Here is a 55,895-nt window from a genome sequence, read left to right as displayed (position 1 = left end):
CCAATCATGCGGGCAAAGATGTTATAGATGACCACCGCCGGGATGGCGGCGAACAGGCCGATGGCCGTCGCCAGCAGCGCTTCCGCGATGCCCGGCGCTACCACCGCAAGGTTGGTAGTCTGCGTCTGGGCGATACCGATAAAGCTGTTCATGATGCCCCAGACGGTCCCGAACAGACCCACGAACGGCGAAATGGCGCCGATGGTGGCCAGATAACCATTGCCGCGCCCCATATGGCGACCGACCGCCGCGACGCGGCGCTCAAGGCGGAAACCGGTGCGTTCCTTGATGCCTTCATTGTCTTCCGCACCGGCAGAGAGTTCGAGTTCGTTCTGCGCTTCATTGATAAGCTGGGTGGTCAGGCTCTTCGCCTCAAAGGCGCTGGCGATATCGCTGGCCTGATCGAGAGAGCGGGCTTCCGCCAGCTGCTGCTGTTCACGTTTGAGGCGACGCTTGCTGGCGAGGATTTCCGCCCCTTTGCCGAAAAAGATGGCCCAGGTGACGACCGACGCCAGAATCAGGCCAATCATCACCACCTTAACGACAATATCGGCATGATGATACATACCCCAAACGGAGAGATCCGCCTGCATCAAATTATTACCCACGCTCTATCTCCACGACGATAATCACAAAATCTGCCCACAATAATATCAAAACGACATCGAATTGATAGTGGTTCTCATTAGTATTTACACTGTGCAGCAAATCACGTTTATTTTCCTTGCGCTCACGCAGTAAAAAAGCGGCTTACTGCGGGCCTGGTAAAATTTTCGCCTGTATCGGCGCCGCACTGGTACAGAAAAGAAGATTCATGCTAGTTTAGACGTCCAGACGTATAAAAACAGGTTCATCAACATGGCTGATAAACATCTTGATACCGCGCTGGTCAACGCCGGACGGAGCAAAAAATATACCCAGGGCTCAGTGAACAGCGTGATCCAGCGCGCGTCATCGCTGGTTTTCGATACCGTGGAAGCCAAAAAACACGCCACCCGCAACCGGGCTAACGGCGAGCTGTTCTACGGGCGTCGCGGCACCCTGACCCACTTCTCACTGCAGGAAGCGATGTGCGAGCTGGAAGGCGGCGCCGGCTGCGCCCTCTTCCCCTGTGGCGCGGCCGCGGTGGCCAACACCATCCTGGCGTTCGTCGAACAGGGCGACCATGTGCTGATGACCAATACCGCCTATGAGCCAAGCCAGGATTTTTGTACCAAAATTCTCGCTAAACTCGGCGTCGCCACCAGCTGGTTCGATCCCCTCATTGGCGCCGATATTGCCCAACTTATTCGGCCGGAGACCCGCGTGGTGTTCCTGGAATCGCCTGGCTCCATCACCATGGAAGTGCATGATGTGCCAGCGATTGTCGCCGCCGTGCGTCAGGTCGCCCCGGAAGCGATTATCATGATCGATAACACCTGGGCGGCGGGGATCCTGTTCAAAGCGCTGGATTTTGGCATCGATATTTCCATTCAGGCAGGCACCAAATATCTGATCGGCCATTCCGACGCCATGGTCGGCACTGCGGTGGCGAACGCGCGCTGCTGGCCGCAGCTGCGTGAGAATGCCTATCTGATGGGGCAAATGCTGGACGCCGATACCGCCTATATGACCAGCCGCGGCCTGCGCACCCTGGGCGTGCGCCTGCGTCAGCATCATGAAAGCAGCCTGCGCATCGCCGAGTGGCTGGCGCAGCATCCGCAGGTGGCGCGGGTCAACCACCCCGCCCTGCCCGGCAGTAAAGGCCATGAGTTCTGGAAGCGCGATTTTACCGGCAGCAGCGGGCTGTTCTCGTTTGTGCTCAACAAGCGTCTCAACGACGCTGAGCTGGCAGCGTATCTCGACAACTTCAGCCTGTTCAGCATGGCCTACTCGTGGGGCGGCTTTGAATCGCTGATTCTGGCCAATCAGCCGGAGCAAATCGCTCACATCCGACCGGATGCGGAAGTCGACTTCAGCGGCACGTTGATCCGTTTGCACATTGGTCTCGAAAATGTTGACGATCTGCAGGCGGATTTAGCAGCGGGCTTCGCGCGTATCGTGTAAAGTGACAGTCAGTGGCAACAATAGCGGACGCTTTTTAGCAAAGCGGCCGCTTTTGTTGCGCCCGGGATCAAGGTGCTCGGGTCTCTTCAGGAGTACACTAGTCAACAATACGGTACCACTTAGGAAAGTCCATGGTTGTCATTCAAGAGATTGTCGCCGCGTTGTGGCAACATGATTTTGCCGCATTGGCGAACCCTCACGTTGTGGGCGTTGTATATCTGGTTATGTTCGCCACCCTGTTTCTGGAAAACGGGCTGCTGCCCGCGTCCTTTTTACCGGGGGACAGCTTGCTGCTGCTCGCCGGCGCGCTGATTGCTAAAGGCGTCATGGACTTTGTGCCCACTATCGCCATTCTGACCGCCGCCGCCAGCCTCGGCTGCTGGTTGAGCTATGTGCAAGGGCGCTGGCTGGGCAATACGCAAACGGTGAAAGGCTGGCTGGCGCATCTGCCGCATAAGTACCATCAGCGCGCCACCTGTATGTTTGATCGCCACGGCCTGCTGGCGCTGCTCGCGGGCCGCTTTCTGGCATTTGTCCGCACCCTGCTGCCAACCATGGCGGGGATTTCCGGCCTGCCGAACCGCCGCTTTCAGTTCTTCAACTGGCTGAGCGCCCTGCTGTGGGTTGGCGTGGTCACGGGTCTCGGCTATGCGCTGAGCATGATCCCGTTTGTGAAGCGCCATGAAGATCAGGTCATGACCTGCCTGATGATCCTGCCGATTGCTCTGCTGCTGGCGGGCCTGCTCGGCACGCTGTTCGTGGTGATCAAAAAGAAATACTGCAGCGCCTGACGGCCACCTGCCGGGGGGCCTGCGCCCGCCCGGCTTGCCCTTCCCGATATTACATGCCCTGCATCGTGCGAATTCGTGCGGCATCTTCCCCGGGCGTCATACCGAAGTAGCGCTTAAACTCGCGGCTGAACTGCGAAGGACTTTCATACCCCACCCGCATCGCCGCCGCGCTGGCCTTCATGCCGTCATGGATCATCAGCATGCGCGCCTTGTGCAAACGGTAGGTTTTCAAATACTGCAGCGGTGAAGTACTGGTCACCGATTTAAAATTATGGTGAAACGCCGAGACGCTCATATTCGCCTCTGCCGCCAGCCGATCGACGCTCAGGTTTTCGGTGTACTGGCTCTCGATGTGTTTCAGCACGCGGCTTATCAAACTGAAATGGGTCTGCCGGCTGACCAACGCCAGCAGTGCGCCGCCGCAGGGGCCCGTCAGCACATAGTAGAGGATTTCACGGATAATCTGCTTGCCAAGAATGCGCGCGTCCAGCGGACGATCCATGACGTCGAGCAGCCGTTCGGCAGCGCATAAAATATCTTCGGAAAGCACTGCCGAATTTATTCCGCTGGAGGCGACGGCGGGCTGAAACAGCGGATCCTCGCCAATATCCATCAGCAGCTCCTGCAGCTGCAGGATATCGACGTTCAGACGCATCCCGGCGAGGGGCACCTCCGGGGTGGCAAAGGTTTCGCATTCGAAGGGCAGCGGCACGGTCAGCAGCAGATATTCATTTGTGTCGTAGCGAAAAGTCCGCTCATTGATATAACCAATTTTATGGCCGGAAAAGAGAAAAACGATCCCCGGCTGATACATCACCGGCGTCCGGGTACCCGGCTGCGTCCCATACAGCAGGCGGACGTCAGGCAGCAGCGAACTTAACAGTTCGTGCTTATCTTTCAGCTGGTTAATCTTCTCTGTCAATATCTGGCATATCTGTGCGTGTTGCATTGCCACCGCCTCTCCCGATGTTTCTTCACCCATACATTGTGCGCAGGCTGGCGAGAATTCTCCAGCCACATGGAGAAATAGGCAAGACATAGGCAGAAATGTGCATTGAGGGTCAACGGCGCCGGGACCACAATAACCGTCATCTGGCAGCGGTATCGTCCCTGTCGGCGGTTTTACTCTTTTGAGGACACTAGCAATGAATAATTTTGACCTGCATACCCCAACCCGCATTCTGTTTGGCAAAGGCGCGATTGAAAAGCTGCGTGAACAGATCCCGGCGGAGGCTCGCGTACTGATCACCTACGGCGGCGGCAGCGTGAAAAAAACGGGCGTCCTGGATCAGGTACTCACCGCCCTGAATGGCCTGGATGTCCTTGAATTTGGCGGCATCGAGCCGAACCCGTCTTACGAAACTCTGATGAACGCCGTGAAGCTCGCCCGTGAAGAGAAGGTCACCTTCCTGCTGGCGGTCGGCGGCGGTTCAGTACTGGATGGCACCAAGTTCATCGCCGCGGCGGCCCATTACGACGCCGCTATCGATCCATGGGAAATTATGGAAACTTACGGCAGTAAGATCGCCAGCGCCATTCCAATGGGTTCGGTTCTGACTCTGCCAGCGACCGGTTCTGAATCAAACAAAGGGGCGGTGATTTCGCGGAAAACCACCGGCGACAAACGCGCGTTTATGTCTTCGCACGTCCAGCCACAGTTCGCGATCCTCGACCCGGTTTACACCTACACTCTGCCACCGCGCCAGGTCGCCAACGGCGTGGTTGACGCCTTCGTCCATACCGTTGAACAGTACGTCACCTACCCGGTTGACGGCAAAATTCAGGACCGTTTCGCCGAAGGCATTCTGCTGACGCTGGTGGAAGATGGCCCGAAAGCGCTGCAGGAGCCAGAGAACTACGACGTGCGCGCTAATATTATGTGGGCGGCGACTCAGGCGCTGAACGGTCTTATCGGCGCTGGCGTACCGCAGGACTGGGCGACCCATATGCTCGGCCACGAACTGACGGCGATGCATGGTCTGGATCACGCCCAGACGCTGGCTATCGTGCTGCCGGCGCTGTGGAACGAGAAACGCGATACCAAGCGCGCGAAGCTGCTGCAGTATGCCGAGCGCGTATGGAATATCACCGAGGGCTCCGAAGAACAGCGTATCGATGCCGCTATTGCCGCAACCCGGAGTTTCTTCGAGCAGATGGGGGTGCCGACCCGCCTCTCCGATTACGGTCTCGACGGTAGCTCCATCCCGGCGCTGCTGGCGAAACTGGAAGAGCACGGCATGACCAAACTGGGCGAACATCAGGATATCACCCTGGACGTCAGCCGCCGTATTTACGAGGCTGCTCGCTAATTTAACCCCGCCTGATTCACCTCTCCTTACGTTAAACAAACGTCGGGGAGAGGTGTTTTTACTACCGTTTTTAGCTATTTCGTCCAGACTTAATGCTACCCCTCGGCGGATTCTGCCTCGCCGAGTTCATTAACAGGAGGAAGGCATGACACATCCAACCGTTATAAAACTACACGACGGCAACCTGATGCCGCAGCTGGGTCTCGGCGTGTGGAAAGCTGGCAACGAGGAAGTCGTCTCCGCCATTCATAAGGCGCTGGAAGTCGGTTATCGCTCTTTTGACACCGCCGCCGCGTACCAAAATGAGGCCGGCGTCGGCAACGCGCTGCACAGCGCAGGCGTCAATCGCGATGAGCTGTTCATCACCACCAAGCTGTGGAACGACGATCAAAAACGGCCGCACGAGGCGCTGAAAGAGAGCCTCAGCAAGCTGAAGCTCGACTATGTGGATCTCTACTTAATCCACTGGCCGGTGCCGGCGATCGGCCATTACGTCGAAGCCTGGCAGGCGCTGATCGAGCTGCAGCAGCAGGGGCTGGCGAAAAGCATCGGCGTGTGTAATTTCCAGGTCCCGCATCTGCAGAAGCTGATTGATGAAACCGGCGTCGCACCGGTGATCAACCAGATTGAGCTCCATCCGCTGCTGCAGCAGCGTCAACTGCATGCCTGGAACGCCACCCACAAGATCCAGACCGAATCCTGGAGCCCGCTGGCCCAGGGCGGTAAAGGGGTGTTCGATCAGAAAGTCATCCACCAGCTAGCCGATAAGTACGGCAAAACGCCGGCGCAAATCGTCATCCGCTGGCATCTTGATAGCGGTCTGGTGGTGATCCCGAAATCAGTGACGCCGTCGCGTATCGCGGAAAACTTTAACGTCTGGGATTTCCGTCTCGACAAAGACGAACTCAGCGAAATCGCGAAGCTGGACCAGGGCAAGCGTTTAGGGCCCGATCCGGATCAGTTTGGCGGCTAACATATAAAAAAGCCGGATAGCGCTGACGCTTATCCGGCTCTCCAACTGGCCCGGTCAGCAAAGCGCTACCGGGCACAACGTCAGGCTTAACGCCCGGCGACTTTACCGCGTTTGACCGGTTTTTTCGCCGTCGTTTCACCGTTAGAACGCTGATGTACAATCGGCGTGTGCTTGGTCAGCGCCGGACGGGTATGGCGGTTCTGGCGACGCGCTTCGCGCATCTCATCCAACGTCGGGGCAGGCACCAGGCAGTCGCGGCGTGAGCCAATCAGGTGCTTTTTACCCATCGCCTCCAGCGCCTGACGGATCAGCGGCCAGTTTGCCGGATCGTGATAGCGCAGCAGCGCTTTATGCAGACGGCGCTGTTTATCGCCCTTCGGCACCACCACCTCTTCGCTCTTATAGCCAATCTTGCCCAGCGGGTTCTTGCCGGTGTAATACATGGTGGTCGAGTTCGCCAACGGCGACGGATAGAAGTTCTGCACCTGGTCGAGACGGAAGCGATGTTTCTTCAGCCACAGCGCCAGGTTCACCATATCTTCATCGCGGGTTCCCGGATGGGCGGAGATAAAGTACGGGATCAGATACTGTTCTTTACCCGCCTGCTTCGAATAGGTATCAAACAATTCTTTAAAGCGGTCGTAGCTGCCCATCCCCGGCTTCATCATCTTCGACAGCGGCCCCTCTTCGGTATGCTCCGGGGCGATCTTCAGATAGCCGCCGACGTGGTGGGTCGCCAGCTCTTTGATATAGCGCGGATCTTCGACGGCGATGTCATAGCGTACGCCAGAGGCAATGAGGATCTTCTTAATGCCCTTCAGCTCACGGGCGCGACGGTAAAGATTGATCGTCGGCTCATGGTTGGTATCCATGTGCGGGCAGATATCCGGGTAGACGCAGGAGAGACGGCGGCAGGTCTGCTCGGCGCGTGGCGATTTGCAGCGCAGCATATACATGTTGGCCGTTGGTCCGCCGAGATCGGAGATCACCCCGGTAAAGCCGGGCACCGTGTCGCGAATGGCTTCGATTTCATTAATGATCGAATCTTCTGAACGGCTCTGGATAATGCGCCCTTCGTGCTCGGTGATTGAGCAGAACGAACAGCCGCCGAAGCAGCCGCGCATGATGTTGATCGAGAAACGGATCATCTCATACGCCGGGATACGCGCGTCGCCGTAAGCAGGATGCGGCACACGCTTGTAAGGCAGCGCGAAGACGCTGTCCATCTCTTCAGTCGAGAGCGGGATTGCCGGCGGGTTGATCCAGATATAGCGTTCGCCATGCTTTTGCATCAGCGCCCGGGCGCAGCCGGGGTTGGTTTCATGGTGCAGAATACGCGAAGCGTGAGCGTACAGGACCTTATCGCCTTTCACCTTCTCGAAGGAAGGCAGCAGCACATAGGTCTTTTCCCACGGTTTGGGCCGCGGCGGCTGCACGGTGATGCTTTTGGCTTCCTGCTTTTTCGGCGCAACCGGCTTGTTATCGGCACACGGCAGATCCTCACCGTACGGATGCGGGATGGGATCAATTTTGCCAGGCGTATCCAGGCGGGTGGAATCGACGCCGCTCCAGCCCGGCAGCGCCTCTTTCACCATGATGGCGGTATTGCGCACATCGCGGATCTGGTCGATGGTTTCGCCCATCGCCAGGCGATGCGCGACTTCCACCAGCGGACGCTCGCCGTTGCCGAACATCAGCATATCGGCCTTGGAGTCCACCAGCACCGAGCGGCGCACGGTATCGGACCAGTAATCATAATGCGCGGTACGGCGCAGGCTGGCCTCGATGCCGCCAAGGATCACCGGCACGTCTTTCCACGCCTCTTTACAGCGCTGGGTGTAGACCAGGGTGGCGCGGTCCGGGCGTTTACCCGCCACGTTGCCGGCGGTGTAAGCATCGTCATGGCGCAGCTTACGGTCGGCGGTGTAGCGGTTGATCATCGAGTCCATATTGCCCGCGGTCACGCCGAAGAACAGGTTCGGCTTACCCAGGCGCATAAAGTCGTCTTTGCTGTTCCAGTCCGGCTGGGAAATGATCCCCACCCGGAACCCCTGCGCTTCCAGCATACGGCCGCAGATGGCCATCCCGAAGCTCGGGTGGTCGACGTAGGCGTCGCCGGTCACCAGAATAATGTCGCAGCTATCCCAGCCAAGTTGGTCCATCTCTTCACGCGACATCGGTAAAAATGGCGCAGGGCCAAAACAGGCAGCCCAGTATTGCGGCCAGGAAAAAAGGTCACGATCCGGTTGGATCAGGGATATTGCGCTCATATTGCTTCCGGGGGAAATGATAAAAAAATAACCAAAAGGGCGTGGATTATAAGCCGGAATGATAGTGGAAATGAAGGAGGATTTTCTCAAACCCTGACCGTGTTCCGGCCAGGGTTGAAGAGATTACGGCGCGGGATTCACCAGCATCTGGCCGATCGAGCCGCGGTCGGCAAGCTCCAGCGTCTGGCTCAGATACTGGAACGGGAAGTGCGGCCACGACGGCTGAGCATAGTAGACCAGCAGTTCAACCTGCCCGTCGACCCACACGGTGTCCTTCCAGCCGCGATCTTCCGGGAAGGGCGACGAGCCGTTGACGTTACGGATCTGGAACATCACCCCTTCAATATGGAACGACTGCGGGCGGTCGGCGCGCACCGTCCAGCGCTCCCAGGTCCCCTGTTGCGCCGTGATATCGATACGCTGCGGATCCCACAGCTGGCCGTTGATGCCCGGATCGTCGCCAAGGGTGATATCCCGGCTGCGGATTGGCGTGCCGGAGAGCAGCTCGGTCGGCAGCAGACGCACCGGCAGACTGTCAGTGACCAGCGGCAGCAGCCCGGTCGGGCGCAGGGTCAACACCAGCGTGGAGACCAGAATACTTGACGGTTCAAAAAAGCCGCGGATACGGTCGACAATACTCGCCGCTTCACCGCAGGTAATGGACACTTCATCGCCGTTGGTCATATCGACCAGAATTTCACGCCGTTCCCCCGGCCCCAGCGACAGCTGCTTGAGCGAGACCGGCGCCGGCAGGAACCCCTGATCCCCGGAAATCACATGCAGCAGTCGGCCATCGCTCATCTGCAGCTGATAGCGCCGGGAGTTGGAGGCGTTCAGCAGGCGCAGGCGCACCCAGCCGCGCGACACTTCGACATAGGGGCTCTGCACGCCGTTAACCAGCAGCGTATCGCCAACGAAGCCGCCGCTCCCCGGTTCGCTATATTCCGGCGTGCCGAAGTTATCCAGCCGCTTGTCCTGAATAATCACCGGGAAGTCATCAACGCCGTAGTGGTTAGGGATTGGCAGGTTCTTGCTGACCTCATCTTCCACCAGCCACATGCCGGCCAGGCCGTTGTATACCTGCTTCGCCATCCGGTTCGGCGTGTTGGCCTGATACCACAAGGTGGCAGCGCTCTGGCGGATAGGCAGCACCGGCGCCCAGTCGGCGTTCGGCGACATCATACGCGCCGCGCCGCCGATCAGCGGGCCAGGCACCTGCAGACCGCGGATGGTCATCGCGACATTCTCAGTCAGACGGTTGCTGTAGATAAGCTTGACGTCATCCCCGCTCCAGACGCGGATCGTCGGCCCCATGTAGCGGCCATTGATCCCCCAGACGGGGGCGCGAGTGCCTGGCGTAAACGACCAGTGCGAACGCTGCAGCGTCAGAAACAGCGGCTGACCGCGACGCGATTCCAGCAGCGGCGGAACCGGCAGCGCAAGCTGCTGGCCGGCGGCATGGGCTTTCAGCGGCGCGGCGCCAGCGCACAGCGCTACGCCGGAAGCCTTAATAAACTGACGCCGACTGAGTGACATATTAACTCCATGACATACTGACAAATGAAAAAGGGAATTCGTTTCCCGCCAGCAATACGCGCGCGTTGGCGGCGTTTCCTGTCTTATGACTTTTTAGCCGCTTCGCGCGCGGCCACTTCGTTGTCCAGCTCAGCAATTTTGGCGGCCATCAGCTCGCGGCAATGCGTCGCCAGCGCGCGCACGTTGTCTTTACCGAACTGGCTGGTATCCACCGGCGGCAGCATCTCAACAATCACCAGACCGTTGTTCCAGCGGTTGAGCTTAATTTTGTTCGATGTGTTGGACACGCACACCGGAATAATCGGCACTCCGGCGGCGATCGCCGCGTGAAAGGCGCCGGTTTTAAAAGGCAGCAGGCCGCGGCCGCGACTGCGGGTCCCTTCCGGGAACATCCAGAACGAAATTTTACGCTTTTTAAAGGCATTCACCACTTCAGCAATGGTGCCATGCGCTTTGGTTCGGTTATTACGGTCAATCAGCAGGTTGCCCGTCAGCCAGTAGAGCTGGCCAAAGAACGGGATCCACAGCAGGCTTTTTTTACCTACGGTGACCGTCGGCGGCTGCACGATGTTCGACGCCGTCACCATATCATAGTTGTTCTGGTGGTTAGCGATGTAGATCGCGTTGCCATAGCTTTCCGCATCAGCAGGTTTGCGCAGTTCCACCTTCAGGCCAAATACCGGAGATAAGCGGCCAAACAGATGGCCGAAAGTGGCAACATGTTTTGGATTACGCGGGCTGAACAAGCAGTACAGACAGCCAAGTATGCACACCACGATGCAATAAATGACCACGAAAATTACTCGAAAAATGAATAGCATAGCTACCTCTAAAACCCAAACCGCTTAGAATTATTCGCTGCTGACAGAAGGCAGGCTCATCAGTTCTGCGCAGGCCGGGACCGTTCTTCCTGGGTCCCTGGTGATGGACATTGTTAATCGCAACGCCTGAATAAACAACGATTTTGCGGCATTTTTTCGCCTCCTCCCGTCAAAGACGGGAGGAGTGGCGTTTACTCTTCACTATCGCCTGCCGCGGCGCGGCGCGGCGAGTCGATTTCAACACGGTCGATCTTCTGCAGCCCGCGCATCAGCGAACCGCGGCGACCACGCTCGCCGGTGACTTTTTGCAGCTCTTCCGGACGCAGTTTGATTTTCCGTTTGCCAACATGGATGGTGAGCGTGCTCTGCGGTGGCAGGATAAACAGATGCGCCAGGCCATCCTGCCCGGCGGCGGCTTCCGCCGCAGGAATGCTGATAATTTTGTTGCCCTTGCCTTTCGACAGCTGCGGTAGATCGCTCACCGGGAACATCAGCATCCGTCCGGCGGCCGTGATGGCCAGCAGCATATCGGACTCGTCCTCAATCACCAGCGGCGGCATCACGTGCGCGTTGTCAGGCAGGGTGATCAGCGCTTTACCGGCACGGTTGCGCGCCACCAGATCGTTGAAGGTGCAGACAAAACCGTAGCCCGCGTCGGAAGCCATCAGCAGCTTACGATCGTCGCTTTCCATCAGCATATGTTCCACGGTCGCCCCCGGCGGCAGAGTCAGCTTACCGGTAAGCGGCTCGCCCTGGCCACGCGCGGAAGGCAGGGTAATCGGATCGATGGCATAGCTGCGCCCGGTGGTATCGATAAACACCACCGGCTGGTTGCTCTTGCCTTTCGCCGAGGCCTTCCAGCTGTCGCCCGCTTTATAGCTCAAGCCCTGAGCGTCGATGTCGTGCCCTTTGGCGCTCCGCACCCAGCCCATCTGCGACAGAACGATAGTCACTGGCTCAGACGGCTGCATATCATGCTCGCTCATCGCTTTCGCTTCTTCACGTTCGTGAAGCGGCGAGCGGCGTTCGTCACCGAAAGCATCGGCATCAGCCTGCAGCTCTTTTTTCAGCAGGTTGTTCATTTTACGCTCAGAAGCCAGAATCGCCTGCAGCTGGTCGCGCTCTTTTTCCAGCTCGTCCTGCTCGCCGCGGATCTTCATCTCTTCCAGTTTGGCGAGGTGGCGCAGTTTTAATTCCAGAATCGCTTCCGCCTGGGTTTCGCTGATGCCAAAGCGCGACATCAGGGCTGGCTTCGGTTCATCTTCGGTGCGGATGATCTCGATCACTTCATCGATATTGAGAAACGCCACCAGCAAACCTTCAAGGATATGCAGGCGCTTAAGCACTTTCTCTAACCGATGGTTCAGACGGCGACGCACGGTATCGCGACGGAACACCAGCCACTCGCTGAGGATCTCCAGCAGGTTTTTCACCGCCGGGCGTCCGTCGAGGCCGATCATATTGAGGTTGATGCGGTAGCTTTTTTCCAGATCGGTAGTAGCAAACAGGTGGTTCATCACCTGTTCCATATCCACCCGGTTGGAGCGCGGGACGATCACCAGACGGGTCGGGTTTTCGTGGTCCGATTCGTCGCGCAGATCGTCAACCATCGGCAGCTTTTTATTGCGCATCTGCGCCGCAATCTGCTCCAGCACTTTGGCGCCGGAAACCTGGTGCGGCAGCGCGCTAATCACCACCGCGCCGTCCTCTTTGCTCCACACCGCGCGCATGCGCACTGAGCCGCGTCCGTTCTGGTAGATTTTGCGAATTTCCGCCCGCGAGGTGATGATCTCCGCCTCGGTCGGGAAATCCGGCCCCTGCACGATATCCAGCAGTTCGTCGAGAGTCGTTTTCGGCTGCTCAATCAGGGTAATAGCCGCTTTGGCCACTTCACGCAGGTTGTGCGGCGGAATATCAGTGGCCATACCCACCGCGATGCCGGTGGTGCCATTAAGCAGGATGTTCGGTAGACGCGCAGGCAGCATTTTCGGCTCCTGCAGCGTCCCGTCAAAGTTTGGTACCCAGTCGACCGTTCCCTGTCCCAGCTCGCTGAGCAGCAGTTCAGCATACTTCGACAGGCGGGACTCGGTGTAACGCATGGCGGCGAAGGATTTCGGATCGTCCGGCGCACCCCAGTTTCCCTGCCCGTCTACCAGCGGGTAACGGTAAGAGAACGGCTGCGCCATCAGCACCATCGCTTCATAGCAGGCGCTGTCGCCGTGCGGGTGATATTTACCCAACACGTCGCCGACGGTGCGGGCGGACTTTTTGAATTTCGCGCTGGCGTTCAGCCCCAGCTCGGACATCGCGTAGACGATGCGACGCTGGACCGGTTTTAAGCCATCGCCAATAAACGGTAATGCCCTGTCCATGATCACGTACATGGAGTAGTTCAGGTAAGCATTTTCCGTAAATTCATGCAGCGCAAGGCGCTCTGCCATATCGCTCATTAATCGTGGATCCTCAATCTGGGTACCGACCGTTCGGACGGCAAAACTACCCGCGATAATACCCGATCTCACGCCCTGAGTCACAGGCCGTGAGATCGGCTGAGGATTCCGTCAAGCTTAATCAGGCCAGCGGCAGATAAATATCGGTTTGCAGTTCATGCTCAGCCACCTCATGGACAAAATTGAGGTAACGGAAGTACACCGGAAAATCCCGTAACGTCTCGCCTGACGCGGGTAACCAGTCGCGATAGAGAAACCAAACGCTGTTCGCCAGCGTGTCCAGCGAGCCGTGATGGCGCACGACGGCGCAGCGTCCGCCGGGGATTTCGCCGTTAATCACGCCAAAGGCGTTTTCACCGACCGGCCCAGCGACCGTACCGCAGATATCAAAACGAAATGCCTCCTGCGGGGTGGTCTGCGGATCGTCCCAGGCGATACCCCAGGTATCGCTGGTGGCGACGGGCGATAATCCGCTCGTCTTACGCCAGGCGATAAAACGCGCGGCGGTGGTGTTGACAAGGTCCGGGCTGCCGCGATGTTGCAGTACGGCTATCCGGGTGGTGGGGAAGGAAATGATATTGACGTCCATCGACGTTTGCTCCTGTAGCGTATGTTTCGGTACGCGTCGATGCCACTCGGCCCAGTCCGGTTGCTGACGGAATTGGGTCGGGCTTTGGTCAAACGCGGTACGGAAGGCACGACTGAACGACTCCGCATTCTGAAATCCGGCATCAAGGGCAATATCGATGACTTTATCGCGGGGGTTGAACGCCAGGCGCCAACAGGCGCGTCGCAGACGCAACCACTGAATATACCGGTACAATGGAATGCCGGTATAAGCGCTAAATTGCCGGTGAAAATGGTAAGGCGAACTGTGCGCTATCGCGCTCAGCGCCTCCAGCGACAGCGGCTCATCAAGATGGCGCGCAATGTACCTACAGACACGCTGGAAGCGCCCGACATACGCCGGGCTGGCCTTAATATCGTTCATCGTCTCCTCCTCGCGACATACTCTGACAGAGCGAGGATCGCGATGCCTGACCGATCTTGCGCTTATCTGACGAAGACTTATGGCGCGATTTTACGGATCTGTTTAACGTCGATTTCTACTGAGTTCCAGTCCTTATCGACTTCCCCCTGAATTTCTACTGTGTCCTGCGGGCCGACGGTCACGCCGTTCCAGCGCTTGTGGTCGATATCGACATTGATCACCCCGGAAGCATCCTGGAATTTATACAGATCGTCAGAAATGCGCTCGGTTATCTTGCCGCGCAGGGTCACCCAGGTATCGTCCCGCAGCGATTTGGCATTGGCGACGGTGGTCACCGCGCCGCTCGGGCCGGTGAATCCGCCAGCCTGCGCGGTGGAACTGACCTGCGTGGTCGAAGAAGGACCGGTAAACCCGCCCTGTTCGGCAGCCAGCACCGGCATGGAAACCAGGGCAACGATCGCGGTCATCGCAGCAATTTTCTTCATGATGTGTTCTCCCTTCGTGTTGATATGGCTCCTATTACGCCCGACAAAACTTAACGACTTCTTAAGCGGAAAAAAGAAATTTTAATGCTGTACATCACCCGCTTCAACGCGGTTTACTGCGCAAAGAAACAGGATCGTCGGAGGGAAACATGCGCATATTACTGGTGGAAGATGACAAGCTGATCGGCGACGGCATCAAAGCCGGGCTGAGCAAAATGGGCTTCAGCATTGACTGGTTTACCGCCGGGCTGGAGGGCAAAAATGCCTTATATAGCGCCCCCTACGACGCTGCAATCCTGGATCTCACCCTCCCCGGCATCGATGGCCTCGATATTCTGCGCGAATGGCGGGACAAGGGCCGCCATGAGCCAGTGCTGATCCTTACCGCCCGCGATGCGCTCAGCCAGCGAGTGGAGGGGCTACGGCTCGGCGCCGATGACTATCTGTGCAAACCTTTCGCCCTGATTGAAGTGGCGGCGCGCCTCGAAGCGTTGATCCGTCGCGCGCACGGCCAGAGCAGCAGCGAGCTGCGCCACGGCAAGGTGAGCCTCGACCCGAACCGCTTAACCGCCAGCCTCGACGGCGAGAGCCTGGTGCTAAAGCCGAAAGAGTTCGCCCTGCTGGAACTGCTGCTGCGTAACGCTGGTCGCGTACTGCCGCGCAAGCTTATCGAAGAAAAGCTCTACACCTGGGACGACGAGGTCTCCAGCAACGCCGTGGAAGTTCACGTCCATCATCTGCGCCGCAAACTCGGTAGCGGATTTATCCGCACTGTCCACGGCATAGGCTATACCCTGGGTGACGCATGAAACGACTTGCCCGCCTGAGCCTGCGCGTCCGTCTGACGCTGCTGTTTGCTGTGCTGACCGCGGCCGCCTGGGGCGTCGCCAGCGTGATCGCCTGGCAGCAAACCAGCAAAAAGCTGGATAAGCTGTTCGATACCCAGCAGCTGCTGTTCGCCCGCCGCCTGAGCGCCATGCATTTCGATGAACTCCGCGCCCCGCCCGAATCGTTCGGTGAAAAGAAAAAGGTGCGGCATGGACACATCGACGACGACGCGCTGGCGTTCGCCATCTTCACCCGCGACGGCACCATGGTGCTCAACGACGGTGAGAACGGGGAGGATATCCAGTGGAACTCGCAGCGCGAGGGGTTCAGCAATGGCTACCTGCGCGGCGATGATGACGAATGGCGCTTCCTGTGGCTAACCACCGACGACGGTCGCCATCGCATCGTCGTCGGTCAGGAGTGGGATTATCGGCGCGAAATGGCGATGGATATCGTGACCTCGCAGCTCACCCCGTGGATGATCGCCCTGCCGCTGATGTTCGTGCTGCTTATCGTGCTGTTAAGCCGCGAACTGGCGCCGTTGAAAAAGCTGGCGCGCACGCTGCGCCTGCGCGCGCCGGACTCAGCGGAATCGCTCAGCGTGGAGAAGATCCCCTCCGAAGTCCGCCCGCTGGTCGAGGCTCTGAATCAGCTGTTCCAGCGCACCCATAACGCCATGCTGCGCGAACGTCGGTTTACCTCTGATGCCGCCCATGAACTGCGCAGCCCGCTGGCGGCGCTGAAGGTACAGACCGACGTCGCCCAGCTCTCTATGGACGATGCAGAAGGACGTGAGAAAGCGCTGGCCCAGCTCCACCAGGGGATCGATCGCGCCACCCGGCTGGTCGATCAACTGCTGACGCTGTCGCGGCTGGACTCACTCGCCCAACTGGACGACGTGCAGCCGGTCGCCATCGACGACCTGCTGCAGTCGGCGGTGATGGAGATGTATCACCATGCGCAGCAGTCCGCCATTGAACTACGCCTACACCTGAATGCCAGTCATATCGTTCACACCGGCCAGCCGCTGCTGCTCAGCCTGCTGGTGCGCAACCTGCTGGATAATGCCGTACGCTATAGCCCGCGCGGCAGCCAGGTTGATATCACCCTCAACGGCCGCGAGTTTCGGGTGCGTGATAACGGCCCAGGCATTAGCCCGCAGGCGCTGGCGCGCATCGGCGAGCGTTTTTATCGCCCGCCGGGGCAGGACGCGCCGGGCAGCGGCCTGGGCCTGTCTATCGTCCGGCGCATCGCCTCGCTGCACGGCATGCAGGTTGATTTCGCCAACGCGCGCGACGGCGGCTTCGAAGCCCGCGTGTACTGGTAGCGAGATTATTGCTCATTTGGCAAAAGACTTTGCACATTTTGCTCATTTTACTGCCCCGCTTCGCGGGGTAAGATCATCGGCAAATTTTCAAGATTGAGGACAAATGATGAGCAACATCCTGATTATCAATGGCGCAAAAAAGTTCGCGCACTCGAATGGCCAGCTGAACGACACCCTGACCGAGGTCGCGGAGAGTTATCTGCGCGACGCCGGGCACGATGTTAAAAGCGTTCGCGCCGAAAGCGAGTACGACGTAAAAGCAGAAGTGCAGAATTTCCTCTGGGCCGATGTGGTGATCTGGCAGATGCCGGGCTGGTGGATGGGCGCCCCGTGGACGGTGAAGAAATATATGGATGATGTCTTTACCGAAGGCCACGGCTCGCTGTACGCCAGCGACGGTCGTACCCGCTCCGACGCCAGCAAAAAATATGGCTCCGGCGGCCTGGTGCAGGGGAAAAAATATATGCTCTCCCTGACCTGGAACGCGCCGATGGAAGCCTTCACCGACGAAGACCAGTTCTTCCACGGCGTCGGCGTTGACGGCGTTTACCTGCCGTTCCATAAGGCTAACCAGTTCCTGGGAATGGAAGCGCTGCCGACCTTTATCGCCAACGACGTGATTAAAATGCCTGATGTCCCACGGTATATCGCAGAATATCGCAAGCATCTGGCGGAAATTTTTGGTTAACTACAGATCTACGCTCTACATATTTCGAGTTATTCGAACCTGGAGTATGACGAGATACACACAGAAGGAGTTGAGTTAACCATGTTAACAGTGATTGCAGAAATCCGTACCCGCCCGGGCCAGCACCACCGTCAGGCGGTTCTCGATCAGTTCGCGAAAATCATTCCGACCGTTTTGCAGGAGGCCGGCTGCCACGGCTACGCGCCCATGGTAGATCATGCCGCCGGCGTCAGCTTCCAGACCACGGCCCCCGACTCTATCGTCATGGTGGAGCAGTGGGAAAGCGTCGCGCATCTTGAAGCGCACCTGCAAACGCCGCACATGAAAGCCTGGTCGGAAGCGGTCAAAGGCGATGTGCTGGAGACCACCATCCGTATCCTGCAGCCTGGCGTCTAAGCCCGCCGACGCAGTCGTGAAATGAAAAAGGGAGCCTGAGGCTCCCTTTTACGTCAGGCGCAGCGTACAGACTTACACTTCCAGATCCGCCATATCGCCCTTCTCCTGCAGCCAGTTGCGACGGTCTTCGGAACGCTTCTTGGCCAGCAGCATGTCCATCATCGCCGTGGTCTGCTGCTCATCCTCATCGCTGATCACCAGTTGCACCAGCCGGCGGGTATTCGGATCAAGCGTGGTTTCCCGCAGCTGCATTGGGTTCATCTCACCCAGGCCTTTAAAGCGCTGGACGTTTGGCTTGCCCTTCTTACGCTTCAGCTGCTCCAGCACGCCGGTTTTTTCTTCTTCCGTCAGCGCGTAGTAGACCTCTTTACCGAGATCGATACGGTACAGCGGCGGCAGCGCGACGTAGACGTGCCCCTCTTTCACCAGGGTACGGAAATGTCTCACAAACAGCGCGCACAGCAGGGTGGCAATGTGCAGGCCATCGGAATCGGCATCCGCCAGAATACAAATTTTGCCGTAGCGCAGCTGGCTTAAATCATCGCTATCCGGGTCAATACCAATCGCCACCGAAATGTCGTGCACTTCTTGCGAAGCTAACACTTCATCGGACGAGACTTCCCAGGTATTCAGGATCTTGCCTTTCAGCGGCATGATCGCCTGATATTCGCGATCGCGCGCCTGCTTGGCAGAACCGCCCGCCGAGTCCCCTTCGACGAGGAACAGCTCGGTGCGGTTCAGGTCCTGGGCGGTGCAGTCTGCCAGCTTACCCGGCAATGCCGGACCGCTGGTCAGCTTTTTACGCACCACTTTCTTGGCGGCGCGCAGACGACGCTGGGCGCTGGAGATAGCCATCTCCGCCAGCAGTTCGGCAGCCTGTACGTTCTGGTTCAGCCACAGACTGAAGGCATCTTTCACCACGCCGGAGACGAATGCCGCGCACTGGCGCGACGACAGACGCTCTTTGGTTTGCCCGGCGAACTGCGGATCCTGCATTTTCACCGACAGCACGTAGGCGCAGCGATCCCAGATATCTTCCGCTGACAGCTTCACGCCGCGCGGCAGGATATTACGGTATTCGCAGAACTCGCGCATCGCATCCAGCAGTCCCTGACGCAGACCGTTAACGTGCGTCCCGCCCTGCATGGTCGGGATCAGGTTGACGTAGCTTTCGGTCAGCAATTCGCCGCCTTCCGGCAGCCACAGCAGCGCCCAGTCCACGGCTTCCGTCTCGCCGGAGAAGGTGCCGACGAACGGTTTTTCCGGCAGCAGCGGCAGGCCGTTTACGGCTTCGCACAGGTAGTCGTTAAGGCCATCGGCATAGCACCAGCGCTGCTCGCTGTCGTTGACCTGATCGCGAAACACGATTTCCACGCCGGGACACAGCACCGCTTTCGCTTTTAACAGATGGGTCAAACGCGAAACGGAGAAACGCGGGCTGTCGAAGAAGCTTTCGTCCGGCCAGAAATGGACGCTGGTCCCGGTATTGCGTTTGCCACAGGTACCGGTGACGTGCAGATCTTCTACTTTTTCACCGTTTTCAAAGGCAATGCTGTAGACCTGACCGTCGCGACGAACATTCACCTCTACGCGTTTTGACAGGGCGTTGACCACCGAGATCCCCACCCCGTGCAGGCCGCCGGAAAACTGGTAGTTTTTGTTGGAAAACTTACCGCCCGCGTGCAGTCGGCAGAGGATCAGCTCAACTGCCGGCACCCCTTCTTCCGGGTGGATGTCGACTGGCATGCCGCGCCCGTCGTCAATGACTTCCAGGGACTGGTCGGCATGAAGGATAACTTCCACGCGTTTGGCGTGGCCTGCCAGCGCTTCATCCACACTGTTATCAATAACTTCCTGACCAAGATGGTTAGGACGGGTGGTGTCGGTATACATGCCCGGACGGCGGCGCACCGGCTCTAGCCCGGTGAGTACCTCAATGGCATCAGCGTTATATGAAGATTGCGTCATGGTGTGTATTCGTAGGTCGTTCAGGGCCGTTTAGCACAGGCCGAGAAATTCGATAATCTGAGTGAAATGATCGTCAAAGCCGACAAATGCGTGATTACCGCCCTCCTCCACCGTTTGCCGGCAGGAGGCGTAGTAATGAACGGCCTGGCGGTAATCAAGCACTTCATCCCCGGTCTGCTGCAGCAGCCAGAGTAAATCCGGCGCTTCAAGCGGGTCGATTTGCATGACCTTGAGATCGTAAATATGGCGAGACTCTAGCACATATTGCTGCCCGGTGTATGGATTCTCATTGTGGCCGAGAAAATTGTTCAGCAGTTCAAACGGGCGCACCGCCGGGTTGACGACCACCGCCGGCACCATAAAGCACTGCGACAGCCAGGTCGCGTAGTAGCCGCCCAGCGACGACCCCACAACCCCGAGTGGCTCGCCGCCATGCTCCAGCACAATGGATTCCAGCAGCTCTGCTGTTTCAGCCGGATAAGGCGGCAGCTCCGGTACCACCATGGTGATGTCGGGGTGCTGCTGCGACAGCCAGGTCTTTAACGCCATCGCCTTCGCCGAGCGCGGGGAACTGTTAAAGCCGTGCAGATAAAGAAGCGTCGCCATCAGTAGCCTTCTGAAGCAATATCCGGGTGGAACTCGGCGCCTTCCAGGCGGCACACTTCGGTGGTCAGCGTCCCGTCAGGATGCAGCTCCAGCCAGCGCCAGCCGGGTGAGACGGTATCCAGAGTGAAATTGGCGCAGTGTGGTTTGAACTGGACGCAGGTCGACGGCGTCGCCATCATGCGCCGGCCATTCCAGTCCAGATCCAGCTCCTGATGAATATGGCCGCACAGCAGATGTCTCACCCGCGGCCAGGCGCTCAGCGCGCGGTCCAGCGCGCCAGCGTTGCGCAGGCTGTGTTGGTCCAGCCAGCTACAGCCAGCAGGCAGCGGATGGTGGTGCAGCAGGAGTAAGGTATAACGCTCCGGCGCTTCTGCCAGCTTGTGTTCGAGCCACTCCAGCTGGAAGTCGCTCAGCTCGCCATGGGGAACGCCAAACACCTGGCTGTCCAGCAGCAGGATCTGCCAGTGGTCGCCGAGAAACACGCGCTTGGCGGGTGAAATGCCTGACGCCTGCAGCGTACTGTACATCGCCGGCTGGAAATCATGGTTACCCGGTAGCCAGACGCAGGGTGCAGCAAAACTCGCGATACCCTCAGCAAAATGCTGATAGGCCGCGGAGGAGTGGTCCTGCGCCAGATCGCCTGTTGCGACAATCAGATCGCATGGACGCTGTGAGGCATGAATAGCCGACAGTACGGCCTGATAACTTTCCCAGGTATTAATGCCTAACAACGTTTCATGTTTTTCAGCAAACAGGTGAGTATCAGTAATTTGTAAGATCCTGACTCTGGCCTCACCAGCCAGAGGTAGGTTTAACAGGCTTTCCAAATGGTGTCCTTAGGTTTAACGACGCTAACAAACCGGAATCGCCATCGCTCCATGTGCTAAACAGTAACGCAGCCAGTCGGCCAGAAACTGGTTAATTTGATGCTTTTCGTCGCGTTGATGCAACTTTTTATTAGGATAATCATACCGCGCTTTGAAGCGAAAGATCTGCTGACTCGAACACACTTCGGCCACCATGGCGTCATGGTAGAGGCGAACGGTCATCGACGGCAGGCTCCAGTAGCTTACCGCAGGCAGAGTCTGTTCTATCGCCACCAGAGTAGTGTAGCGGGTCGATTCAACTATCGTTAACCGATACTGCGCGCTTCCCACCTGATAACTTACCTTCTCACCCGCTGCATCCGTTCGCGGCAACAGGCGGCGCAACTGCGCGAAGTTGGTCTCGCACAGGCGCATCATCTCAGGGAAGTCAGGTGTATAACGCTTCATTTTGTCCACTCGTTTCGTAAATTGTGATAATGCAATTGCAGCCATTGCAAGGCGATGACAGAGGCTGCGTTATCGATTTTCCCCTCTTCTACCCACTGGTAAGCCTGTTCCCGGCTCACCACATGCACCCGAATATCCTCGTTTTCCTCGGCCAGGCCGTGAATGCCTTTCGCCGTGGATGCATCAACTTCTCCCACCAGGATCGATAACCGTTCGCTGGTGCCGCCAGGACTGGCCAGATAGCTTAATATTGGTTTCGTCCGCCCAACTTCAAGTCCGGCCTCCTCCAGCGCTTCCCGACGGGCAACGTCTTCCACCGTTTCCCCCGCTTCGATCATGCCGGCGACCATTTCGAGCAGCCACGGGCTCTCGCTGGTATCATAGGCGGCAATACGGATTTGTTCGACGAGCACCACTTCGTCCCGCACCGGGTCAAAGGGTAGCAAGACGGCGGCATGCCCGCGCTCAAAAATTTCACGGGTGACTTCGCCGCTCATGCCGCCGTTAAACAGGCGGTGGCGAAAACGGTATAAATCGAGCGAAAAAAAACCACGATACAGCGTTTCGCGTGCAATAATTTCTACATCATTTTTGAAGAAGGTAATTCCCTGCTGAATGGGTTTGCTCATTGTCATGTCCTGCTAATCCGAAATTAGGGATTTCCAGACCGTTTGGCTACCGTTTTACGGTCCGTATGTTAGATTGGTGCAAATTACCGCCGGATGGCACGTAACGCCAACTTTTTACGGCGGCAGAATCGATACAATCAGCGGAATTTTTCTTAGAATTAGACCAGCGCTAAATGCTTCACAACAAGGAATGCAAATGAAGAAATTGCTCCCCATTCTTATCGGCCTGAGCCTGACCGGGTTCAGCGCCATGAGCCAGGCGGAAAACCTGCTTCAGGTTTACCAGCAGGCGCGCATCAGCAACCCCGATCTGCGTAAATCGGCAGCCGATCGTGACGCCGCGTTCGAAAAGATCAATGAAGCGCGCAGTCCATTACTGCCTCAGCTTGGGCTGGGAGCGGATTATACCTATACCAATGGCTATCGCGACAGCAACGGCGTCAATTCTAACGTCACCAGCGGCTCGCTGCAGTTAACGCAGGTTCTGTTTGATATGTCGAAATGGCGCGCCCTGACGCTGCAGGAAAAAACGGCAGGCATTCAGGATGTCACGTATCAGACCGATCAGCAAACGCTGATTCTGAATACCGCGACGGCCTATTTTAAAGTGCTGGCCGCCATCGACACGCTCTCCTATACCGAAGCGCAGAAACAGGCCATTTACCGCCAGTTGGATCAAACCACGCAGCGCTTTAACGTAGGCCTGGTGGCGATCACTGACGTACAGAACGCCCGTTCACAATACGACGCCGTGCTGGCGAACGAAGTCACCGCGCGTAACGATCTCGACAACGCCGTCGAAGAACTGCGCCAGGTCACCGGTAACTACTATCCGGAGCTGGCCTCGCTGAATGTGAATGGCTTCAAAACCAACAAGCCGCAGGCGGTCAACGCCCTGCTGAAGGAAGCGGAGAACCGCAACCTGTCGCTGCTGCAGGCGCGTCTGAACCAGGACCTGGCTCGCGAGCAGATTCGCCAGGCGCAGGACGGTCATTTGCCGACTCTGAACCTTTCCGCCTCTACCGGCGTCTCGAATACGCGTTACAACGGTTCAAAAACCAATACCCCACTCGCCTACAACGACAGTGACGTTGGGCAGAACCAAATCGGCCTGAACTTCTCTCTGCCACTGTATCAGGGCGGCGCGGTGACCTCGCAGGTCAAACAGGCGCAATACAACTTCGTTGGCGCCAGCGAGCAGCTGGAAAGCGCCCACCGCAGCGTCGTGCAGACTGTGCGTTCGTCGTTTAACAACGTGAACGCCTCCATCAGCAGCATCAACGCCTACAAACAGGCGGTGGTCTCTGCGCAAAGCTCCCTGGATGCGATGGAAGCAGGCTACTCGGTGGGTACGCGTACCATCGTTGACGTCCTCGACGCCACCACCACGCTGTATAACGCCAAGCAGCAGCTCTCCAATGCGCGCTATAACTACCTGATCAACGAGCTGAACATTAAGTCGGCGTTAGGTACCCTGAACGAGCAGGATCTGGTCGCCCTGAACAACACGCTGGGCAAACCGATCCCCACCTCCGCAGACAGCGTCGCGCCGGAAAATCCACAGCAGGATGCCACTGCCGATGGCTACGGCAATACTACCGCAGCGGTGAAACCGGCGTCCGCACGGACCACCCAGAGCAGCGGCAGCAATCCGTTCCGTCAGTAATTCCCATACTGTGACGCGCATCGCCTGTCCGTCGGACAGGCGATGCGTTAAACGTAAGGCAACGTAAAGATCCCCCGCTTAGCGCCCCTCTTCGCTTCATTTTCCACCACTCATCCTCTATCCTGAGCGTTAACACACGCCATACCACTGGGTCCTGGAAGACAAATATGAAACGGACAAAAAAAATTAATCATTCGTCGTTCCGCAAAAGCTGGAGCGCACGCCATCTGACGCCGGTCGCGCTGGCCGTCACCGCGGTCTTTATGCTTGCCGGTTGTGAAAAAAGCGATGAAACGGTGTCGCTATACCAGAACGCCGATGACTGCTCCGCCGCCAATCCGGGCAAAGCAGCCGAATGCACCACGGCCTACACCAACGCGGTAAAAGAGGCAGAGCGCACCGCACCGAAATATGCCACCCGGGAAGACTGCGTCGCCGAGTTTGGCGAAGGCCAGTGCCAGCAGACGCCAGCCCAGGCGGGCGTCGCCCCGGAAAACCAGGCGCAGGCGCAAAGCAGCGGCAGCTTCTGGATGCCGCTGATGGCCGGCTATATGATGGGCCGCCTGATGGGCGGCGGCATGGCGCAACAGCAGCCGCTGTTCAGCTCGAAAAACCCGGCCAGCCCGGCCTATGGTCAATACACCGATGCGAGCGGCAAGAGCTATGGCGCCGCCCAGCCGGGTCGCACCATGAACGTGCCGAAAACCGCGATGGCGCCGAAGCCAGCAACTACCACCACCGTTACCCGCGGTGGTTTTGGCGAGTCGGTGGCGAAGCAGTCGACTATGCAGCGTAGCGCCGCAGGCTCAACGTCCTCTTCTCGCTCGATGGGCGGCTAACTCACATGGAAAGAGTCAGTATTACCGAGCGTCCGGACTGGCGTGAGAAAGCGACCGAGTACGGTTTCAACTTCCACACCATGTACGGCGAGCCCTACTGGAGCGAAGAGGCGTATTACAAGCTGACCCTCGCGCAAGTGGAAAAACTGGAGGAAGTCACCGCCGAGCTGCATCAAATGTGCCTCCAGGTGGTGGAGAAAGTGATCGCCAGCGATGAGCTGATGACTAAATTCCGCATCCCTAAACACACCTGGGGCTTTGTGCGCCAGTCGTGGAAAACCAACCAGCCGTCGCTCTACTCGCGTCTCGACCTGGCCTGGGATGGCGTCGGCGAGCCGAAGCTGCTGGAGAACAATGCCGACACCCCGACCTCGCTGTATGAAGCGGCCTTCTTCCAGTGGATCTGGCTGGAAGACCAGCTCAACGTCGGCAAGCTGCCGGCGGGCAGCGACCAGTTCAATAGTTTGCAGGAAAAGCTCATCGATCGCTTCGGCGAGCTGCGCGAGCAGTTTGGCTTCCAGCTGCTGCATATGGCCTGCTGCCGCGATACCGTTGAAGATCGCGGCACTGTGCAGTATCTGCAGGACTGCGCCGCCGAAGCAGGCCTGGCGACGGAATTCCTCTATATCGAAGATATCGGTCTGGGCGAAAAAGGTCAGTTTACCGATCTGCAGGATCAGGTGATTGGTAACCTGTTCAAGCTCTATCCGTGGGAGTTTATGCTGCGGGAGATGTTCTCCACCAAGCTGGAAGACGCCGGCGTGCGCTGGCTGGAGCCCGCGTGGAAAAGCATTATCTCCAACAAAGCGTTGCTGCCGATGCTGTGGGAAATGTTCCCCAATCACCCGAATCTGCTGGCGGCCTACTTCAGCGAAGATGCCCACCCGGAGATGGAGAAGTACGTCATTAAGCCGATCTTCTCTCGTGAAGGGGCCAACGTCTCCATTGTTGAGCAGGGCAAGGTCGTGGAGTCGGTGGAAGGTCCGTACGGGGAAGAAGGAACCATCGTGCAGGAGTTTTACCCCCTGCCGAAGTTTGGTGACAGCTACACGCTGATTGGCAGCTGGCTCATCAACGATCAGCCCGCCGGGATCGGCATTCGCGAAGATCGGGCGCTGATCACTCAGGATCTGTCGCGCTTCTATCCGCACATTTTCGTCGAATAATGTCGCGCTCCGGCGACGATATCGCCGGAGCGCACTATCATCAGGCGCCAACCACCACCGACAGCATACTCAGCGAGCCCATCTCGATGCCATCGACCGGGATCGTAATCGCTTCAACACCATCCCACGCCCCCAGGATATATAGCAGCGGCAGGAAATGCTCCGCCGTTGGGTTGGAGAGCGAGCCTCCTTCGTGTGCCAGGTAGTTAACCAGCGGGTGCTGCTCGTCCGGCCCCTGCCATTGCAGATTCGCCTTCACGTAGTTATTGAAGGACTCTGCCCATGGGTACGGCGTGTTCTCGCCGTGCCAGCGGGCGGTGCGCAGGTTATGCACCACATTGCCGCTGGCCACCAGCATAATGCCTTCATCACGCAGCGAGGCCAGTTTCCGCCCCATTTCGAGATGCCAGGCCGGCGGTTTGGTGCTGTCGATGCTCAACTGAACCATCGGGATATCCGCCTGCGGATACATTTTAATCAGCACGCCCCACGAGCCATGGTCAAATCCCCAGGCTTCTTTATCGAGGGTGACCGGCACAGGCGAGAGCAGCTCCACCAGTCGTTGCGCCAGCGCCGGAGAGCCCGGCGCCGGATAATGGGTGTCATACAGCGCCTGTGGGAAACCGCCGAAGTCGTGAATGGTCTTCGGGGCCTCCATCGCCGTCACGCCCGTACCGCGCGTGAACCAGTGCGCAGAGACCACCACAATCGCCTTCGGACGCGGCAGGGTTTCGCCCAGGTGAGCCCAGGCGCGAGTATAAATGTTGTCTTCCAGCACGTTCATTGGGCTGCCATGGCCGAGAAACAACGCGGGCATTCGGGTAGGGGACATGATGATATCCTTAGGGTGTCAATGTGATGTGCTCACATTACGCGCTTTTGCGCCAGGATAAACTCAGATAACCATGATGATGATCGTCAGAAAATTTGAATGTAAGTCGCGGTAAAGGGACGTGTCCCGTACGCGCATCCTCAGGCAATATACTCATATGCACTTATTTTCACAGGGAGAGTAGCGATGTCATCACCCTTAATATTGACGCTGTTAGCCGGTAGCGCAACCTTTATTGGCGCCATATTCGGCGTGATTGGTCAGAAACCCTCTAACCGTCTGCTTGGCTTCTCCCTCGGCTTTGCCGCCGGGATCATGCTGTTGATTTCATTGATGGAAATGCTGCCTGCCGCTCTGACCGCCGAAGGCATGTCGCCGCTGCTCGGTTACGGGATGTTTGTCATCGGCCTGCTGGGCTATTTCGGCCTTGACCGCCTGCTGCCGCACGCTCACCCGCAGGATCTGATGACCCCCGCCACGCCGCGTCCACGTAATTTACGTCGCACCGCTATTCTGCTGACGTTGGGTATCAGCCTGCATAACTTCCCGGAAGGGATCGCCACCTATGTCACGGCCAGCAACAACCTGGAACTCGGCATGGGCGTGGCCCTCGCCGTTGCCCTGCACAATATTCCTGAAGGACTGGCCGTTGCCGGGCCAGTGTATGCCGCCACCGGGTCGCGCAGCAAGGCGGTACTCTGGGCCGGGCTTTCCGGCATGGCGGAAATTTTGGGCGGCGTGCTGGCGTGGCTGATTCTGGGGAGTCTGGTCTCACCGCTGGTGATGGGAGCGATCATGGCCGCTGTGGCCGGGATTATGGTGGCACTGTCCGTCGATGAACTGATGCCGCTGGCGAAAGAGATCGATCCGCAAAGCAACCCAAGCTATGGCGTTTTGTGCGGGATGTCGGTCATGGGGCTGAGTCTGGTGGTACTCCAGACGATGGGCATCGGTTAAAGCGCAGAAACAACACAGCCCACTAAGAAGTGGGCTGTGGTCGGGCGTAGCGAACCGCTATTTAGCTGGCTTTACGCTCATGTTCGCGACGATAGGCCACCAGATCTTCAATCGTGACTACCGCCATATTGTGTTGCTGAGCGAACTTGATGCACTCCGGCGCGCGCGCCATGGTGCCATCGTCGTTGGTCAGCTCGCACAGCACGCCTGCGGGTTTAAAGCCAGCCAGGGTCACGAGGTCGATAGTGGCTTCAGTGTGGCCGCCGCGGGTCAGTACGCCACCCGGCTGCGCACGCAGCGGGAAAACGTGGCCAGGACGGTTGAGATCGGAAGGTTTCGCGCCGTCGGCAATGGCCGCGCGGACGGTGGTCACGCGGTCGGCAGCGGAGACGCCGGTGGTCACACCTTCGGCCGCTTCGATGGTAACGGTAAAGCCGGTGCCGTAGGCGCTGGTGTTGTTCTCTACCATCATCGGCAGATCCAGCTGTTTGCGGCGATCTTCGGTCAGGCACAGGCACACAATGCCGCTGCCGTGACGAATGGTCAGCGCCATCTGCTCAACGGTCATGGTTTCGGCGGCGAAGATCATATCGCCTTCGTTTTCACGGTCTTCATCATCAAGCACCATCACGCCGCGGCCTTCGCGCAGGGCGTCCAAAGCGTGTTCCACACGTTCAAAAGCGGTACCAAAAGAAGAAAGGAGCGTCTGATTCATGGTAAAAAAACCTCATTAAAATTATGGTTACCAGAATCAGGGCAGTCTTAGGAGCGCCGGTTTAGCGGCAAAAGTCAACGCGAGCGGGCCTGGGCCCGACTGTGCCGTTACTCTCTCCCATCCGGACTTTAACCGTCGGCCCCGGAATTACACCGGATCTGCTGACCTTCCCGTAGTCACGGGAAGCGCTCGCGGGCTTTCAACGCGATGGTTGATTTACCGCCGGTGGGGAATTTCGCCCCGCCCTGAGAATAAGCGAGATAACTATAACGCTATTGACTATCCTCGGCAATGCATAAGCTTCAAACATTTCTGGTTTATAGGCGGCCTGGTTAGCACTACAATGATCAATCATCCGACCCGAGCAGGAAACCACCATGATTGACCCGAAAAAAATTGAACAAATCGCCCGCCAGGTCCATGAGTCGATGCCAAAAGGACTTCGCGATCTGGGTGAGGATGTTGAGAAGAAAATCCGCCAGGCGCTGCAGTCGCAGCTGACCCGCCTGGATCTGGTCAGCCGCGAAGAGTTTGACGTACAGACTCAGGTTTTGCTGCGGACCCGCGAAAAACTGGCGCTGCTGGAGCAGCGTCTGAATGACCTCGAAAACCGCCAGGCAGCGACGCCTGGCAGCGAAGAGCAGCCGTAAAAAACGGGCCCTCAGGGGCCCGTTTTGCGTTTGGCTTAGTGGGCGGCTTCCGCCGGGCTGTTTACCTGACGACAGTAAAGTTCATAACGCTGGCAAAACCATTCACGATGCTCTTCATCCATATTGCCGACAATAGCCTGAAGATCAACTGGCTGGCCTTGCGCGTGCATTCTGGCGAAACTCCGCGCCAAAAAATCAAAATTCTTCATTGAATACATATCGTTATGGTTCATGCGCATACTCCTTCAGCGGTGGATGTTCTGATCAGTCATATGCCTTTACTCACTTCAGTATTTACGCTTACCTTAACGCGATTTGTACGAAAAATGCGCTTAATATGATTATTTATTGCGCTAAATCATTTTCCACATGATTAAATAAAAACGGCCCGCGATATCTCCATCGCGGGCCGTGATGCTTCACCGTACAAGCCGGTGAATAGCGAAAAGATTATTTATCGCTATCTTTTTGTATTTTCTTAATAATATTGGTGGTCGAGCAACCATCTTCAAAGTTGAGCACCAGCACTTCGCCGCCGTTAGCCCAGACCTCTTCGCTGCCGGCGATCTGTTCCGGCTTATAATCGCCGCCTTTGACCAGCAGGTCCGGCAGGATACCGGCAATCAGCCGCTGCGGGGTGTCTTCCTCGAAGGAGACCACCCAGTCGACGGCCTCCAGCGCCCCCAGCACGATCATCCGCTGTTCCAGCGGGTTCACCGGGCGGGTTTCGCCTTTCAGACGTTTGGTTGAGGCATCGCTGTTGACCGCCACGATCAGACGGTCGCCCAGCTTGCGCGCATTCGCCAGATAGGAGACATGGCCGGCATGCAGAATGTCGAAGACCCCGTTGGTCATCACCACTTTCTCACCGCGCTTGCGCGCTGCCGCAACCGCCTGTTTGAGTTCCTCTTCGCTCATCACGCCAAAGCCGGTCTCAGCCCGGCCGCGGACCGCGTTTTCCAGCTCGACAGGGGAAACGGTGGAGGTCCCCAGCTTACCGACCACCACGCCCGCCGCGGCGTTGGCGAAATAGCAGGCCTCTTCCAGGGTGTTGCCGGAGGCCAGGGTCGCCGCCAGCACGCCAATCACCGTGTCGCCGGCGCCGGTAACATCGTACACTTCCTGGGCCTGGGTCGGCATATGCAGCGGCGGACGCCCCGGCTGCAGCAGCGTCATCCCCTGCTCAGAACGCGTCACCAGCAGCGCTGACAGTTCAAATTCGGCGATGAGCTTCATGCCGCGTTCAACGATCTCCGCTTCATCCTGACACTTGCCCACCACCGCTTCAAACTCAGAGAGGTTCGGGGTGAGCAGCGTCGCGCCGCGGTAGCGTTCGAAATCGGTGCCTTTCGGATCGATCAGCACCGGCACGCCCGCTTCACGGGCGAGCTTGATCATCGTCTGGACGCTGGTCAGCGCCCCTTTGGCGTAGTCCGAGAGGACCAGTGCGCCAATGGCTCCCAGCGCCTGCTGAATGCGCTCATGCATCGGCTGCGGATCCACGCCGGAGAAGCCCTCTTCAAAGTCGAGGCGGATCAGCTGCTGATTGCGCGACAGCACCCGCAGCTTGGTGATGGTCGGGTGAGTCGGGACGGAGACGAAGTCGCACTTCACATTCACATTGGCCAGCGCCTGGCTCAGCGCGCGGGCAGCGTCATCAATCCCGGTCAATCCCACCAGGCGCGACGTTGCCCCCAGGGAGGCGATGTTCATCGCTACGTTTGCCGCGCCGCCAGGACGTTCTTCGATATTTTCCACCTTCACCACCGGCACCGGGGCTTCCGGGGAAATACGACTGGTGGGGCCGTACCAGTAGCGGTCCAGCATCACATCACCCACCACCAACACTCCTGCACGTTCAAACTCCGGCAGCGTTACTTTCATGACTCTCTCCTGCGAGACGCAAACTTTGCGCGCGATAATAGCACACCCGATTTTATAGTTAAGCCATCAGCCATTTCTGCCAGCTGGCGCTGACCTGCTGACGCTCCCGGCTGAAGGCCTCTGGCGCCACGTGTCCCGGCTGCTCCTGCAGGGCCAGGTGATGAAGCGCATCACGCAAGGTGGTGTACGCATGCGTTAAGGCGCGCGCCTCCTCCTCGTCCATGATGTCGTTCTGCGCCAGCAGCTCAAGAATACGCACGTTGTCAGACCAGCGGGTCAACTTCGGCTTGTCACTGGCATAGCGTAGGACCAGATACTGAGTAATAAATTCAATATCGGTGATCCCGCCGGCATCGGCTTTGATATCAAAACGATCGGGATGTTTGTTGCCAAGGTGGGCGCGCATCTTCTCGCGCATCTCGCGAACCTCGGTCTGCAGGGTCGTCCCCTCCCGCGGGGTGGTCAGGATATCGCGACGAATGGCGTCAAAGCGCGCCTGCAGCGCCGGGTCGCCATAGACCACGCGGGCGCGCACCAGCGCCTGATGTTCCCACGTCCAGGCTTCGTTCTGCTGATAGTCAGCAAACGCGTCGGCGGTGGTGACCAGCATCCCCGCCGCGCCAGAAGGACGCAGCCGGGCGTCCACTTCGTAGAGAATACCGGACGAGGTGCGGGTGCTGAACAGGTGCATGATCCGCTGGGCCAGCCGCAGGTAGAACTGACGGCCGTCAATCTCCCGCTCGCCGTCGGTCATCACCTCCGCCGGGCAGTCATGGAGGAACACCAGATCGAGATCGGAGCTGTAGCCCAGCTCCCAGCCGCCGAGCTTACCGTAGCCGACAACGGCGAAGCCGCGACCCTGGCGATCGTGCAGGTGGGTCGGCTGGCCGTAGCGAGCGACCATCTGCCCCCATGCCTGCTGCACCACCGCGTCGAGGATCGCTTCGGCAAGCCAGGTTAAGTGATCGCTGACCTTCATCACCGGCAGGGTGCCAGCGATATCCGCCGCCGCGATATGCAGCTGCTGCGCCTGCTTAAACTGGCGCAACGCCTCCAGCTGCTGCTCTTCATCCTCTTCCGGCACGCGCAGCAGGTACTGGCGCAGCTCGTCGCGATAGGCATCGGTCGCCGTCGGCTGATAGAGGGTGTTGGGATCCAGCAGCTCATCCAGCAGCAGCGGGTGGCGCGCCAGCTGGCTGGCGACCATCGGCGACGCCGCGCAGAGCGTGATCAGGTGCTTCAGCGCGCCGGGGAATTCACTCAGCAGCTCAAGATAGGTGGTACGGGTGACGATCCCGGTCAACAGCGGCGTGATCCGCGCCAGAGGCAGCGGCGCATCGGCGCGCGAGCAGATTTCGCTCAGCAGATGCGGCATCAGCTGATCCAGCACCTGGCGGCCGCGCGGGCCGATGGTGCGCCGATCCAGCTCTTTACGAAAATCGGCAATCAGCGCCAGCACGCTACGGCGGTCGGTATCGTTTAAATGCGCCAGCGCCGGGCTGGCGTCATCTTCTTCCAGCGCATCCTGCCACAGCTCGCGCCAGTACTCGGCCAGTTGCTCATCCGGGGACTGATCCTCATCATCGCCGATCAGCTCATTAAACACTCGCCGCACGTTGGCCATTTGGCTCGCCAGTTGCGCGCTCAGCGTCTCCCAGTCTTCGGTATGCATCCCCCACGCCAGCCTGGCGCGGTTAAGTTCATCCTGCGGCAGGGTCTGGGTCTGTTCATCGTTGATGCTTTGCAGCAGGTTTTCCAGCCGGCGCAGGAACAGATAGGCCTCGCGCAGCAGCGCCGCGTCGCCTTCCGGCAGCAGATGTAGCTCATCAATCGCCGCCAGCGTCGGCAGCAGGGCGCGCTGCTGCAGTGCAGGTTCGCGACCACCGCGGATCAGCTGAAAGACCTGAACGATAAACTCAATTTCACGGATCCCGCCGGCGCCGAGCTTGATGTTGTCTTTCAGCCCGCGACGCCGCACTTCGCGGGCGATCATGCCTTTCATGTTACGCAGCGACTGGATCACGCTGAAGTCGATATAACGGCGGAAGACGAAAGGACGGAGCATCGCGCGCAACTCGCTGGCGTACACGCCGTCGTTATCGCCCATGATCCGCGCTTTCACCATCGCATAGCGTTCCCAGTCCCGACCCTGCTCCTGGTAATAATCTTCCAGTGCCGCAAAGCTGAGTACCAGCGGCCCACTGTCGCCAAACGGCCGCAGGCGCATGTCAACCCGATAGACAAAGCCGTCCTGCGTCGGCTGGTCAAGGGCCTTGATCAGCCGCTGCCCCAGACGGGTAAAGAACTGGGCGTTATCCAGCTCGCGGCGGCCGCCGCGGGTGGCGCCATGCTCAGGCCAGGCAAAGATCAGATCGATATCGGAAGAGAAGTTCAGCTCGCCGCCGCCCAGCTTTCCCATCCCGAGGATCAGCAGCGGCTGCGGCTGGCCCTCGGCATTGCATGGCGTTCCCCACTCCTTACAGCAGGCGGCGTATAGCCAGTCGCGGGCGGCGACAATCAGGGTCTCCGCCAGGGCGCTCAGCTGCTGCAGGGTCTCTTCTTCGCTCACCAGCGACAGCGCCTGCGCCCAGGCGATGCGGACCATCATCTGGCGGCGGAAGAGACGCAGCTCTCGCATCAACCCCGCTTCGTCAGTGACGGCCTGCAGGCGATCCTGCAGCCAGGCCTCGTAATGCCGCCACTCTTCCGCCTCCGGCGAGGAGTCCGCAAGCTCATTCAGCCAGCCCGGCTGGGCGATCACACTCTGTTCGACAAAATCGCTGAACGCCATGACCGACCTGGCCTGTGGGCTCAGTTCGGCAATGGGAAAATCCGCTGGCAGACGGTCAGCGACCGTCTGCCAGTGCTGCTGTAATTGCGGAGAAAGCGGCATCATAAGGGCTCCCTGGCCTGAAATTATCGTTTTCCACTATGCAGCCAGAACGGCTCGGCAGCCAGCGCCTGGCGACGGAAATATTCAAAGACGCTGCGATCGTCATGTGCTATTGCACGGTGAAGCTCCTGCCAGTTCTCCAGCCACGGCGCGACGGCGTCGCCATAGGCGCCCGCCAGCAGCTGGACGCTGTCGATGTCACGGGACAGCTTCGGCAACTGGTCGGCGGCATCTTCAACCGCCAGATGCTGCACGGCGCCGCGCAGCTCGGCCGCCACCCGCGAGAGGTTAATATCGGCAAACCGTTTGAACGATCCGGCTATTTTTTTCTCTCCTGCCTCGTTGAGGAACGGACGCCAGCCGCGCTGGACCAGCCATTCAGTCAGGGCCAGTTTGGCGCCGACGACCTCGGTGCGGAATAACGCCTCGTCGGCGGTGTCCGCGGCCAGCAGAACGGCTTCGGCGTCGTTCAGCAACGCGCGGAGCTGGGTGGTCGCCTTACGCGGCACGATGCCGCCGAACAGCACGAGGGTATGGCGCACGCGGGCTAACGCCAGCAGGATCTCCGCTTTGGCTTTCGCATTGCCGCGCAGCCATACTTCGTCGTGATACAGCCAGTGCGCCAGGGCGCTCTCCAGCGCCGCCTCCAGCCCCTGCTCCACGCTGGCCTTCGCCGCCACCGCCAGCACCGTCAGCGAGGTGACGGGACGCTCGCCATTGCCTTGCGCCAGATGATACCCGCGCGCGGCTTTGCTCAGGCTCCCCTGACGCAGGACGCCGCTCTCCAGCAGACGGTGCGCAAGGCGCAGCAGATCGGCAGTCTCCCCGGCAAGCAGCTCCAGCTCCAGTTCGCAGATCGGCTCCTGATGTTCGCCAGCCTTCACTTCGCCGCGATCGAGGGCGATCTCAATCTCACTATTCCCTTCCTGTATCACCCAACGTTCACGGGCAAAATCAGTGCTGAACAGCGGCTGGACATGCTCCGCCAGCGCGGCCGGGAGCTCGCCTTGCGGCCAGACCTCCGCCGGCAGGCGCTCAAGCGCCAGCTCCGGTTTATCCAGTGGGATATTGTATTCCGGACGCTGGTGCAGCCCCCCTACCACCCGGCCGGCAATTTTCAGCGTCATTTCATAACGCCCCTGGTCGCCGCGGATGCGCAGCCCCATATCGTGACGACGCAGCCAGTTATCGGCGGTTTCGTAATAAATGTTCAGTAACTGGCCCGCAGGCGTATGTTTCGCCTCGAGCGCATTGAGCTGCTCGCGCAGCGTCTCTACCCCATTCTGAGCGACGATAAACTTGAGTTCGATTTCTTGAGCCATGACTGAATTCTTCCGCTTCTGTGCTGCGCCGACAAATTGCGGCGAACTTACGACGATATTTTTTGTCAGTAGATAGTATTTTGCGGCGAATCGCCATGCAACGCGCTTTTTGCCGGGCCACCTCCTGGATGATTCCGATTGTGGTGGAAAACTTTGCGTCGCTCTGGCGATGCCTCTACTATCGTTCCACTTTTTATGACCAAACGATGACCTGATGCCAAAATTACGCCTGATTACTTTTACTTTGCTCGCGCTTAGCGCCGCTACGGCGGTTCACGCAGAAGAAAAGCGCTACGTTTCCGATGAGCTGAACACCTGGGTTCGCAGCGGCCCGGGCGATAATTATCGTCTGGTCGGCACCATCAACGCCGGGGAAGAAGTGTCGGTGCTGCAAACGAACGACAGCACCAGTTACGCGCAGGTCCGCGACAGCAATGGCCGTACCGCCTGGATCCCGTTGAAAGAGCTGAGCAATGAGCCCAGCCTGCGCACCCGCGTCCCGGATCTGGAAAACCAGGTCAAAACGCTGACCGATAAGCTGAACAACATCGACGCCACCTGGAACCAGCGCACGGCGGATATGCAGAAGAAAGTCGCCGGCAGCGACAGCGCGATTAACGCGCTGAAGGACGAGAACCAGAAGTTGAAAAACGAGCTGGTGGTCGCGCAGAAGAAGGTGAATGCGGCGAATCTGCAGCTTGATGACAAACAGCGCACCATTATCATGCAGTGGTTCATGTACGGCGGCGGCGTGCTCGGCGTCGGTCTGCTGCTGGGTCTGGTGCTGCCGCATCTGGTGCCAAGCCGCAAACGTAAAGACCGGTGGATGAACTAATTCGTCTTCTCTGCCAGACTTACGTATCATCTTGCGAAAAACAGATACGGGAGAATCGGGCGTGAAGAGCTATCTGGTCGGCGGTGCGGTGCGCGATGCGCTATTAGGGCTGCCGGTCAAAGACCGAGACTGGGTGGTGGTGGGCGCCACCCCGCAACAGATGCTTGACGCGGGCTACCAACAGGTAGGCCGCGACTTTCCCGTGTTCCTCCATCCGCAAAGCCGGGAGGAGTATGCCCTGGCCCGTACCGAGCGCAAATCCGGCGCGGGCTATACCGGTTTTACCTGCTATGCCGCCCCGGACGTGACCCTCGAAGCCGATCTGCTGCGCCGCGACCTGACGGTCAACGCCCTCGCCCAGGATGCCGATGGCACGATCATCGACCCCTACGGCGGGCAAAACGATCTCCGCCTGCGCCTGCTGCGCCATGTCTCTCCCGCCTTTAGCGAAGATCCGCTGCGCGTGCTGCGTGTGGCGCGCTTTGCTGCCCGCTATGCGCATCTGGGCTTTCGCATTGCCGAAGAAACCCAGGCCCTGATGCATGCGATGGTTGAGGCCGGTGAGCTGGCGCATTTAACGCCGGAGCGGGTGTGGAAAGAGACGGAAAGCGCGTTAACCACCCGCAATCCGCAGGTCTTTTTCCAGACGCTGCGCGACTGCCAGGCTCTTAAGGTGCTGTTTCCGGAAATTGACGCGCTGTACGGCGTGCCGGCCCCGGCGAAGTGGCACCCGGAAATCGACACCGGCCTGCACACCCTGATGACCGTCACGATGGCCGCGATGCTGTCGCCGGATGTCGACGTGCGTTTCGCCACCCTGTGTCATGACCTCGGTAAAGGACTGACGCCGAAAGCGCTCTGGCCGCGTCACCACGGCCATGGCCCGGCGGGCGTCAAGCTGGTAGAACAGATCTGCGCGCGTCTGCGGGTGCCAAACGATATCCGCGATCTCGCGAAACTGGTGGCGGAGTACCATGACTTGATCCACACCCTGCCGATCCTGCAGCCGAAAACCCTCGTCAAACTCTTCGACAGCATTGACGCCTGGCGTAAACCGCAGCGCGTGCAGCAGATCGCCCTCACCAGCGAAGCCGACGTCCGCGGACGCACCGGTTTCGAGGCCAGCGATTACCCGCAGGGGCGCCTGCTGCTTGAGGCCTGGGAAGTGGCGCAGTCTGTCTCCACCAAAGAGGTCGTGGCGGCGGGCTTTAAAGGGGCGGAAATTCGCGAAGAGCTGACGCGGCGGAGAATTGCTGCGGTGGCGCAGTGGAAGGAACAGCGTTGCCCCCAGCCGCAAGGCTGAGGGCACTGGTCTTAGAAGAAGACCACGTAAACGGCTGCCGCCACGATAAAGCGGTAGATAGCGAACGGGATAAACGAGATCCGCTTGATCAGCTGCAGGAAGGTTTTAATCGCAATCAGCGCCACGATAAACGCCATCACGAAGCCGACGGCAAACATCGGCACATCGCCCATGTTCAGGAAGCCGATGCTCTTGTAGACGTCCAGCACGGTGGCGCCCATCATCATCGGTACCGCCAGCAGGAAAGAGAACTCCGACGCCGCGTAGCGGCTGACGCCCATCAGCATGCCGCCGGAGATAGTCGCCCCCGAGCGCGAGAACCCCGGCCACAGCGCCAGACACTGAAAGCAGCCGATGACAAACGCCTGACGATAGGTCATATCGTCAATCCCGACCGCGCGCGGCTGTTTCGGCTTGAGTACTTCTGCCGCAATCAGCAATACGCCGCCGACAATCAGGGCGTACATCACGTTTACCGGGTTAAATAAGGATTTAATGGTGTCGTGGAAAATCAGCCCCAGCACCACCGCGGGGATCATGCCGAGGAGGATATGGATAAACGACAAGCGACCGCTGCCTTTGCCTTCATGCTCCGGCGGCCTGCCGAAATGGATGCCGATCAGACCGAACAAACGACGCCAGAACATCACCACTACGGCGAGTATCGAGCCTAGCTGAATAACCACTTCAAAGGTATTTGCCGTATCACCTTCAAACCCCAGCAGGTGACCAACAATAATCATATGACCGGTACTGGAAACAGGTAAAAACTCTGTCAACCCCTCAACCACACCCAATATTGCCGCCACCAGCAGCGAGTGTATATCGCTCATTCAATTAAACCCTTTAAAAAGTAAAATGAAAAAAACCAGGAACACATTATCGATCAACAGGCGCAACCCGACAGCCAGAGCGCGCGTAATCCGCAGCGTACAGGAAGTACACGCGGATTCGTCCACCGTTCTGGAAGGACATCGCCAGTAAAATTGCCTGATGACCGGATGCTATGACCGGTATAAACGCAATTTGTTTAACAAGTATGACCTGAAAAGTTTTGTTTCAGATTAAGGCCACGTTCAATAATCACACCGACATTTGCCGCGCGGGCCACGGCGCCAGGTTTGCTGACTTTAATACGCACCCATGGCGACTGGAATGTTTCCAGCAGCAGGTCGGCCACTTCTTCCGCCACCCGCTCCACTAACGCGAATTTTCCCCCCTCCACATGCGCGATCACTCGCTCGCTGATATCAGCATAGCTGAGGCAGTCGCTGACATCATCGCTGGCGGCCGCCTTGCGGTTATCCCATGCAATTTCGATATCGAACACCAGCTTCTGCTCAATGGTTTGTTCCCAGTCATAAACACCAATGGTGGTGATTACCGAAAGTTGCTCTATAAATACAATATCCATCACGCCCTGCCTGCTTTTTAGCTAAACCGGATACCACTTCCGGCGAATTATGCGTATTATCCACAGATGCAGAGAATACAACGACATTTTCAAAACGGAACAGCGTTATGAGTGCAATCGCGCCTGGACTGGTACTCCTCGCCTACCTCTGCGGCTCCATTTCCAGCGCCATTCTGGTATGTCGCCTTGCTGGCCTGCCCGACCCACGCGACAGCGGCTCAGGCAACCCCGGGGCCACTAACGTACTACGAATTGGCGGAAAAGGGGCGGCCGTAGCGGTACTTATTTTTGATGTGCTGAAGGGCATGCTCCCGGTGTGGGGCGCCTGGGCGCTGGGCCTTACGCCATTCTGGCTGGGGTTAGTGGCGATTGCCGCCTGCGTGGGCCATATCTGGCCAGTCTTCTTTCATTTCCGCGGCGGTAAAGGCGTCGCCACGGCCTTCGGCGCTATCGCCCCCATCGGTCTCGATCTGACCGGGGTGATGGCCGGGACCTGGCTGCTGACCATCCTGCTCAGCGGCTACTCATCCCTTGGCGCTATCGTCAGCGCGCTTATCGCGCCTTTCTACGTCTGGTGGTTTAAACCGCAGTACACTTTTCCGGTGTCGATGCTCTCCTGCCTGATCCTCCTGCGCCATCATGACAATATTCAGCGTCTGTGGCGCCGCCAGGAGAGCAAAATCTGGACCCGGATGAAGAAGAAAAAAGCGCCAGAGCAGAAATAATCTCCCCTCCCGGCCCCGTCTGCCGGGAGGATCCCCGGGCCTGTTTGCCCATCTCACCCGCACTTTTGCCCCACGTCGTCATGATACGCGGTAATCGCCGCATCCCCCTTTTATAACAACGCGTTATCGGCAACTAAAAGCAAAAGTTCCGCCGCCTGCTGGCATCGGGGACGGGCCCGCCCTCCCGCCTTATCCGCCGCGGCCAGTCAGCGGATAAGGATATTGACGGCAAAGATTATCCGGGTGAATAATCCGGAGCGGTTATACCGCTTTCCCCTCGCGCCCGTCGCGACGCGCCGGGTAACGAATGACATAAGCGTTTCATATGACCGGGAAAATCTCCCGCCGATCAATACTCATTGCTGTTGTTTTATCTTGATTTTGCAGGGGCGCAACATTGCACGGCACCGTGTTACCACCACTCAAAAAAGGCTGGCAGGCTACGCTGGATCTCCGCTTTCAGCAGGCCGGAGGCAAGACCGTTCTCGCCAGCGCCCAACACGTCGGCCCGCTGACCGTCCAGCGCCCGTTTTACCCGGAAGAAGAGACCTGTCACCTCTATCTGCTTCACCCGCCCGGTGGCATCGTCGGCGGTGATGAGCTGACAATTAGCGCCCACCTTGACCCCGGCTGCCATACGCTGATAACCATGCCTGGCGCCAGCAAGTTTTACCGCAGCAGTGGTGCGCAAGCGCTATTGCGCCAGCAGTTGACCCTCGCCCCGCAGGCGACCCTGGAGTGGCTCCCGCAGGATGCCATCTTCTTTCCCGGGGCCAATGCCCGGCTGTCCACCACCTTTCATCTTTGCGCCTCCAGCACGCTGCTGGCATGGGATCTGCTCTGCCTTGGCCGCCCGGTGATTGGTGAAACCTTCAGCTACGGCACCCTCAGCAACCGGCTGGAAGTGTGGGTGGATGAGATACCGCTGCTGGTTGAGCGCCTGCACCTGCAGGAGGGAGAGCTGTCCAGCGTCGCCGAACGTCCCTGGGTCGGCACTTTGCTGTGCTATCCGGCTACCGATGCCCTGCTCGACGGGGTGCGCGACGCGCTGGCGCCGCTCGGTCTCTACGCTGGCGCCAGCCTGACCGACCGCCTGCTGACGGTGCGTTTCCTCAGTGACGATAATCTGATTTGCCAACAGGTGATGCGCGACGTCTGGCAGTTTCTGCGCCCTCATCTCACCGGCAAATCCCCCGTACTTCCCCGAATCTGGCTGACTTAAGAGAACGTTATGGAACTGACCCCCCGAGAAAAAGACAAGCTGTTGCTGTTTACCGCCGCGCTGGTGGCGGAACGCCGCCTGGCCCGCGGCCTGAAGCTCAACTATCCGGAGTCCGTGGCCCTCATCAGCGCCTTTATTATGGAAGGCGCCCGCGACGGCAAAAGCGTGGCCTCACTGATGGAGGAAGGCCGTCACGTCCTGACCCGCGAGCAGGTGATGGAGGGCGTCCCGGAAATGATCCCGGATATCCAGGTCGAAGCCACCTTTCCGGACGGCTCGAAGCTGGTCACCGTTCACAACCCGATAATCTGAGGTAGCGCCATGATCCCCGGTGAATATCACGTTAAGCCCGGTCAGATAGCCCTGAATACCGGCCGGGCGACCTGCCGCGTGGTCGTTGAGAACCACGGCGATCGACCGATTCAGGTCGGTTCGCACTACCATTTCGCCGAGGTCAACCCGGCGCTGAAGTTCGACCGTCAGCAGGTCACTGGCTATCGCCTGAATATCCCGGCCGGCACGGCGGTACGTTTTGAACCCGGCCAGAAACGCGAGGTCGAGCTGGTGGCCTTCGCCGGTCACCGCGCTGTCTTCGGCTTCCGCGGCGAGGTCATGGGCCCTCTGGAGGCAAACGATGAGTAATATTTCACGCCAGGCCTATGCCGATATGTTCGGCCCCACCGTCGGCGACAAGGTGCGCCTGGCCGATACCGAGCTGTGGATCGAGGTGGAAGATGATTTGACCACCTACGGAGAAGAGGTCAAATTCGGCGGCGGCAAAGTGATCCGCGACGGGATGGGTCAGGGACAGATGCTGGCCGCCGACTGTGTCGACCTGGTGCTCACCAACGCGCTGATCGTTGATCACTGGGGGATCGTCAAGGCCGATATCGGCGTGAAGGACGGGCGGATCTTCGCCATCGGCAAAGCCGGTAATCCCGATATCCAGCCCAACGTCACCATCCCCATCGGCGCCGCGACGGAAGTGATTGCCGCCGAAGGCAAGATCGTCACCGCCGGCGGGATCGATACCCATATTCACTGGATCTGTCCGCAACAGGCGGAAGAGGCGCTGGTCTCCGGCGTGACCACCATGGTCGGCGGCGGCACCGGCCCGGCCGCGGGCACCCATGCCACCACCTGCACCCCGGGCCCCTGGTATATCTCACGCATGCTGCAGGCGGCCGACAGCCTGCCGGTCAATATCGGCCTGCTGGGCAAGGGCAACGTTTCTCAGCCGGATGCCCTGCGCGAGCAGGTGGCGGCGGGCGTCATTGGCCTGAAAATTCATGAGGACTGGGGCGCCACCCCGGCGGCGATCGACTGTGCGTTAACCGTCGCCGATGAAATGGATATTCAGGTCGCCCTGCACAGCGACACCCTCAATGAGTCCGGTTTTGTGGAAGATACCCTCGCCGCCATCGGCGGGCGCACTATTCACACCTTCCATACCGAAGGGGCCGGCGGCGGCCATGCGCCGGACATCATCACCGCCTGCGCCCACCCGAACATTTTACCGTCGTCCACCAACCCAACGCTGCCCTACACCCTCAACACCATCGATGAACATCTCGATATGCTGATGGTCTGCCACCATCTGGACCCGGACATTGCTGAGGACGTGGCCTTTGCCGAATCGCGCATTCGCCGGGAAACCATCGCCGCGGAAGACGTGCTGCACGACCTCGGCGCCTTCTCGCTCACCTCCTCCGATTCGCAGGCCATGGGTCGCGTCGGGGAAGTGGTCCTCCGCACCTGGCAGGTGGCGCACCGCATGAAGGTGCAGCGCGGAGCGCTGGCGGAAGAGACCGGGGATAACGACAACTTCCGTGTGAAGCGCTACATCGCCAAATACACTATCAACCCGGCGCTGACCCACGGCATCGCGCACGAAGTCGGATCCATTGAGGTGGGTAAGCTGGCGGACCTCGTAGTTTGGTCACCAGCCTTCTTTGGTGTGAAACCGGCCACCGTGATCAAAGGCGGCATGATCGCCATCGCGCCGATGGGCGATATCAATGCCTCGATTCCGACCCCGCAGCCGGTGCACTACCGTCCGATGTTTGGCGCCCTGGGCAGCGCCCGCCATCACTGCCGCCTCACCTTCCTGTCGCAGGCGGCGGCGGACAACGGCGTTGCCGAACGGCTGAACCTGCGCAGCGCGATCGCCGTGGTAAAAGGCTGCCGTACGGTGCAGAAAGCCGACATGGTGCACAACAGCCTGCAGCCTAACATCACCGTCGACGCGCAGACTTATGAGGTGCGGGTGGATGGCGAACTCATCACCAGCGAGCCGGCAGACGTTCTGCCGATGGCGCAACGATATTTTCTGTTTTAAGGAGAGCGGATGCTTTATTTAACTCAACGTCTGGAGACCCCCGCCGCCGCGACCGCCAGCGTTACGCTGCCGATTGACGTTCGCGTCAAAAGCCGGGTTAAGGTCACCCTCAACGATGGCCGGGAAGCCGGTCTGCTGCTGCCCCGCGGCCTGCTGCTGCGCGGCGGCGATGTGCTCAGCAACGAAGAAGGCACCGAGTTTGTGCAGGTGATTGCCGCTGATGAAGGGGTGTCGGTAGTGCGCTGCGACGATCCGTTTATGCTGGCGAAGGCCTGCTACCACCTCGGCAACCGTCACGTGCCGCTGCAGATCATGCCGGGCGAGCTGCGCTACCATCACGATCACGTGCTGGACGATATGCTGCGCCAGTTCGGCCTGACGGTGACCTTTGGCCAGCTGCCGTTCGAGCCGGAAGCCGGCGCTTACGCCAGCGAAAGCCACGGTCATCATCATGCTCATCATGCCCACCACGCTCACAGCCACTAGCATGTCGACAGCGGAACAACGCCTGCGGCTGATGCAGCTGGCCAGCAGCAACCTGCCGATAGGCGGTTACAGCTGGTCCCAGGGGCTGGAGTGGGCTGTGGAAGCCGGCTGGGTGCCGGACGTCGCGGCCTTCGAGCGCTGGCAGCGACGCCAGATGACGGAAGGCTTTTTTACCGTTGACCTGCCGCTGTTCGCCCGCCTGTACCGCGCCTGCGAACAAGGCGATATCGCTGCGGCCCAGCGCTGGACCGCCTATCTGCTGGCCTGCCGGGAAACTCGTGAACTGCGGGAGGAAGAGCGCAACCGCGGCGCGGCGTTTGCCCGTCTACTGAGCGACTGGCAGCCGGACTGTCCGCCGACGTGGCGCACGCTGTGCCAGCAAAGCCAGCTCGCCGGGATGGCCTGGCTCGGCGTGCGCTGGCGCATCGCGCTGCCCGAGATGGCCCTCAGCCTGGGCTACAGCTGGATTGAGAGCGCCGTGATGGCCGGCGTCAAGCTGGTGCCCTTCGGTCAGCAGGCCGCCCAGCAGCTGATTTTACGTCTTTGCGACCACTACGCGGCCGAGATGCCCCGCGCGCTGGCCGCGCCGGACGGCGATATCGGATCGGCCACCCCGCTCGCCGCTATCGCCTCGGCCCGGCATGAAACCCAATACTCCCGATTATTCCGTTCCTAGGAGAAGCCATGAACTCTTATAAACACCCGCTGCGCGTCGGCGTCGGCGGCCCGGTCGGCTCCGGTAAAACCGCTCTGCTGGAAGCGCTGTGCAAAGCGATGCGTGATACCTGGCAGCTGGCGGTGGTCACTAACGACATCTATACCAAAGAAGATCAGCGCATCCTCACCGAAGCGGGCGCGCTGGCGCCTGAACGCATCGTCGGTGTGGAAACCGGCGGCTGCCCGCATACGGCGATCCGCGAAGATGCCTCAATGAACCTCGCCGCCGTGGAAGCGCTGAGTGAAAAGTTCGGTAACCTCGACCTTATCTTCGTGGAAAGCGGCGGCGACAACCTGAGCGCCACCTTCAGCCCGGAGCTGGCGGATCTGACCATCTACGTCATCGACGTGGCCGAAGGGGAGAAGATCCCGCGCAAAGGCGGACCGGGGATCACCAAATCCGATTTCCTGGTGATCAATAAAACCGACCTTGCCCCCTATGTGGGCGCGTCGCTGGAGGTGATGGCAAGCGATACCCAGCGTATGCGCGGCGATCGCCCATGGACCTTCACCAACCTGAAGCAGGGCGACGGCCTGAGCACCATTATCGCCTTCCTCGAAGACAAAGGCATGCTCGGCAAATAGGCCTGTTGCACCAGCCGGGCGCAGGCGCGTCCGGATGGTGCAACCCCTGCTCTCTCTTCTATCACCCTGCACCACCCTCCCCGCCACGCCTGCCCTGCAATATGGCATAAGGTTTGCTAATTCAAGTCATGCCTAACCATTAAGGAATGACTATGTCATCACTGGATCTCAACCCTGAATTACCTGCGACAACGCGGACTTCCGGCTCCCGGGAAACCTTAGAAGATTACACCTTACGTTATGCCCCGCTGAGCTTCCGCCGCTGGGGACCGGGCGTCGTCGCGGTCACGGCGCTGGGCGGCATCGCCTACCTGGCCGACTTTTCCATCGGCGCCAGCATCGGTATGGCCTGGGGCACCAGCAACGCCATCTATTCGATCCTGGTGGCGGCGCTGGTGATCTTCCTCACCGGCATTCCGCTGGCGATCACCGCCGCGCGCTACAACATTGACCTTGACCTGATCACCCGCAGCGCCGGCTTCGGCTATTTCGGCTCGGTGATCACCAGCATTATTTTTGCCGGCTTCACCTTTATCTTCTTCGCCCTTGAAGGCTCGATCATGGCACAGGGGCTGCTGGTGGGCCTCGGGATCCCGCTGTGGATGGGGTATCTGATCGCCACCCTGATGGTGCTCCCGCTGGTGGTCTATGGCATGAAAGCCCTGACCCGCCTGCAGGTATGGACCACCCCGCTGTGGCTGGTGCTGATGGTGGTGCCGGTGGTGTGGCTGATTGTCAAAGATCCGCAGCTGGTGGACGGCTTCCTGCATTTCGCCGGTAAAAACAGCGCGTCGACGGTGGATATCACCGCCATCATGCTCGGCGCCGGGGTATGCCTGTCGCTGATCATGCAGATTGGCGAGCAAATTGATTACCTGCGCTTTATGCCGCCTAAGACCGCGGAGAACCGTAAAAGCTGGTGGCTGGCGGTCTTTTCCGCCGGCCCGGGCTGGGTGGTGTTAGGCGCGATCAAACAGATCATCGGCGCCTTCCTCGGCTTCTATCTGTTGACCCGTTTCCCGGCGGTGCACAATACCGAACCGGTGCAGCAGTTCGTCAGCGTCTTCGATAACCTGGTGCCCGGCTGGCTGGCCCTGACGCTGGCGGTGGTGCTGGTGGTGATCTCGCAGATAAAAATTAATGTCACCAATGCCTATTCAGGCTCGCTGGCGTGGACCAGCGCCTGGACCCGCACCACCAAACGCTATCCGGGACGGATTATTTTTGTGGTGGTCAACCTGGCGATTGCCCTGGCGCTGATGGAAGGCGATATGTTCAGCGCCTTGTCGTGGATCCTCGGCTTTTACTCCAACTTCGCCATCGCCTGGGTCGTGGTGGTGGCGACCGACATCACCTTTAATAAAGGCTTGCTCAAGCTGGCCCCGGCGCAGCCGGAGTATCGTCGCGGCATGATCTACAACGTTAACCCGGTAGGCGTGGTCTCCTTTGGTCTGGCCGCCGGGCTGTCGATCTGCGCCTTCTTCGGCCTGCTGGGCGCGACGCTGGCGCCGTTCTCGCCGCTGATTGCGCTGGTCGTCGCCTTTGTCATGACCCCGCTGATGGGGATCCTTACCCGCGGGCGCTACTATATTAAGCAGGTGGATGACGGCATCGCCGAGCCGCGCTATGACGCGGCGGGGAACGCCTCCACCACCGTGTATCAATGCGTTAGCTGTGAGGAAGAGTACGAGCGCCCGGATGTGATGCACTCACACAAGCATCAGGGAGCCATCTGCTCGCTGTGTAAAAGTATGGAGTAGTCAGGAAGGCAGGCCGACGTGACGTCGGCCTGTTTCAGGATGCGTTAGGCGGCAGGCAGCTCGGCCAGCGGCCAGCGCGGGCGAACCGTCACGCCGAGCTCGGCTTTGGCGCCGGTTTGCAGACGCACCATGCCGGCGTAGGCGATCATCGCGCCGTTGTCAGTACAGAACTCAGGGCGGGCGTAGAACACCTCGCCGCCGCGTTTTTGCATCATCTCTGCCAGCTTCGCCCGCAGGGTACGGTTGGCGCTCACGCCTCCCGCCATCACCAGACGCTTAAAGCCGGTTTGCTCCAGCGCGCGGCGACATTTAATCATCAGCGTATCGACGACCGCATCCTCAAATGCCCGGGCGATGTCGGCGCGGGTTTGCTCATCGTCGCCATTATTACGAATGGTGTTGGCGGCGAAAGTTTTCAGGCCTGAGAAGCTGAAATCGAGCCCCGGGCGGTCGGTCATCGGCCGCGGGAAGACAAAGCGGCCTTCAGTGCCCTGAGCAGCCATTTTCGATAGCATCGGCCCGCCGGGATAATCCAGTCCCAGCAGTTTCGCCGTCTTATCAAAGGCTTCGCCCGCCGCATCGTCAATCGACTCGCCCAGCAGTTCATACTGACCAATACCAGTGACGCTAATCAACTGGGTGTGGCCGCCGGAAACCAGCAGCGCGACGAACGGGAACGCCGGTGGGTTATCTTCCAGCATCGGCGCCAGCAGGTGCCCTTCCATATGGTGTACCGGGATCGCCGGCACGTTCCAGGCGAAGGCCAGCGACCGGCCAACGGTCGCCCCGACCAGCAGCGCGCCGACCAGGCCAGGACCCGCCGTATAGGCGACGGCGTCGATATCTTTCGCCGTCAGACCGGCTTCTTTCAGCGCCGCCTGAATCAGCGGCACCGTTTTGCGCACGTGGTCGCGCGATGCCAGCTCCGGCACCACGCCGCCGTAGTCCGCATGCAGTTTCACCTGACTATACAGTTGGTTGGCTAACAGACCTTGCTGGTCGTCATAAATCGCGATGCCGGTTTCATCGCAGGATGTTTCAATGCCCAGTACACGCATGAGTTGTTTTACCTCGCTTCAATACCGCGCAGTGTAGGTCCAATGACCGGCGATGTAAAACTTTGCTCACCCCTGGTGCTCTCTTCGTGTATACTCCTCACCCTTATAAAAGTCCCTTTCAAAAAAGGCGCCGGTGCTTTACAAAGCAGCAGTAGTTGCAGTAAAATTCCGCACCATTTTGAAATAAGCTGGCATTGCGGCCAGCGGCAAACCGAATTAATCAAAGGTGAGAGGCACATGCCGGTAATTAAAGTACGTGAAAACGAGCCGTTCGACGTAGCTCTGCGTCGCTTCAAGCGTTCCTGCGAAAAAGCAGGTGTTCTGGCGGAAGTTCGTCGTCGTGAGTTCTATGAAAAACCGACTACCGAACGTAAGCGCGCTAAAGCTTCTGCAGTGAAACGTCACGCGAAGAAACTGGCTCGCGAAAACGCACGCCGTACTCGTCTGTACTAATCTGTTGAGAGCGACGCTCTCAATTCAGACCGAGTTGTAGTTGTAAGGCCGTGCTTCCGAAAGGAATGCGCGGCTTATTTTCGTTTATAGTCATCAGAAATAACGGGGCTTATGGCTGGACGAATTCCACGTGTATTTATTAGCGATCTGCTTGCCAGAACCGACATCGTCGATCTGATCGATGCGCGGGTAAAGCTGAAAAAGCAGGGCAAAAATTTTCACGCGTGCTGTCCGTTCCATAACGAAAAAACCCCCTCTTTCACCGTCAACGGTGAAAAACAGTTTTACCACTGCTTCGGCTGCGGGGCGCACGGCAATGCTATCGACTTCCTGATGAACTACGACAAGCTCGAGTTCGTGGAAACGGTCGAAGAGCTGGCCGCCATGCACAACCTTGAAGTGCCTTATGAAGCAGGCAACGGACCCAGCCAGATAGAGCGCCATCAACGGCAGAACCTCTACCAGTTACTGGATGGGCTGAATGCGTTTTACCAACAGTCTCTGATGCAGCCCGCCGCCGACCCTGCGCGCCAGTACCTGGCAAAACGGGGGTTAAGCAGCGAGGTGATTACGCGCTTTGCCATCGGCTATGCTCCCCCGGGTTGGGATAACGTTTTAAAACGTTTTGGCGGCAATCAGGAAAACCGCCAGTCGCTTATTGATGCCGGCATGCTGGTCACCAACGATCAGGGACGCAGTTACGACCGCTTCCGCGAACGGGTGATGTTCCCCATCCGCGATAAGCGAGGCCGGGTAATTGGGTTTGGCGGACGAGTGCTGGGCGATGCCCTGCCGAAGTATCTGAACTCCCCGGAAACCGACATATTCCATAAAGGCCGTCAGCTGTATGGCCTGTATGAAGCGCAGCAGGACAATCCCGAACCACCGCGTTTGCTGGTTGTCGAAGGGTATATGGACGTTGTGGCGCTGGCGCAATACGACATCAACTATGCCGTGGCCTCGCTGGGCACCTCGACCACGGCCGACCATATCCAGCTGCTGTTTCGGGTGACCAATAACGTCATCTGCTGCTACGACGGCGACCGGGCCGGCCGCGATGCCGCCTGGCGCGCGCTGGAGACGGCGCTGCCGTACATGACCGATGGCCGCCAGCTGCGTTTTATGTTTCTGCCTGACGGCGAAGACCCGGATACGCTGGTGCGTAAAGAGGGCAAAGCGGCGTTTGAGGCGCGGATGGAGCAGGCTCAGCCGCTCTCCACGTTCTTGTTTAACAGCCTGCTGCCGCAGGTCGATCTGAGTACCCCGGACGGGCGCGCGCAACTGAGCACGCTGGCGCTGCCGCTGATAACCCAGGTCCCGGGCGAAACGCTGCGCATCTACTTGCGTCAGGAGCTGGGCAACAAGCTGGGCATTTTAGATGACGCACAGCTTGAACGTTTAATGCCAAAACAGTCTGAAAATGGCGCGCCGCGTCCCGCGCCACAGCTAAAACGCACGACCATGCGTATACTGATAGGACTGCTGGTGCAAAACCCGGATCTGGCGCCGTTAGTCCCGCCGCTGGAGGGACTGGACTCGCGCAAAATGCCAGGCCTTAGCCTGTTCAGCGAGTTGGTGAAAAGCTGTCTGGCGCAGCCTGGTCTGACGACCGGGCAACTTTTAGAGCAATATCGCGGCACAAAAGAGGCTGCAACCCTTGAAAAACTGTCGATGTGGGACGATATAGCAGATAAAGATATCGCTGAAAAAACCTTCACCGACTCGCTTAACCATATGTTTGATTCACTGCTGGAACTGCGACAGGAAGAGTTGATAGCTCGCGATCGCACACACGGTTTAAGCAGTGAAGAACGCCGGGAACTCTGGACCATCAGCCAGGAGCTGGCGAAAAAATAAATGACAGACAATATCCTTCACGTTGTATCAAAGCAGTAAGAAAACGCAGAACAACGCGAGGGAAAAGTATTTAACGGCTTAAGTGCCGAGTATCGATCGGGAAGCCCCCGACAGCCGCGCAGAGGCGCAGCGGCAATAATATAAGTACGCCCTCGCTTTAAATGTCGACAGCCCGCCTGCCGACACCAATCAAACGAATTAAGTGTGGATACCGTCTTATGGAGCAAAACCCGCAGTCACAGCTGAAGCTTCTTGTCCAACGTGGTAAGGAGCAAGGCTATCTGACCTATGCCGAGGTCAATGACCATCTGCCGGAAGATATCGTCGATTCCGATCAGATCGAAGACATCATCCAAATGATCAACGACATGGGTATTCAGGTGATGGAAGAAGCACCGGATGCCGATGATCTGATGCTTGCCGAAAACACCGCGGATGAAGATGCTGCCGAAGCTGCCGCGCAGGTGCTCTCCAGCGTGGAATCCGAAATCGGACGCACGACCGACCCGGTGCGCATGTACATGCGTGAAATGGGTACCGTAGAGCTGCTGACCCGTGAAGGCGAAATCGACATCGCCAAACGCATTGAAGATGGGATCAACCAGGTCCAGTGCTCCGTTGCCGAATACCCGGAAGCGATCACCTACCTGCTTGAGCAGTACGACCGCGTCGAAGCGGAAGAAGCCCGTCTGTCCGATCTGATCACCGGTTTCGTCGATCCGAACGCCGAAGAAGACATGGCGCCGACCGCCACGCACGTTGGCTCCGAGCTGTCTCAGGAAGAGATGGATGACGACGAAGACGAAGATGAAGATGACGACGCCGACGACAACAGCGATGACGACAACAGCATCGACCCAGAGCTGGCCCGTGAGAAGTTCGCCGAGCTGCGTACCCAGTACGAGCTGACGCGCGACACCATCAAAGCCAAAGGTCGTAGCCATGCCGCCGCGCAGGAAGAGATCCTGAAGCTGTCTGAAGTCTTCAAGCAGTTCCGCCTGGTGCCGAAGCAGTTCGATTACCTGGTCAACAGCATGCGCAGCATGATGGATCGCGTTCGTACTCAGGAACGTATCATCATGAAGCTGTGCGTTGAGCAGTGCAAAATGCCGAAGAAAAACTTCATCACGCTGTTCACCGGCAACGAAACCAGCGAAACCTGGTTCAACGCTGCGGTGGCAATGAACAAGCCGTGGTCCGAGAAGCTGCTGGAAGTGAAAGAAGACGTGCAGCGCGGCCTGCAGAAGCTGCAGCAGATCGAAGAAGAGACCGGCCTGACCATCGAACAGGTGAAAGACATCAACCGTCGCATGTCCATCGGTGAAGCGAAAGCCCGCCGTGCGAAGAAAGAGATGGTGGAAGCGAACTTGCGTCTGGTTATCTCTATCGCCAAGAAATACACCAACCGTGGTCTGCAGTTCCTCGATCTGATTCAGGAAGGCAACATCGGTCTGATGAAAGCGGTTGATAAGTTCGAATACCGTCGCGGCTACAAGTTCTCGACCTACGCTACCTGGTGGATCCGTCAGGCGATCACCCGCTCCATCGCGGATCAGGCGCGCACCATCCGTATTCCGGTGCATATGATTGAGACCATTAACAAGCTCAACCGTATCTCCCGTCAGATGCTGCAGGAGATGGGCCGTGAACCGACCCCGGAAGAGCTGGCTGAGCGGATGCTGATGCCGGAAGACAAAATCCGTAAGGTGCTGAAGATCGCCAAAGAGCCTATCTCCATGGAAACGCCGATCGGCGACGATGAAGATTCGCATCTGGGAGATTTCATCGAGGATACCACCCTCGAGCTGCCGCTGGATTCCGCGACCACCGAGAGCCTGCGTGCGGCAACGCACGACGTGCTGGCCGGCCTTACCGCTCGTGAAGCGAAAGTCCTGCGTATGCGTTTCGGTATCGACATGAACACCGACCACACGCTGGAAGAAGTGGGTAAACAGTTCGACGTTACCCGCGAACGTATCCGTCAGATCGAAGCGAAGGCGCTGCGTAAACTGCGCCACCCGAGCCGTTCTGAAGTGCTGCGTAGCTTCCTCGACGATTAATCGTCGCGGGACATCGTCTACAGCCTGTTAAAAAGCTCCCTGCGGGGAGCTTTTTTTATGGCGTTCAGGTGGCCATCCGGGGAAAGTCGCCTCTCTCCGCTACTGGCCGCGGGTCGCCAGGGCATCATCCAGTTCACGATAGGCCGCCACCAGCTTATCGAGCGTCGCCCGGTTTAAGCCGCTGGGATTGGGCAGCACCCAGACCTGGGTCGTCCCGATGGTCATAGCCTGTTTCCCCCACTTCGCGCCGCGCTGGTTAAAGGCGAGCTCGAAGGCCTGCTTGCCGAGCACCGCCAGCGCCTGCGGCTGATACTCCTCAATCTTCCTCACCAGCTCACGGCCACCGCTGCGCAGCTCCTGCAGGGCGACCTCGCTGGCCTGCACCGTCGGTCGCTCTACCAGCATGGTGATGCCGCAGCGCGTATCCAGCAGCTGCAGCTCCTCTTCCGGCCTGAGCTGTCGATCGGTGAATCCGGCCTGATGGATGACCTTCCAGAAGCGATTGCCAGGATGGGCAAAATGAAAGCCGGTATGGGCGGAGGACTTCCCCGGGTTGATACCGCAAAAGACAACGCGCAGGCCCGGCGCAAGGATATCGCTAATCATGTTTTCTCCGGCTGTATGGCTAAAACATGATTATAAAGGATTGAAAATGCATTGTTTATAAAAACAGCAGCTGCGCGCTTTACGCTGGATTGCAACCGTCAGTTACTTTATAATCCCTCGCCACGGCCCCTTAGCTCAGTGGTTAGAGCAGGCGACTCATAATCGCTTGGTCGTTGGTTCAAACCCAACAGGGGCCACCAGATATCAAGGGCTTACGTGCAAACGTAGGCCCTTTTCCTTTTCAGCCTTCCCTGAAGAGAACAGCGATCGGCAAACCACCGGCTTAACCTGGACCTGCGCTTATGCCGACAGGCGCCGAAGACGCCCGCCGGGTATACCGCACCATTTCAGCCCAACGCTCAGGAGGTCGGTAATGCCATCATGTGGTACTTATTGCCATTGAAGTTAAAGAAACCGACGTCTTCAAACTGGTTGCGGGTATGAAACGCATACGAGCGCGGGTTCAGTACATTGACGAAAGTAACGATGACGGGATAACGCGGGGCGAACACCTTGCGCTGATACGCAAGCAGCAACTCGCCCACGCCCTGACCACGATACTCTTCTGCGACGCAGATGGGGCCATACTGATATGAGCTAGCCGCATCCAGTTTTTTCCCCTGGTAGCGATATTCGTTGAGAATACTTGCCATATATTTAAACATGGGCCAGGGGCTGAGAAATTCCCACGATCCGCCGAGCAACAGGCCAATAACCTTGTCACATGAACGATCAACAGCGATCACCACACCACTTTCGGCTGAACTCAGTTCGCTTAATTGCTGCTGCGTCATATCGGTGGTGACAAATCCATTCGCCCGCTGCTCGCCTGCAAGATTTTTAGCGTGATAGCGCTCCAGCAGTTGTTTCACCTCAGGGATGTCTACGTCTTGCGCCAGACGAATGACGATATTTTCATTGACCATTGCCATTTCATACTCCTGTAAAATATTTTACTGAAAGCGTCACCATCATCGCACCCACGGTGACAAACAGAACTTTGCGAATGATTTCACCATTGGTTTTAATGGCGGGCAGAACCATAAGCGCCATGTACCTCTGCATTTTTTGCTTCAATATAATCAGTACAGGTGGGAATGATGGAGGACTGGGTGATTTGCCGGATATAAAATTGCGGTAGTTTCCATATTACATAACAGTCCTCTTCAAGCCTTTTCCTGAATTCGTCTGTTGGTATGGGAAGCGCGTCTTTGATACGATCGGCGATTGATAGAATAATTCCATTCTTCATAAACATACCCTGTCCTGAAGCTACCAGTATAATAAGATTTGTTTCACTATTTATCTGAATAACGCATTCAGATATTTCCATTTCATTCTAAATAGTGCGGTCAATTTATAACGCAGATTTATTAACCCCTTCAAGATAGCGGATAAAATCCAGACGATCTTTCTACCTTGCGAGCTGATTACAATCCTTTAAATTTTAACTACATAATTTTTACAAAATTCTATCCTGCCGGGACAAAGCTGAATCAGTTCAGATAAATACTGTCAATGATTCATTAATAACAAATAGAAATAAGATATATCAATATTAGCAATGCTACTAAATACGACTTTTCTCAAGTCAGTTCAGCGATGCGGGCAATTGCGCATTCACATCCCTGCAGCCCTCAGGATCGTGGATGTCGAACGGCCCGACCTGACGGTCGCGTTCATTCGGTCGACCACGAGGGCGTGGCGTAATACCGGCATACTCATAGACAGGTTAAGTTGTCAGGAATGAAAGACAGTGATTGCCCTGCCACCGCTGCCATTGACACGATAGTTGCCGCGTCTGCATTAATAGCTAACTCAAGCAAGAAGCGGGCTTTGCGAATTTTTTAGCTGTGCCCATTCTTTTTCCTGCAGGTGGCTAGCCAGCATTAACGTGCAAGCCAAATGTTGGTGAATTGCTTATCCGCAATGTATGTGGCATAACACCGGTCCATAATAGAAAGAGTTTCCTTTTCATATTGTTGGCGCAACATCGAGGATTTGCTGATGCAATTAACGGTTCTGGTTGATAATAATACATTAATTGACAGGTATCTTATCGGTGAGCCTGGTGTATCCTATCTGATTGAGCATGATGGACAAAAAATCCTTTTCGATACCGGATATTCGGATGTTTTTTTGCAGAATGCGCAAACGTTGAAAATTGATTTAACCACTATCGATAGTATCGTTTTATCGCATGGGCATAACGATCATACCTGGGGCCTCAATCATTTAACCCAACATTATGATCGCCTAAATTTCACGCCTGAGAAAAAGATAAACTTGGTTTGCCATCCAGATGCATTAAACCCAAAGTATTTTGATGCAAAATCTATAGGGATCAACTACAGATTCGATCAAAATGATCTCTTCTTCGACAAAATTTGCAGCAAAAAACCTTATACACTCACTGAAAACATCATCTTCCTTGGTCAAATACCAAGGGACAATAAATTCGAGATGCTGACACCGGTAGGCCAAACGGTGGATGATAACGGCGAAATCACTGATGATTACGTTATGGATGATTCTGCGCTGGCAATAAAGACAGAAGAGGGGCTGGTGGTCGTCACAGGCTGCTCTCACGCGGGAATAGCTAACATTATCGAATATGCCAAACAGGTTACCGGAGAAAATCACATTGTGTCGGTCATTGGCGGATTCCATCTGCAAGATGCCGATGAAGATCGCCTCACACAGACAGGAGATTATCTTAAAGCATTATCCCCAGATTCCCTCTATCCATGCCATTGTACCGATCTTGCGGCTAAGATTAGCCTGGCGCGTTTTATCAAAATCAACGAGGTCGGCGTTGGGCTAAAACTAGATTTTTCTGCCGCCGGGAAATGAATGCAAAAGAGGGCTGCCGGCATGCGGGAGAGCAAACGGCAGCAGCAGCAGCAACCAGGCTCGTTAAAATTCAGGTCAATATCTGAAAAATTATCATAGCCTACGCCAGCTGATCAAAATCAATACTCCCCTCTCGCCCCTCTTATATATAACCCGTTGACTCACAAAAAGGATGAAATGATGAAAATACGGGATATATCAGTCAGTACCTGTCTGGCACTTTTATTAATGGGCTGCGTAGCTAAACCACCAATGGCGACGGAAAGTGAAATGAAAGAGGCCGCCGCCTTTGCTTTTAATGTCGATGCTTC

The 55,895-nt window shown here is 58.0% G+C and carries 55 protein-coding genes, 1 tRNA gene, 2 pseudogenes and 1 riboswitch (2 of these 59 only partly in view); of the genes and pseudogenes, 32 read left to right on the top strand and 26 right to left on the bottom strand.

Annotation, left to right across the window (positions count from 1 at the left end; translation table 11 throughout):
- Positions 1–608 carry the 5' portion of a tol-pal system-associated acyl-CoA thioesterase gene (exbB, locus tag AC3EMD_RS03635; protein ID WP_004174395.1) on the bottom strand. Its footprint begins 124 nt before the window's first position, so the window shows 608 of its 732 coding nt (coding positions 1–608); its start codon is at positions 606–608; its stop codon lies beyond the left edge, outside the window.
- Positions 609–858: 250 nt separating this feature from the next.
- Between exbB and metC the strand changes: the two genes are divergently transcribed.
- On the top strand, positions 859–2,046 hold the full coding sequence (gene metC, locus AC3EMD_RS03630) for a cystathionine beta-lyase (protein WP_022064944.1): 1,188 nt from the start codon (positions 859–861) through the stop codon (positions 2,044–2,046).
- Positions 2,047–2,177: 131 nt separating this feature from the next.
- The gene (gene yghB / locus AC3EMD_RS03625) at positions 2,178–2,837 is read left to right on the top strand and encodes a DedA family general envelope maintenance protein YghB (RefSeq protein WP_004205217.1); all 660 of its coding nucleotides are present in this window, start codon (positions 2,178–2,180) and stop codon (positions 2,835–2,837) included.
- Between the two features lie 49 nt (positions 2,838–2,886).
- Here yghB and AC3EMD_RS03620 read toward each other — a convergent pair whose 3' ends face one another.
- A complete protein-coding gene (locus tag AC3EMD_RS03620) occupies positions 2,887–3,786 on the bottom strand; it encodes an AraC family transcriptional regulator (RefSeq protein WP_012967218.1) in 900 nt (299 codons plus the stop codon).
- Between the two features lie 196 nt (positions 3,787–3,982).
- On the opposite strand from AC3EMD_RS03620, the gene yqhD reads away from it, so the two are divergent.
- Positions 3,983–5,146 carry an alcohol dehydrogenase gene (yqhD, locus tag AC3EMD_RS03615; RefSeq protein WP_302073935.1) on the top strand — a complete coding sequence of 388 codons (1,164 nt, stop codon included), beginning with the start codon at positions 3,983–3,985 and terminating at the stop codon, positions 5,144–5,146.
- Between the two features lie 145 nt (positions 5,147–5,291).
- Complete coding sequence (gene dkgA / locus AC3EMD_RS03610; protein ID WP_008806502.1) at positions 5,292–6,119, top strand: 2,5-didehydrogluconate reductase DkgA; 828 nt, start codon at positions 5,292–5,294, stop codon at positions 6,117–6,119.
- 86 nt (positions 6,120–6,205) lie between these two features.
- On the opposite strand, the gene AC3EMD_RS03605 is transcribed toward dkgA, so the two are convergent.
- The 6 genes from AC3EMD_RS03605 to AC3EMD_RS03580 form a co-directional block, all read right to left on the bottom strand.
- Positions 6,206–8,479, bottom strand: a complete 2,274-nt coding sequence (locus AC3EMD_RS03605; RefSeq protein WP_012540546.1) for a YgiQ family radical SAM protein — start codon at positions 8,477–8,479, stop codon at positions 6,206–6,208.
- A 33-nt stretch (positions 8,480–8,512) separates the two neighbouring features.
- Positions 8,513–9,925 carry a cell division protein FtsP gene (gene ftsP / locus AC3EMD_RS03600; protein ID WP_008806504.1) on the bottom strand — a complete coding sequence of 471 codons (1,413 nt, stop codon included), beginning with the start codon at positions 9,923–9,925 and terminating at the stop codon, positions 8,513–8,515.
- A gap of 83 nt (positions 9,926–10,008) precedes the next feature.
- Entirely contained in the window at positions 10,009–10,746 is a 738-nt protein-coding gene (plsC, locus tag AC3EMD_RS03595) for a 1-acylglycerol-3-phosphate O-acyltransferase (RefSeq protein WP_008806505.1), read from the bottom strand.
- 191 nt (positions 10,747–10,937) lie between these two features.
- Complete coding sequence (gene parC / locus AC3EMD_RS03590; RefSeq protein WP_008806506.1) at positions 10,938–13,196, bottom strand: DNA topoisomerase IV subunit A; 2,259 nt, start codon at positions 13,194–13,196, stop codon at positions 10,938–10,940.
- 121 nt (positions 13,197–13,317) lie between these two features.
- Positions 13,318–14,187, bottom strand: coding sequence for an AraC family transcriptional regulator (locus AC3EMD_RS03585; RefSeq protein ID WP_008806507.1), 870 nt, complete (start codon positions 14,185–14,187; stop codon positions 13,318–13,320).
- A gap of 77 nt (positions 14,188–14,264) precedes the next feature.
- Positions 14,265–14,672, bottom strand: coding sequence for a YgiW/YdeI family stress tolerance OB fold protein (locus tag AC3EMD_RS03580; protein WP_008806508.1), 408 nt, complete (start codon positions 14,670–14,672; stop codon positions 14,265–14,267).
- Positions 14,673–14,821: 149 nt separating this feature from the next.
- Between AC3EMD_RS03580 and qseB the strand changes: the two genes are divergently transcribed.
- The 4 genes from qseB (at position 14,822) to AC3EMD_RS03560 (ending at position 17,911) form a co-directional block, all read left to right on the top strand.
- Entirely contained in the window at positions 14,822–15,481 is a 660-nt protein-coding gene (gene qseB, locus AC3EMD_RS03575) for a quorum sensing response regulator transcription factor QseB (protein WP_008806509.1), read from the top strand.
- Entirely contained in the window at positions 15,478–16,827 is a 1,350-nt protein-coding gene (qseC, locus tag AC3EMD_RS03570; protein WP_224231077.1) for a quorum sensing histidine kinase QseC, read from the top strand. Before qseB ends, qseC begins: the two co-directional genes overlap by 4 nt.
- Positions 16,828–16,933: 106 nt before the next feature.
- On the top strand, positions 16,934–17,515 hold the full coding sequence (locus AC3EMD_RS03565) for an NAD(P)H-dependent oxidoreductase (protein WP_008806511.1): 582 nt from the start codon (positions 16,934–16,936) through the stop codon (positions 17,513–17,515).
- Between the two features lie 81 nt (positions 17,516–17,596).
- Positions 17,597–17,911: a putative quinol monooxygenase gene (locus tag AC3EMD_RS03560; RefSeq protein ID WP_008806512.1), complete on the top strand. Its 315-nt coding sequence runs from the start codon at positions 17,597–17,599 to the stop codon at positions 17,909–17,911.
- Positions 17,912–17,983: 72 nt separating this feature from the next.
- Here AC3EMD_RS03560 and parE read toward each other — a convergent pair whose 3' ends face one another.
- Genes parE through nudF form a run of 5 tightly spaced genes read right to left on the bottom strand, consistent with a single transcriptional unit; the run spans position 17,984 to position 22,388 of the window.
- Positions 17,984–19,879: a DNA topoisomerase IV subunit B gene (parE, locus tag AC3EMD_RS03555; protein ID WP_302073934.1), complete on the bottom strand. Its 1,896-nt coding sequence runs from the start codon at positions 19,877–19,879 to the stop codon at positions 17,984–17,986.
- A gap of 30 nt (positions 19,880–19,909) precedes the next feature.
- Positions 19,910–20,485 carry an esterase YqiA gene (gene yqiA / locus AC3EMD_RS03550; protein ID WP_008806514.1) on the bottom strand — a complete coding sequence of 192 codons (576 nt, stop codon included), beginning with the start codon at positions 20,483–20,485 and terminating at the stop codon, positions 19,910–19,912.
- On the bottom strand, positions 20,485–21,312 hold the full coding sequence (cpdA, locus tag AC3EMD_RS03545) for a 3',5'-cyclic-AMP phosphodiesterase (protein WP_008806515.1): 828 nt from the start codon (positions 21,310–21,312) through the stop codon (positions 20,485–20,487). The genes yqiA and cpdA overlap by 1 nt, the downstream gene beginning before the upstream one ends.
- A gap of 24 nt (positions 21,313–21,336) precedes the next feature.
- Positions 21,337–21,759: a DUF1249 family protein gene (locus AC3EMD_RS03540; protein WP_002916847.1), complete on the bottom strand. Its 423-nt coding sequence runs from the start codon at positions 21,757–21,759 to the stop codon at positions 21,337–21,339.
- On the bottom strand, positions 21,756–22,388 hold the full coding sequence (nudF, locus tag AC3EMD_RS03535) for an ADP-ribose diphosphatase (protein WP_008806516.1): 633 nt from the start codon (positions 22,386–22,388) through the stop codon (positions 21,756–21,758). The genes AC3EMD_RS03540 and nudF overlap by 4 nt, the downstream gene beginning before the upstream one ends.
- A gap of 196 nt (positions 22,389–22,584) precedes the next feature.
- On the opposite strand from nudF, the gene tolC reads away from it, so the two are divergent.
- The 3 genes from tolC to AC3EMD_RS03520 all read left to right on the top strand — a co-directional run bounded on the left by tolC (position 22,585) and on the right by AC3EMD_RS03520 (position 26,059).
- Positions 22,585–24,054 (top strand): outer membrane channel protein TolC, encoded by a 1,470-nt coding sequence (gene tolC, locus AC3EMD_RS03530; RefSeq protein WP_302073933.1) that lies wholly within the window; start codon positions 22,585–22,587, stop codon positions 24,052–24,054.
- Positions 24,055–24,221: 167 nt separating this feature from the next.
- Positions 24,222–24,893 carry a DUF1190 family protein gene (locus AC3EMD_RS03525; RefSeq protein WP_008806518.1) on the top strand — a complete coding sequence of 224 codons (672 nt, stop codon included), beginning with the start codon at positions 24,222–24,224 and terminating at the stop codon, positions 24,891–24,893.
- Positions 24,894–24,898: 5 nt separating this feature from the next.
- Positions 24,899–26,059, top strand: a complete 1,161-nt coding sequence (locus AC3EMD_RS03520; RefSeq protein ID WP_050887211.1) for a glutathionylspermidine synthase family protein — start codon at positions 24,899–24,901, stop codon at positions 26,057–26,059.
- A 40-nt stretch (positions 26,060–26,099) separates the two neighbouring features.
- Here the strand turns inward: AC3EMD_RS03520 and ygiD are convergent, their stop codons facing one another.
- Positions 26,100–26,891 (bottom strand): 4,5-DOPA-extradiol-dioxygenase, encoded by a 792-nt coding sequence (gene ygiD / locus AC3EMD_RS03515; protein WP_008806520.1) that lies wholly within the window; start codon positions 26,889–26,891, stop codon positions 26,100–26,102.
- A gap of 186 nt (positions 26,892–27,077) precedes the next feature.
- Between ygiD and zupT the strand changes: the two genes are divergently transcribed.
- Positions 27,078–27,848, top strand: a complete 771-nt coding sequence (gene zupT / locus AC3EMD_RS03510; RefSeq protein WP_008806521.1) for a zinc transporter ZupT — start codon at positions 27,078–27,080, stop codon at positions 27,846–27,848.
- A gap of 61 nt (positions 27,849–27,909) precedes the next feature.
- Here the strand turns inward: zupT and ribB are convergent, their stop codons facing one another.
- Positions 27,910–28,563, bottom strand: coding sequence for a 3,4-dihydroxy-2-butanone-4-phosphate synthase (ribB, locus tag AC3EMD_RS03505; protein WP_004174356.1), 654 nt, complete (start codon positions 28,561–28,563; stop codon positions 27,910–27,912).
- Between the two features lie 105 nt (positions 28,564–28,668).
- Positions 28,669–28,820: riboswitch (FMN riboswitch) on the bottom strand.
- Positions 28,821–28,940: 120 nt separating this feature from the next.
- On the opposite strand from ribB, the gene ubiK reads away from it, so the two are divergent.
- Positions 28,941–29,213: a ubiquinone biosynthesis accessory factor UbiK gene (gene ubiK, locus AC3EMD_RS03500; RefSeq protein ID WP_008806522.1), complete on the top strand. Its 273-nt coding sequence runs from the start codon at positions 28,941–28,943 to the stop codon at positions 29,211–29,213.
- 35 nt (positions 29,214–29,248) lie between these two features.
- Here ubiK and glgS read toward each other — a convergent pair whose 3' ends face one another.
- Positions 29,249–29,446: a cell surface composition regulator GlgS gene (gene glgS / locus AC3EMD_RS03495; RefSeq protein ID WP_004205248.1), complete on the bottom strand. Its 198-nt coding sequence runs from the start codon at positions 29,444–29,446 to the stop codon at positions 29,249–29,251.
- On the opposite strand from glgS, the pseudogene AC3EMD_RS03490 reads away from it, so the two are divergent.
- Positions 29,438–29,586 (top strand): annotated as a pseudogene (locus AC3EMD_RS03490) (hypothetical protein). The gene glgS and the pseudogene AC3EMD_RS03490 overlap by 9 nt on opposite strands.
- Positions 29,587–29,663: 77 nt before the next feature.
- Here the strand turns inward: AC3EMD_RS03490 and hldE are convergent.
- The 3 genes from hldE to AC3EMD_RS03475 are packed head-to-tail and all read right to left on the bottom strand — an operon-like array spanning position 29,664 to position 35,312.
- The gene (gene hldE, locus AC3EMD_RS03485) at positions 29,664–31,097 is read right to left on the bottom strand and encodes a bifunctional D-glycero-beta-D-manno-heptose-7-phosphate kinase/D-glycero-beta-D-manno-heptose 1-phosphate adenylyltransferase HldE (RefSeq protein ID WP_032736431.1); all 1,434 of its coding nucleotides are present in this window, start codon (positions 31,095–31,097) and stop codon (positions 29,664–29,666) included.
- A gap of 58 nt (positions 31,098–31,155) precedes the next feature.
- Positions 31,156–33,993: a bifunctional [glutamate--ammonia ligase]-adenylyl-L-tyrosine phosphorylase/[glutamate--ammonia-ligase] adenylyltransferase gene (glnE, locus tag AC3EMD_RS03480; RefSeq protein WP_012540540.1), complete on the bottom strand. Its 2,838-nt coding sequence runs from the start codon at positions 33,991–33,993 to the stop codon at positions 31,156–31,158.
- A gap of 20 nt (positions 33,994–34,013) precedes the next feature.
- Complete coding sequence (locus AC3EMD_RS03475) at positions 34,014–35,312, bottom strand: CYTH domain-containing protein (protein ID WP_022064948.1); 1,299 nt, start codon at positions 35,310–35,312, stop codon at positions 34,014–34,016.
- A 214-nt stretch (positions 35,313–35,526) separates the two neighbouring features.
- Here AC3EMD_RS03475 and AC3EMD_RS03470 point away from each other — a divergent pair, with 214 nt between their 5' ends.
- Both AC3EMD_RS03470 and AC3EMD_RS03465 read left to right on the top strand, forming a co-directional pair.
- On the top strand, positions 35,527–36,147 hold the full coding sequence (locus AC3EMD_RS03470) for a TIGR04211 family SH3 domain-containing protein (protein WP_008806527.1): 621 nt from the start codon (positions 35,527–35,529) through the stop codon (positions 36,145–36,147).
- A 61-nt stretch (positions 36,148–36,208) separates the two neighbouring features.
- Positions 36,209–37,450 carry a multifunctional CCA addition/repair protein gene (locus AC3EMD_RS03465; RefSeq protein WP_008806528.1) on the top strand — a complete coding sequence of 414 codons (1,242 nt, stop codon included), beginning with the start codon at positions 36,209–36,211 and terminating at the stop codon, positions 37,448–37,450.
- Positions 37,451–37,461: 11 nt separating this feature from the next.
- Here AC3EMD_RS03465 and bacA read toward each other — a convergent pair whose 3' ends face one another.
- Together bacA and folB are read right to left on the bottom strand one after the other, a co-directional pair.
- Entirely contained in the window at positions 37,462–38,283 is an 822-nt protein-coding gene (gene bacA, locus AC3EMD_RS03460; RefSeq protein ID WP_302073932.1) for an undecaprenyl-diphosphate phosphatase, read from the bottom strand.
- Between the two features lie 197 nt (positions 38,284–38,480).
- The gene (gene folB / locus AC3EMD_RS03455) at positions 38,481–38,864 is read right to left on the bottom strand and encodes a bifunctional dihydroneopterin aldolase/7,8-dihydroneopterin epimerase (RefSeq protein ID WP_004150923.1); all 384 of its coding nucleotides are present in this window, start codon (positions 38,862–38,864) and stop codon (positions 38,481–38,483) included.
- Positions 38,865–38,971: 107 nt separating this feature from the next.
- Between folB and plsY the strand changes: the two genes are divergently transcribed.
- Together plsY and AC3EMD_RS03445 are read left to right on the top strand one after the other, a co-directional pair.
- A complete protein-coding gene (plsY, locus tag AC3EMD_RS03450) occupies positions 38,972–39,589 on the top strand; it encodes a glycerol-3-phosphate 1-O-acyltransferase PlsY (protein WP_008806530.1) in 618 nt (205 codons plus the stop codon).
- 155 nt (positions 39,590–39,744) lie between these two features.
- Positions 39,745–39,840 carry a hypothetical protein gene (locus AC3EMD_RS03445; protein ID WP_046881937.1) on the top strand — a complete coding sequence of 32 codons (96 nt, stop codon included), beginning with the start codon at positions 39,745–39,747 and terminating at the stop codon, positions 39,838–39,840.
- Positions 39,841–39,913: 73 nt separating this feature from the next.
- On the opposite strand, the pseudogene AC3EMD_RS03440 reads toward AC3EMD_RS03445, so the two are convergent.
- Positions 39,914–39,997, bottom strand: a pseudogene (locus tag AC3EMD_RS03440) (short-chain dehydrogenase); the annotation flags it as partial.
- On the opposite strand from AC3EMD_RS03440, the gene AC3EMD_RS03435 reads away from it, so the two are divergent.
- The 8 genes from AC3EMD_RS03435 to AC3EMD_RS03400 all read left to right on the top strand — a co-directional run bounded on the left by AC3EMD_RS03435 (position 39,987) and on the right by AC3EMD_RS03400 (position 46,697).
- Positions 39,987–40,811: an urease accessory protein UreD gene (locus AC3EMD_RS03435; protein ID WP_060619859.1), complete on the top strand. Its 825-nt coding sequence runs from the start codon at positions 39,987–39,989 to the stop codon at positions 40,809–40,811. The pseudogene AC3EMD_RS03440 and the gene AC3EMD_RS03435 overlap by 11 nt on opposite strands.
- A 9-nt stretch (positions 40,812–40,820) precedes the next feature.
- Positions 40,821–41,123: an urease subunit gamma gene (locus tag AC3EMD_RS03430; protein ID WP_002916871.1), complete on the top strand. Its 303-nt coding sequence runs from the start codon at positions 40,821–40,823 to the stop codon at positions 41,121–41,123.
- Between the two features lie 9 nt (positions 41,124–41,132).
- Positions 41,133–41,453, top strand: a complete 321-nt coding sequence (locus AC3EMD_RS03425) for an urease subunit beta (protein ID WP_008806532.1) — start codon at positions 41,133–41,135, stop codon at positions 41,451–41,453.
- Positions 41,446–43,149 (top strand): urease subunit alpha, encoded by a 1,704-nt coding sequence (ureC, locus tag AC3EMD_RS03420; protein WP_008806533.1) that lies wholly within the window; start codon positions 41,446–41,448, stop codon positions 43,147–43,149. The genes AC3EMD_RS03425 and ureC overlap by 8 nt, the downstream gene beginning before the upstream one ends.
- Before the next feature lie 9 nt (positions 43,150–43,158).
- Positions 43,159–43,635, top strand: coding sequence for an urease accessory protein UreE (gene ureE / locus AC3EMD_RS03415; protein ID WP_008806534.1), 477 nt, complete (start codon positions 43,159–43,161; stop codon positions 43,633–43,635).
- A 1-nt stretch (position 43,636) separates the two neighbouring features.
- On the top strand, positions 43,637–44,311 hold the full coding sequence (locus AC3EMD_RS03410; RefSeq protein ID WP_032739005.1) for an urease accessory protein UreF: 675 nt from the start codon (positions 43,637–43,639) through the stop codon (positions 44,309–44,311).
- 8 nt (positions 44,312–44,319) lie between these two features.
- The gene (gene ureG, locus AC3EMD_RS03405; RefSeq protein ID WP_002916877.1) at positions 44,320–44,937 is read left to right on the top strand and encodes an urease accessory protein UreG; all 618 of its coding nucleotides are present in this window, start codon (positions 44,320–44,322) and stop codon (positions 44,935–44,937) included.
- Between the two features lie 152 nt (positions 44,938–45,089).
- Positions 45,090–46,697: a purine-cytosine permease family protein gene (locus AC3EMD_RS03400; RefSeq protein WP_032731264.1), complete on the top strand. Its 1,608-nt coding sequence runs from the start codon at positions 45,090–45,092 to the stop codon at positions 46,695–46,697.
- Positions 46,698–46,741: 44 nt separating this feature from the next.
- Here AC3EMD_RS03400 and tsaD read toward each other — a convergent pair whose 3' ends face one another.
- A complete protein-coding gene (gene tsaD, locus AC3EMD_RS03395; RefSeq protein WP_008806537.1) occupies positions 46,742–47,755 on the bottom strand; it encodes a tRNA (adenosine(37)-N6)-threonylcarbamoyltransferase complex transferase subunit TsaD in 1,014 nt (337 codons plus the stop codon).
- A gap of 237 nt (positions 47,756–47,992) precedes the next feature.
- Here tsaD and rpsU point away from each other — a divergent pair, with 237 nt between their 5' ends.
- The 3 genes from rpsU to rpoD all read left to right on the top strand — a co-directional run bounded on the left by rpsU (position 47,993) and on the right by rpoD (position 52,125).
- Positions 47,993–48,208 (top strand): 30S ribosomal protein S21, encoded by a 216-nt coding sequence (gene rpsU / locus AC3EMD_RS03390; RefSeq protein ID WP_001144069.1) that lies wholly within the window; start codon positions 47,993–47,995, stop codon positions 48,206–48,208.
- A gap of 111 nt (positions 48,209–48,319) precedes the next feature.
- Positions 48,320–50,065, top strand: coding sequence for a DNA primase (gene dnaG, locus AC3EMD_RS03385; RefSeq protein ID WP_008806538.1), 1,746 nt, complete (start codon positions 48,320–48,322; stop codon positions 50,063–50,065).
- Positions 50,066–50,283: 218 nt separating this feature from the next.
- The gene (gene rpoD, locus AC3EMD_RS03380; RefSeq protein ID WP_008806539.1) at positions 50,284–52,125 is read left to right on the top strand and encodes an RNA polymerase sigma factor RpoD; all 1,842 of its coding nucleotides are present in this window, start codon (positions 50,284–50,286) and stop codon (positions 52,123–52,125) included.
- 99 nt (positions 52,126–52,224) lie between these two features.
- Here the strand turns inward: rpoD and mug are convergent, their stop codons facing one another.
- Positions 52,225–52,731 carry a G/U mismatch-specific DNA glycosylase gene (gene mug / locus AC3EMD_RS03375; protein WP_002917636.1) on the bottom strand — a complete coding sequence of 169 codons (507 nt, stop codon included), beginning with the start codon at positions 52,729–52,731 and terminating at the stop codon, positions 52,225–52,227.
- A gap of 124 nt (positions 52,732–52,855) precedes the next feature.
- Here mug and AC3EMD_RS03370 point away from each other — a divergent pair.
- Positions 52,856–52,931 (top strand) — tRNA-Ile (locus AC3EMD_RS03370).
- 159 nt (positions 52,932–53,090) lie between these two features.
- Here AC3EMD_RS03370 and AC3EMD_RS03365 read toward each other — a convergent pair.
- Both AC3EMD_RS03365 and AC3EMD_RS03360 read right to left on the bottom strand, forming a co-directional pair.
- Positions 53,091–53,663: a GNAT family N-acetyltransferase gene (locus AC3EMD_RS03365; RefSeq protein ID WP_012967210.1), complete on the bottom strand. Its 573-nt coding sequence runs from the start codon at positions 53,661–53,663 to the stop codon at positions 53,091–53,093.
- Positions 53,664–53,755: 92 nt separating this feature from the next.
- Positions 53,756–53,989 carry a hypothetical protein gene (locus AC3EMD_RS03360; RefSeq protein ID WP_012540530.1) on the bottom strand — a complete coding sequence of 78 codons (234 nt, stop codon included), beginning with the start codon at positions 53,987–53,989 and terminating at the stop codon, positions 53,756–53,758.
- 749 nt (positions 53,990–54,738) lie between these two features.
- On the opposite strand from AC3EMD_RS03360, the gene AC3EMD_RS03355 reads away from it, so the two are divergent.
- Complete coding sequence (locus AC3EMD_RS03355) at positions 54,739–55,584, top strand: MBL fold metallo-hydrolase (RefSeq protein WP_302073931.1); 846 nt, start codon at positions 54,739–54,741, stop codon at positions 55,582–55,584.
- 270 nt (positions 55,585–55,854) lie between these two features.
- On the top strand, positions 55,855–55,895 hold the start of the coding sequence (locus AC3EMD_RS03350; protein WP_032691249.1) for a hypothetical protein. It continues 232 nt past the right edge of the window; only the first 41 of its 273 coding nucleotides appear in the window; its start codon is at positions 55,855–55,857; its stop codon lies off the right edge, out of view.

The organism is Klebsiella sp. PK18, from assembly GCF_057784655.1.
Note: the sequence above shows the minus strand (reverse complement) of the source record. Positions and strands in the feature narration are given on the sequence as shown.

Excerpts from the sequence above, each read along its gene's own strand:
- AC3EMD_RS03585 (WP_008806507.1), bottom strand. The coding sequence starts at position 14,187 with ATGAACGATATTAAGGCCAGCCCGGCGTATGTCGGGCGCTTCCAGCGT.
- ureE (WP_008806534.1), top strand. The coding sequence starts at position 43,159 with ATGCTTTATTTAACTCAACGTCTGGAGACCCCCGCCGCCGCGACCGCC.
- parC (WP_008806506.1), bottom strand. The coding sequence starts at position 13,196 with ATGAGCGATATGGCAGAGCGCCTTGCGCTGCATGAATTTACGGAAAAT.
- zupT (WP_008806521.1), top strand. The coding sequence starts at position 27,078 with ATGTCATCACCCTTAATATTGACGCTGTTAGCCGGTAGCGCAACCTTT.
- AC3EMD_RS03525 (WP_008806518.1), top strand. The coding sequence starts at position 24,222 with ATGAAACGGACAAAAAAAATTAATCATTCGTCGTTCCGCAAAAGCTGG.
- nudF (WP_008806516.1), bottom strand. The coding sequence starts at position 22,388 with ATGAGCAAACCCATTCAGCAGGGAATTACCTTCTTCAAAAATGATGTA.
- folB (WP_004150923.1), bottom strand. The coding sequence starts at position 38,864 with ATGGATATTGTATTTATAGAGCAACTTTCGGTAATCACCACCATTGGT.
- bacA (WP_302073932.1), bottom strand. The coding sequence starts at position 38,283 with ATGAGCGATATACACTCGCTGCTGGTGGCGGCAATATTGGGTGTGGTT.
- AC3EMD_RS03540 (WP_002916847.1), bottom strand. The coding sequence starts at position 21,759 with ATGAAGCGTTATACACCTGACTTCCCTGAGATGATGCGCCTGTGCGAG.
- AC3EMD_RS03425 (WP_008806532.1), top strand. The coding sequence starts at position 41,133 with ATGATCCCCGGTGAATATCACGTTAAGCCCGGTCAGATAGCCCTGAAT.
- AC3EMD_RS03565 (WP_008806511.1), top strand. The coding sequence starts at position 16,934 with ATGAGCAACATCCTGATTATCAATGGCGCAAAAAAGTTCGCGCACTCG.
- ureC (WP_008806533.1), top strand. The coding sequence starts at position 41,446 with ATGAGTAATATTTCACGCCAGGCCTATGCCGATATGTTCGGCCCCACC.
- metC (WP_022064944.1), top strand. The coding sequence starts at position 859 with ATGGCTGATAAACATCTTGATACCGCGCTGGTCAACGCCGGACGGAGC.
- dkgA (WP_008806502.1), top strand. The coding sequence starts at position 5,292 with ATGACACATCCAACCGTTATAAAACTACACGACGGCAACCTGATGCCG.
- AC3EMD_RS03410 (WP_032739005.1), top strand. The coding sequence starts at position 43,637 with ATGTCGACAGCGGAACAACGCCTGCGGCTGATGCAGCTGGCCAGCAGC.
- AC3EMD_RS03580 (WP_008806508.1), bottom strand. The coding sequence starts at position 14,672 with ATGAAGAAAATTGCTGCGATGACCGCGATCGTTGCCCTGGTTTCCATG.
- mug (WP_002917636.1), bottom strand. The coding sequence starts at position 52,731 with ATGATTAGCGATATCCTTGCGCCGGGCCTGCGCGTTGTCTTTTGCGGT.
- AC3EMD_RS03360 (WP_012540530.1), bottom strand. The coding sequence starts at position 53,989 with ATGTTTATGAAGAATGGAATTATTCTATCAATCGCCGATCGTATCAAA.
- AC3EMD_RS03430 (WP_002916871.1), top strand. The coding sequence starts at position 40,821 with ATGGAACTGACCCCCCGAGAAAAAGACAAGCTGTTGCTGTTTACCGCC.
- tsaD (WP_008806537.1), bottom strand. The coding sequence starts at position 47,755 with ATGCGTGTACTGGGCATTGAAACATCCTGCGATGAAACCGGCATCGCG.
- hldE (WP_032736431.1), bottom strand. The coding sequence starts at position 31,097 with ATGAAAGTAACGCTGCCGGAGTTTGAACGTGCAGGAGTGTTGGTGGTG.
- AC3EMD_RS03470 (WP_008806527.1), top strand. The coding sequence starts at position 35,527 with ATGCCAAAATTACGCCTGATTACTTTTACTTTGCTCGCGCTTAGCGCC.
- yqhD (WP_302073935.1), top strand. The coding sequence starts at position 3,983 with ATGAATAATTTTGACCTGCATACCCCAACCCGCATTCTGTTTGGCAAA.
- yqiA (WP_008806514.1), bottom strand. The coding sequence starts at position 20,485 with ATGGCGACGCTTCTTTATCTGCACGGCTTTAACAGTTCCCCGCGCTCG.
- AC3EMD_RS03400 (WP_032731264.1), top strand. The coding sequence starts at position 45,090 with ATGTCATCACTGGATCTCAACCCTGAATTACCTGCGACAACGCGGACT.
- ygiD (WP_008806520.1), bottom strand. The coding sequence starts at position 26,891 with ATGTCCCCTACCCGAATGCCCGCGTTGTTTCTCGGCCATGGCAGCCCA.
- AC3EMD_RS03560 (WP_008806512.1), top strand. The coding sequence starts at position 17,597 with ATGTTAACAGTGATTGCAGAAATCCGTACCCGCCCGGGCCAGCACCAC.
- dnaG (WP_008806538.1), top strand. The coding sequence starts at position 48,320 with ATGGCTGGACGAATTCCACGTGTATTTATTAGCGATCTGCTTGCCAGA.
- parE (WP_302073934.1), bottom strand. The coding sequence starts at position 19,879 with ATGACGCAATCTTCATATAACGCTGATGCCATTGAGGTACTCACCGGG.
- yghB (WP_004205217.1), top strand. The coding sequence starts at position 2,178 with ATGGTTGTCATTCAAGAGATTGTCGCCGCGTTGTGGCAACATGATTTT.
- glgS (WP_004205248.1), bottom strand. The coding sequence starts at position 29,446 with ATGAACCATAACGATATGTATTCAATGAAGAATTTTGATTTTTTGGCG.
- qseB (WP_008806509.1), top strand. The coding sequence starts at position 14,822 with ATGCGCATATTACTGGTGGAAGATGACAAGCTGATCGGCGACGGCATC.
- plsY (WP_008806530.1), top strand. The coding sequence starts at position 38,972 with ATGAGTGCAATCGCGCCTGGACTGGTACTCCTCGCCTACCTCTGCGGC.
- tolC (WP_302073933.1), top strand. The coding sequence starts at position 22,585 with ATGAAGAAATTGCTCCCCATTCTTATCGGCCTGAGCCTGACCGGGTTC.
- AC3EMD_RS03365 (WP_012967210.1), bottom strand. The coding sequence starts at position 53,663 with ATGGCAATGGTCAATGAAAATATCGTCATTCGTCTGGCGCAAGACGTA.
- rpoD (WP_008806539.1), top strand. The coding sequence starts at position 50,284 with ATGGAGCAAAACCCGCAGTCACAGCTGAAGCTTCTTGTCCAACGTGGT.
- ubiK (WP_008806522.1), top strand. The coding sequence starts at position 28,941 with ATGATTGACCCGAAAAAAATTGAACAAATCGCCCGCCAGGTCCATGAG.
- glnE (WP_012540540.1), bottom strand. The coding sequence starts at position 33,993 with ATGATGCCGCTTTCTCCGCAATTACAGCAGCACTGGCAGACGGTCGCT.
- AC3EMD_RS03620 (WP_012967218.1), bottom strand. The coding sequence starts at position 3,786 with ATGCAACACGCACAGATATGCCAGATATTGACAGAGAAGATTAACCAG.
- AC3EMD_RS03475 (WP_022064948.1), bottom strand. The coding sequence starts at position 35,312 with ATGGCTCAAGAAATCGAACTCAAGTTTATCGTCGCTCAGAATGGGGTA.
- ureG (WP_002916877.1), top strand. The coding sequence starts at position 44,320 with ATGAACTCTTATAAACACCCGCTGCGCGTCGGCGTCGGCGGCCCGGTC.
- rpsU (WP_001144069.1), top strand. The coding sequence starts at position 47,993 with ATGCCGGTAATTAAAGTACGTGAAAACGAGCCGTTCGACGTAGCTCTG.
- qseC (WP_224231077.1), top strand. The coding sequence starts at position 15,478 with ATGAAACGACTTGCCCGCCTGAGCCTGCGCGTCCGTCTGACGCTGCTG.
- ftsP (WP_008806504.1), bottom strand. The coding sequence starts at position 9,925 with ATGTCACTCAGTCGGCGTCAGTTTATTAAGGCTTCCGGCGTAGCGCTG.
- AC3EMD_RS03355 (WP_302073931.1), top strand. The coding sequence starts at position 54,739 with ATGCAATTAACGGTTCTGGTTGATAATAATACATTAATTGACAGGTAT.
- plsC (WP_008806505.1), bottom strand. The coding sequence starts at position 10,746 with ATGCTATTCATTTTTCGAGTAATTTTCGTGGTCATTTATTGCATCGTG.
- ribB (WP_004174356.1), bottom strand. The coding sequence starts at position 28,563 with ATGAATCAGACGCTCCTTTCTTCTTTTGGTACCGCTTTTGAACGTGTG.
- AC3EMD_RS03520 (WP_050887211.1), top strand. The coding sequence starts at position 24,899 with ATGGAAAGAGTCAGTATTACCGAGCGTCCGGACTGGCGTGAGAAAGCG.